Annotated in this window: 51 protein-coding genes and 7 pseudogenes (2 of these 58 running past the window's edge); 45 read left to right on the top strand and 13 right to left on the bottom strand. The window is 69.1% G+C overall.

Annotated features, from left to right (window positions below):
- Positions 1 to 1,092: the 5' portion of an esterase/lipase family protein gene (locus SGFS_RS01130; RefSeq protein ID WP_286246873.1), read on the bottom strand. Its footprint begins 165 nt before the window's first position; 1,092 of the gene's 1,257 nt are visible here — the first part of the coding sequence; it begins with the start codon at positions 1,090 to 1,092; its stop codon lies beyond the left edge, outside the window.
- Between the two features lie 377 nt (positions 1,093 to 1,469).
- Here SGFS_RS01130 and SGFS_RS01125 point away from each other — a divergent pair, with 377 nt between their 5' ends.
- Entirely contained in the window at positions 1,470 to 2,114 is a 645-nt protein-coding gene (locus tag SGFS_RS01125; protein WP_286246872.1) for an AI-2E family transporter, read from the top strand.
- 630 nt (positions 2,115 to 2,744) lie between these two features.
- On the opposite strand, the gene SGFS_RS01120 is transcribed toward SGFS_RS01125, so the two are convergent.
- Entirely contained in the window at positions 2,745 to 4,454 is a 1,710-nt protein-coding gene (locus tag SGFS_RS01120; RefSeq protein WP_286246871.1) for a PucR family transcriptional regulator, read from the bottom strand.
- A gap of 408 nt (positions 4,455 to 4,862) precedes the next feature.
- On the opposite strand from SGFS_RS01120, the gene SGFS_RS01115 reads away from it, so the two are divergent.
- The 10 genes from SGFS_RS01115 to SGFS_RS01070 all read left to right on the top strand — a co-directional run bounded on the left by SGFS_RS01115 (position 4,863) and on the right by SGFS_RS01070 (position 14,836).
- Positions 4,863 to 5,288: a glycine zipper family protein gene (locus SGFS_RS01115; protein WP_286246869.1), complete on the top strand. Its 426-nt coding sequence runs from the start codon at positions 4,863 to 4,865 to the stop codon at positions 5,286 to 5,288.
- 67 nt (positions 5,289 to 5,355) lie between these two features.
- On the top strand, positions 5,356 to 7,272 hold the full coding sequence (gene dnaK / locus SGFS_RS01110; protein ID WP_286246868.1) for a molecular chaperone DnaK: 1,917 nt from the start codon (positions 5,356 to 5,358) through the stop codon (positions 7,270 to 7,272).
- A gap of 10 nt (positions 7,273 to 7,282) precedes the next feature.
- Positions 7,283 to 7,867: a nucleotide exchange factor GrpE gene (locus SGFS_RS01105; protein WP_286246867.1), complete on the top strand. Its 585-nt coding sequence runs from the start codon at positions 7,283 to 7,285 to the stop codon at positions 7,865 to 7,867.
- A 6-nt stretch (positions 7,868 to 7,873) separates the two neighbouring features.
- The gene (locus tag SGFS_RS01100; protein ID WP_286246866.1) at positions 7,874 to 8,809 is read left to right on the top strand and encodes a J domain-containing protein; all 936 of its coding nucleotides are present in this window, start codon (positions 7,874 to 7,876) and stop codon (positions 8,807 to 8,809) included.
- Entirely contained in the window at positions 8,809 to 9,177 is a 369-nt protein-coding gene (locus SGFS_RS01095; RefSeq protein WP_286246865.1) for a chaperone modulator CbpM, read from the top strand. Before SGFS_RS01100 ends, SGFS_RS01095 begins: the two co-directional genes overlap by 1 nt.
- Positions 9,168 to 11,807, top strand: coding sequence for an ATP-dependent chaperone ClpB (gene clpB, locus SGFS_RS01090; protein WP_286246864.1), 2,640 nt, complete (start codon positions 9,168 to 9,170; stop codon positions 11,805 to 11,807). The genes SGFS_RS01095 and clpB overlap by 10 nt, the downstream gene beginning before the upstream one ends.
- On the top strand, positions 11,804 to 12,250 hold the full coding sequence (gene trxA, locus SGFS_RS01085) for a thioredoxin (RefSeq protein WP_286246863.1): 447 nt from the start codon (positions 11,804 to 11,806) through the stop codon (positions 12,248 to 12,250). Before clpB ends, trxA begins: the two co-directional genes overlap by 4 nt.
- A gap of 5 nt (positions 12,251 to 12,255) precedes the next feature.
- Positions 12,256 to 12,519, top strand: a complete 264-nt coding sequence (locus tag SGFS_RS01080) for a UBP-type zinc finger domain-containing protein (protein WP_286246862.1) — start codon at positions 12,256 to 12,258, stop codon at positions 12,517 to 12,519.
- Positions 12,519 to 14,300 (top strand): FAD-dependent oxidoreductase, encoded by a 1,782-nt coding sequence (locus tag SGFS_RS01075; protein WP_286246861.1) that lies wholly within the window; start codon positions 12,519 to 12,521, stop codon positions 14,298 to 14,300. Before SGFS_RS01080 ends, SGFS_RS01075 begins: the two co-directional genes overlap by 1 nt.
- A gap of 41 nt (positions 14,301 to 14,341) precedes the next feature.
- Entirely contained in the window at positions 14,342 to 14,836 is a 495-nt protein-coding gene (locus tag SGFS_RS01070; RefSeq protein ID WP_286246860.1) for an Hsp20/alpha crystallin family protein, read from the top strand.
- A 95-nt stretch (positions 14,837 to 14,931) separates the two neighbouring features.
- Here the strand turns inward: SGFS_RS01070 and SGFS_RS01065 are convergent, their stop codons facing one another.
- Entirely contained in the window at positions 14,932 to 15,447 is a 516-nt protein-coding gene (locus SGFS_RS01065; protein ID WP_286246859.1) for a DUF1931 family protein, read from the bottom strand.
- 667 nt (positions 15,448 to 16,114) lie between these two features.
- Here SGFS_RS01065 and SGFS_RS01060 point away from each other — a divergent pair.
- From SGFS_RS01060 to SGFS_RS01025, 8 genes and pseudogenes are all read left to right on the top strand, one after another.
- Complete coding sequence (locus SGFS_RS01060) at positions 16,115 to 17,236, top strand: hypothetical protein (protein WP_286246858.1); 1,122 nt, start codon at positions 16,115 to 16,117, stop codon at positions 17,234 to 17,236.
- A gap of 311 nt (positions 17,237 to 17,547) precedes the next feature.
- Positions 17,548 to 18,723 (top strand): glutathione-independent formaldehyde dehydrogenase, encoded by a 1,176-nt coding sequence (locus tag SGFS_RS01055; protein WP_286246857.1) that lies wholly within the window; start codon positions 17,548 to 17,550, stop codon positions 18,721 to 18,723.
- Positions 18,724 to 19,145: 422 nt separating this feature from the next.
- Positions 19,146 to 20,308 (top strand): annotated as a pseudogene (locus SGFS_RS01050) (FUSC family protein); the annotation flags it as partial.
- A complete protein-coding gene (locus SGFS_RS01045) occupies positions 20,235 to 21,050 on the top strand; it encodes an acetate kinase (protein WP_286246856.1) in 816 nt (271 codons plus the stop codon). The pseudogene SGFS_RS01050 and the gene SGFS_RS01045, both read left to right, overlap by 74 nt.
- Positions 21,051 to 21,252: 202 nt before the next feature.
- On the top strand, positions 21,253 to 21,447 hold the full coding sequence (locus tag SGFS_RS01040; protein WP_286246855.1) for a hypothetical protein: 195 nt from the start codon (positions 21,253 to 21,255) through the stop codon (positions 21,445 to 21,447).
- A 471-nt stretch (positions 21,448 to 21,918) separates the two neighbouring features.
- Positions 21,919 to 22,410, top strand: a complete 492-nt coding sequence (locus tag SGFS_RS01035) for a hemerythrin domain-containing protein (protein ID WP_286246854.1) — start codon at positions 21,919 to 21,921, stop codon at positions 22,408 to 22,410.
- Between the two features lie 816 nt (positions 22,411 to 23,226).
- On the top strand, positions 23,227 to 24,327 hold the full coding sequence (locus tag SGFS_RS01030; RefSeq protein WP_286246853.1) for an NAD(P)/FAD-dependent oxidoreductase: 1,101 nt from the start codon (positions 23,227 to 23,229) through the stop codon (positions 24,325 to 24,327).
- A 294-nt stretch (positions 24,328 to 24,621) separates the two neighbouring features.
- The gene (locus SGFS_RS01025; RefSeq protein ID WP_286246852.1) at positions 24,622 to 25,071 is read left to right on the top strand and encodes a hypothetical protein; all 450 of its coding nucleotides are present in this window, start codon (positions 24,622 to 24,624) and stop codon (positions 25,069 to 25,071) included.
- A 106-nt stretch (positions 25,072 to 25,177) separates the two neighbouring features.
- Here SGFS_RS01025 and SGFS_RS01020 read toward each other — a convergent pair.
- A pseudogene (locus tag SGFS_RS01020) lies at positions 25,178 to 25,899 on the bottom strand (IS5 family transposase).
- Between the two features lie 108 nt (positions 25,900 to 26,007).
- On the opposite strand from SGFS_RS01020, the gene SGFS_RS01015 reads away from it, so the two are divergent.
- A complete protein-coding gene (locus SGFS_RS01015) occupies positions 26,008 to 26,883 on the top strand; it encodes an IS5 family transposase (RefSeq protein ID WP_286246851.1) in 876 nt (291 codons plus the stop codon).
- A 21-nt stretch (positions 26,884 to 26,904) separates the two neighbouring features.
- On the opposite strand, the gene SGFS_RS01010 is transcribed toward SGFS_RS01015, so the two are convergent.
- Positions 26,905 to 27,324 carry a MarR family transcriptional regulator gene (locus SGFS_RS01010; protein ID WP_286259725.1) on the bottom strand — a complete coding sequence of 140 codons (420 nt, stop codon included), beginning with the start codon at positions 27,322 to 27,324 and terminating at the stop codon, positions 26,905 to 26,907.
- Positions 27,325 to 27,448: 124 nt separating this feature from the next.
- Between SGFS_RS01010 and SGFS_RS01005 the strand changes: the two genes are divergently transcribed.
- Entirely contained in the window at positions 27,449 to 28,321 is an 873-nt protein-coding gene (locus SGFS_RS01005; protein WP_286246850.1) for an alpha/beta fold hydrolase, read from the top strand.
- 337 nt (positions 28,322 to 28,658) lie between these two features.
- On the opposite strand, the gene SGFS_RS01000 is transcribed toward SGFS_RS01005, so the two are convergent.
- From SGFS_RS01000 to SGFS_RS00985, 4 genes are all read right to left on the bottom strand, one after another.
- Entirely contained in the window at positions 28,659 to 29,315 is a 657-nt protein-coding gene (locus tag SGFS_RS01000) for a DUF1326 domain-containing protein (protein ID WP_286246849.1), read from the bottom strand.
- 111 nt (positions 29,316 to 29,426) lie between these two features.
- Complete coding sequence (locus tag SGFS_RS00995; protein ID WP_286246848.1) at positions 29,427 to 30,263, bottom strand: DUF2182 domain-containing protein; 837 nt, start codon at positions 30,261 to 30,263, stop codon at positions 29,427 to 29,429.
- 385 nt (positions 30,264 to 30,648) lie between these two features.
- The gene (locus tag SGFS_RS00990; RefSeq protein ID WP_286246847.1) at positions 30,649 to 31,302 is read right to left on the bottom strand and encodes a hypothetical protein; all 654 of its coding nucleotides are present in this window, start codon (positions 31,300 to 31,302) and stop codon (positions 30,649 to 30,651) included.
- Positions 31,299 to 31,919, bottom strand: a complete 621-nt coding sequence (locus SGFS_RS00985; protein ID WP_286259724.1) for a hypothetical protein — start codon at positions 31,917 to 31,919, stop codon at positions 31,299 to 31,301. Before SGFS_RS00985 ends, SGFS_RS00990 begins: the two co-directional genes overlap by 4 nt.
- A 696-nt stretch (positions 31,920 to 32,615) precedes the next feature.
- Between SGFS_RS00985 and SGFS_RS00975 the strand changes: the two genes are divergently transcribed.
- Entirely contained in the window at positions 32,616 to 33,161 is a 546-nt protein-coding gene (locus SGFS_RS00975) for a hypothetical protein (protein WP_286246846.1), read from the top strand.
- A gap of 451 nt (positions 33,162 to 33,612) precedes the next feature.
- Here the strand turns inward: SGFS_RS00975 and SGFS_RS00970 are convergent, their stop codons facing one another.
- Positions 33,613 to 35,613 (bottom strand): alpha/beta hydrolase, encoded by a 2,001-nt coding sequence (locus tag SGFS_RS00970; protein WP_286246845.1) that lies wholly within the window; start codon positions 35,611 to 35,613, stop codon positions 33,613 to 33,615.
- 60 nt (positions 35,614 to 35,673) lie between these two features.
- On the opposite strand from SGFS_RS00970, the gene SGFS_RS00965 reads away from it, so the two are divergent.
- Positions 35,674 to 36,470, top strand: a protein-coding gene (locus SGFS_RS00965; RefSeq protein WP_434025902.1) for an IS5 family transposase whose coding sequence is annotated in 2 segments (ribosomal slippage) — positions 35,674 to 36,009 and positions 36,012 to 36,470 — 795 coding nt in all. Because the reading frame shifts where the segments join, the coding sequence is not laid out codon by codon here.
- 104 nt (positions 36,471 to 36,574) lie between these two features.
- Here the strand turns inward: SGFS_RS00965 and SGFS_RS00960 are convergent.
- Complete coding sequence (locus SGFS_RS00960) at positions 36,575 to 36,997, bottom strand: YybH family protein (protein ID WP_286259723.1); 423 nt, start codon at positions 36,995 to 36,997, stop codon at positions 36,575 to 36,577.
- Between the two features lie 147 nt (positions 36,998 to 37,144).
- Between SGFS_RS00960 and SGFS_RS00955 the strand changes: the two genes are divergently transcribed.
- From SGFS_RS00955 to SGFS_RS00910, 12 genes and pseudogenes are all read left to right on the top strand, one after another.
- A complete protein-coding gene (locus tag SGFS_RS00955; protein WP_286246843.1) occupies positions 37,145 to 37,798 on the top strand; it encodes a TetR/AcrR family transcriptional regulator in 654 nt (217 codons plus the stop codon).
- 546 nt (positions 37,799 to 38,344) lie between these two features.
- Positions 38,345 to 38,644: pseudogene (locus tag SGFS_RS00950) on the top strand (IS110 family transposase); the annotation flags it as partial.
- A gap of 162 nt (positions 38,645 to 38,806) precedes the next feature.
- Positions 38,807 to 40,437: pseudogene (gene istA / locus SGFS_RS00945) on the top strand (IS21 family transposase).
- Positions 40,434 to 41,217: pseudogene (gene istB / locus SGFS_RS00940) on the top strand (IS21-like element helper ATPase IstB). The pseudogenes istA and istB overlap by 4 nt, the downstream one beginning before the upstream one ends.
- Before the next feature lie 130 nt (positions 41,218 to 41,347).
- Positions 41,348 to 41,917, top strand: coding sequence for a hypothetical protein (locus SGFS_RS00935; protein WP_286246842.1), 570 nt, complete (start codon positions 41,348 to 41,350; stop codon positions 41,915 to 41,917).
- 51 nt (positions 41,918 to 41,968) lie between these two features.
- Complete coding sequence (locus tag SGFS_RS51190; RefSeq protein WP_350284068.1) at positions 41,969 to 42,331, top strand: IS110 family transposase; 363 nt, start codon at positions 41,969 to 41,971, stop codon at positions 42,329 to 42,331.
- A 56-nt stretch (positions 42,332 to 42,387) separates the two neighbouring features.
- Entirely contained in the window at positions 42,388 to 42,669 is a 282-nt protein-coding gene (locus SGFS_RS51185) for a hypothetical protein (protein ID WP_350283955.1), read from the top strand.
- Positions 42,645 to 42,902 (top strand): transposase, encoded by a 258-nt coding sequence (locus SGFS_RS51180; RefSeq protein WP_350284067.1) that lies wholly within the window; start codon positions 42,645 to 42,647, stop codon positions 42,900 to 42,902. Before SGFS_RS51185 ends, SGFS_RS51180 begins: the two co-directional genes overlap by 25 nt.
- 311 nt (positions 42,903 to 43,213) lie before the next feature.
- A complete protein-coding gene (locus SGFS_RS00925) occupies positions 43,214 to 45,256 on the top strand; it encodes a CHAT domain-containing protein (protein WP_286246841.1) in 2,043 nt (680 codons plus the stop codon).
- A gap of 11 nt (positions 45,257 to 45,267) precedes the next feature.
- The gene (locus SGFS_RS00920; protein ID WP_286246840.1) at positions 45,268 to 45,699 is read left to right on the top strand and encodes a hypothetical protein; all 432 of its coding nucleotides are present in this window, start codon (positions 45,268 to 45,270) and stop codon (positions 45,697 to 45,699) included.
- A gap of 30 nt (positions 45,700 to 45,729) precedes the next feature.
- Positions 45,730 to 46,140: a CD225/dispanin family protein gene (locus tag SGFS_RS00915; protein WP_286246839.1), complete on the top strand. Its 411-nt coding sequence runs from the start codon at positions 45,730 to 45,732 to the stop codon at positions 46,138 to 46,140.
- Positions 46,137 to 46,532 carry a DUF2752 domain-containing protein gene (locus SGFS_RS00910; protein WP_286246838.1) on the top strand — a complete coding sequence of 132 codons (396 nt, stop codon included), beginning with the start codon at positions 46,137 to 46,139 and terminating at the stop codon, positions 46,530 to 46,532. The genes SGFS_RS00915 and SGFS_RS00910 overlap by 4 nt, the downstream gene beginning before the upstream one ends.
- A gap of 21 nt (positions 46,533 to 46,553) precedes the next feature.
- On the opposite strand, the gene SGFS_RS00905 is transcribed toward SGFS_RS00910, so the two are convergent.
- Positions 46,554 to 46,769, bottom strand: a complete 216-nt coding sequence (locus SGFS_RS00905) for a hypothetical protein (RefSeq protein WP_286246836.1) — start codon at positions 46,767 to 46,769, stop codon at positions 46,554 to 46,556.
- A gap of 204 nt (positions 46,770 to 46,973) precedes the next feature.
- Here SGFS_RS00905 and SGFS_RS00900 point away from each other — a divergent pair.
- The 7 genes and pseudogenes from SGFS_RS00900 to SGFS_RS00870 all read left to right on the top strand — a co-directional run.
- Positions 46,974 to 47,133, top strand: a pseudogene (locus SGFS_RS00900) (IS6 family transposase); the annotation flags it as partial.
- A gap of 132 nt (positions 47,134 to 47,265) precedes the next feature.
- Positions 47,266 to 47,769 carry a GNAT family N-acetyltransferase gene (locus SGFS_RS00895; protein WP_286259722.1) on the top strand — a complete coding sequence of 168 codons (504 nt, stop codon included), beginning with the start codon at positions 47,266 to 47,268 and terminating at the stop codon, positions 47,767 to 47,769.
- A gap of 286 nt (positions 47,770 to 48,055) precedes the next feature.
- The gene (locus SGFS_RS00890; RefSeq protein WP_286246834.1) at positions 48,056 to 48,451 is read left to right on the top strand and encodes a transposase; all 396 of its coding nucleotides are present in this window, start codon (positions 48,056 to 48,058) and stop codon (positions 48,449 to 48,451) included.
- Positions 48,448 to 48,849: a transposase gene (locus SGFS_RS00885; RefSeq protein WP_286246833.1), complete on the top strand. Its 402-nt coding sequence runs from the start codon at positions 48,448 to 48,450 to the stop codon at positions 48,847 to 48,849. Before SGFS_RS00890 ends, SGFS_RS00885 begins: the two co-directional genes overlap by 4 nt.
- A 216-nt stretch (positions 48,850 to 49,065) precedes the next feature.
- Positions 49,066 to 49,390: pseudogene (locus tag SGFS_RS00880) on the top strand (transposase); the annotation flags it as partial.
- A 73-nt stretch (positions 49,391 to 49,463) separates the two neighbouring features.
- Positions 49,464 to 50,444 carry a threonine ammonia-lyase gene (locus tag SGFS_RS00875; RefSeq protein ID WP_286246832.1) on the top strand — a complete coding sequence of 327 codons (981 nt, stop codon included), beginning with the start codon at positions 49,464 to 49,466 and terminating at the stop codon, positions 50,442 to 50,444.
- 577 nt (positions 50,445 to 51,021) lie between these two features.
- Entirely contained in the window at positions 51,022 to 52,290 is a 1,269-nt protein-coding gene (locus tag SGFS_RS00870) for an MFS transporter (protein ID WP_286246831.1), read from the top strand.
- 54 nt (positions 52,291 to 52,344) lie between these two features.
- Here SGFS_RS00870 and SGFS_RS00865 read toward each other — a convergent pair whose 3' ends face one another.
- On the bottom strand, positions 52,345 to 53,328 hold the full coding sequence (locus SGFS_RS00865) for a LysR family transcriptional regulator (RefSeq protein WP_286246828.1): 984 nt from the start codon (positions 53,326 to 53,328) through the stop codon (positions 52,345 to 52,347).
- Positions 53,329 to 53,448: 120 nt separating this feature from the next.
- Between SGFS_RS00865 and SGFS_RS00860 the strand changes: the two genes are divergently transcribed.
- The 3 genes from SGFS_RS00860 to SGFS_RS00850 all read left to right on the top strand — a co-directional run.
- A complete protein-coding gene (locus SGFS_RS00860; protein ID WP_286246826.1) occupies positions 53,449 to 54,432 on the top strand; it encodes a fumarylacetoacetate hydrolase family protein in 984 nt (327 codons plus the stop codon).
- On the top strand, positions 54,429 to 55,391 hold the full coding sequence (locus SGFS_RS00855; protein WP_286246825.1) for a cyclase family protein: 963 nt from the start codon (positions 54,429 to 54,431) through the stop codon (positions 55,389 to 55,391). The genes SGFS_RS00860 and SGFS_RS00855 overlap by 4 nt, the downstream gene beginning before the upstream one ends.
- A 152-nt stretch (positions 55,392 to 55,543) precedes the next feature.
- Positions 55,544 to 55,891, top strand: partial view of an FAD-dependent oxidoreductase gene (locus SGFS_RS00850; protein ID WP_286246824.1) — the beginning only. The gene runs 816 nt beyond the window's last position; the window shows 348 of its 1,164 coding nt (coding positions 1-348); the start codon lies at positions 55,544 to 55,546; its stop codon lies off the right edge, out of view.

Below are 55,891 nucleotides of genomic sequence, written 5' to 3'. Positions count from 1 at the left end.
GCTGATGGTGGGGACGAAGGTGGAGGCGTTGTGCGCGGGTTGCGCCGCCGCGCCGTTGAGAAGGTTGGCCAGCATGTTGGCCACGCCGAAGTTGGAGGCGCCGCCGAGGAGCTCGGGGAAGAGACCACCTGGGGCGCCGTCGAGTTCGGGGAAGCCGGTGGTGTTGATCGAGACCTCGGCCTGGTCCAGTTCCCGCATCCGGGCGACGGTCTTGCTTCCCTGTCCCTGGGTACGCAGCTGCGCGGCCACCGTCGGTCCGGGGGTGTCCATCGCGGGGCTGTCGGCGGGGATGCTGTTTCCGGCGCCGGTGCCCGTTCCGTTGGCGACGCCGAGCAGGCGGGGGATCTGGGGCCACTCGCCCATCCGCTCCAGTGCGTCCAGGAAGTCGGTCCGTGCCTGGTCCTGGCCGGCGGCGACGTCGAGAGTGGTGTTGGTTCCGGTTGCGAGGTGCCAGCGCAGCATCTCCCGTGCGGCGGGGCTGTTGATCAGGTCGGAGTAGAGGTTGTAGAGGGGCTTGCCTTCGCCTCCCCAGTGGGCCTTCACGTAGTGGGCGAACGCCTGGACTCCCAGGGGCAGCCACGCGCCGCGGTGCGGGGTGTCGTAGGAGAGGTAGTTGGCGGTCTCGTGCCGCATCTTCTGCCGCTCCAGCTTGGCCAGGGCGTAGCGGGTGACCAGGCCTCCCATGCTGAAGCCGCCCACCGTCAGCGGGTGCTCGCCTTCGCGCTCGCCGATCGTCTGCATGATGCACTGGATCGCGACCTCGGCGTTGTCGAGGACGGACGCGGTGCGGTCGGCGAAGCCCAGCAGAATGACGTCGAAACCGGCCTGGCGCAGCGTGGAGATGAACGGGTACTCCCCGTTCTCCAGGCCGTCGTACAGGTTGTCGACGTTGGTTCCTTCCGGAGCGAAGCCATCGGCGAGGATCACCGGCCGCCTGAGGACCTTCTCACCGGGTGACCTGTAGAAGACCCAGGCGGTTCCGCTGGTGGTCATGGTGCGGAGATCCCACTTGGTGCCCCAGGGGGCGGGCTCCACGGCGGCGAGCTCAGACCCCGGAGGGGTACCCCAGATATTGACGACAGGCTTGGACATACTTCGACGTCTCCCTTTGTGTCGCGGCCGGTCATGCCGAACACAGCCATCGTCCCGACGCGTACACCCCGAACACACCCGAATCCGGCGATATCACCCTCATGGGCATGAAACGGCCCTATTTGCGCTCTCTTGCGCGCCTCTCGTACGCGGGCGCTCCAGCCAGAACGCTGACCTAACGAGGCAGAGGCGTCAACGTGGCGGGGGCGCCGAACAGGAGGTGTATCGGACAGGACAGACCGGCGCCGCAACCTCGAAAGGTCCTTGCTGCGGAAGGAGGAGGTTCGGGCGAGGCGGCACGACGGCGAGGTCGGCCGCCGTTGTACTGGCCCCGGACTTGCTCCCCGGTGGGTCCAGGATGAAGGGGCGGTGGCGGCATGGCTCAGGTCCGCGATAGCGGCGGCGACCGCGTGTTCGCGGGACTGTCGCCCACCCACCGCAAGGTCGCGGCCTGGTCGGCGACCGTGCTGCTGGCGCTTGGCGTGGCGGCGTTCATCGTCTGGGTCGTCGTTGTACTGCGTGCCGCCACGGTGCCGTTCGTCCTGGCTCTGCTGGGCACCGCGTTGCTGCAGCCACTGATGCCATGGCTGATGAAGCGCGGGGCCTCTCGCGCACTCGCCTCCGGGCTCACCTGTGCTGGCCTGGCCGTGCTGGTGTGCGGCGTGCTCGTCGGCGTCATCCATTCCCTCACGGAGAGCGCCGGGAAGATTGCCGACGGCCTCGCCGAAGCAGGGGACAAACTCGCCGACCGCTTCGGCCCGGTGGGCGACAAGCTGCAAGAGCGCAGTCGACGGCATGTCCGACACGGGCGCCAAAGTCGCCAGCTCAGCGGCGTCGGGGCTGGTGTCAGGACTGAGCCTGGCGACACAGGCCCTCGCGACCCTTGTCCTCGCCCTCGCCCTGGTCTTCCTCTTCCTGCGCGACGTGACAAATCTGCTAGCGATCACCAGGTGGAAGATGCGTTGACCTGGGGATCTAGTGATCGTTTCAGGATTTTTAGCTGTGGTGGGGTGCAGCTCTGAGCTGGGGATTCGGGGGCCTTCGGGAGTCCGGAGAGGCTCTGGGGTGCAGGTGTAGTGATCGTTTCGGAATGTAGTGATCGACACGGGATTTTGTTATGGCTGCGTGGTTCGGGTAGCCAGGTTTGTGCTGGTCAGGGATGGTCTGGCGGATCGGGCCTGTGGCCGGCTGCGAAGAGGTGTAAGGGCACACGCCGGGGGATCGGGCAGCTCTGTGCGCGTGACCGGCAGGCTGTCGCCGGCTCCTGCCGAAGCTTGTTGCGTCCAACTCGCGTGGCACCCGGATCCCGGCGGAGAGCAGGTGCGGCAGGTGCCCGGTGTGTGCCTTGGGGTGATCTGTTTGCCCGCGTCGCGGGTGGGGCGCAGGATCTGCGTCGGTCCGCGTGACCAGCACGGTCATCGGCCACAGCCAAAGACGGCGGAGCAGGGTCGGTCTGACGGGTCGCCACCCTTGTCTGTTGGAGGACAAGCACGAGGCCGCGCAGCTACACCGCCAAGCGGTGCCAGAACCTGTGACTCGTAGCCGTCCTGAGGGGGATTCCCGGTGACCGAGGTCCCCCGGGAGGAACGCTGCCCGTACTTCGCGTGCACCGCGTGCGGGCTGATGGGGGAGCCGGATTGTGCGGACTGCGGTCAGCGTCGCCCACTCAGGATGATTTTCCAGACGCGTGTTGCCACCTGCAGATTGAGCCGGGTGTCCACATCCGCCAGGTCGCGGTCGGTGATCTCACGGATGCGCTGCAGCCGGTAGCGCAGGGTGCTGCGGTGGACTGTCAGGGCGGCGGCCGCATCGTCGTAGTTGCCTCCGCAGTCGAAGTAGCGCGAGAGCGTCTCCACCAACTCTGTGTCGTGCTCTGCGTCGTAGTCGATCAGCTGGCCGAGCCACTCTCGCACGAAGCCTTCGAGCTCCCGGAGATCGTTTCCGGGCCCCAGGATCCGGTACAGCCCGAGGTCGTCGAAGAACGTCGTCCCGCTGCGCTGGCGGGAGTTCTGCCGCACTTCCAGGGCCCGCAGTGCCTCCTGATAACAACGGGGAATGCCATCCGGGGAGTCGCAGCGGGTGCTCACCCCGATCGCGCCGTCGGGCGTGCCCAGCTCACGGGCCAGCGCCGTGTACACGGCATCGTCGTCGGGCCTCTCTTCGGTCAGCAGGACCGTCCGGTCGCCGCGACGGGTGATCAGCGGGCGGGTCGCCGTGGTGGCCGTCGCTTGCTCGACGGCACGGGTGACGGAGCTGGTCGCGGCGTTGCCCGGCCAGTGCACCACGACCACGTAGTGGGTACGTTGCAGGTCGTGGCCGACGGCTTCTGCCCGGGCGTAGGCGCTCGTCTCGTCGGTGCCCTCCAACAGGTCGTCGATCAGCTGGCGGCGCAGCCGTAGTCCGACCTCGGTGAGTTCGCGCATATGCATGAGCTGCTGGGCGAGCAACCGCTGGGCGTTATCCAAGGCGAACATGGTGTGTTCGTCGGCCGTGGCCTCGGGGTCCTCGAGGGCGAGTACGCCGAGGAGGTCGCCGCGCGGCCGGGCCAGGGCGATCAGCCGGTCCTTGAATCTGACCGGGCCCGCCTCGCGCGCGACCTGCCGCAGCATCTCTTCCTGGTAGGCCGAGGACCGCACCGGATAGGGGTCGGGCCGGTCGGGACCGGCCCAGGACCTCAGGTTGCCGAACCGGTCCTCGATGAGCGTCGACAGCCCGGTGAGTTCGTACAGCGCTTGGGTGATGGCGTCCTCGCCGCCGCCCCGGGCGGCGACACGGGCGAGGGTCTCATGCACGGTCTGCTGCAGGTGCAGCTCGGTGCGCATTGTGTCCAGCTGCCGCAGTGCGGTGTCCCGTTCGGTGCGCAGTCGGCTCAGTTCGCCGGCGTTGTCGTGCTGCGCGGCGCGCGTGACCGTCAGCGACAGGGCCGCCGATGTGAGCCCCACGAGGGTCGAGAGGAGGAAGTGCCCCTGCCTGTCGGGCCGGGAGCGGGAGGAGACCAGGAGGTAGCCGAGCAGACCGCCGGCCCCTCGCAGGCCGAACGCCCAGGTCCAGTACCGCTCTGGAAGGGATACGGAGCCGTCAGCCTCGCCCAGCTCCTTCATCCGTACGTCGTCGACCGTTGGCGCTCCCGCGTCGTGGCCCAGGACGCGCGACAGACCGTCGCCCGTCGCGAGGTATCCGGCCTCGGCGTGATAGGGACCAAGGGCACTGACGTGCCGCATGGCCAACCGCACGATCTCACTCTGCTCCGCACAGGTGAACAGGGTGTGGGACAGCATAAGCAGCCCGTGGGGGTCCAGCGGCGTGAGCGGGCGGGGATCGTGCCGTTCGGTGCCCGCGGCATTGCTCGAGTGGCGGGTCACTTCCTGGTCGGAGATGTGAGGGGACGGCCTCCGTGACGGATGGCAGGCCATGGATCACTCCGTTCTCCTCCGGTCATCGGAGGCGATCGAGCGAGTCGTGGGATCCCCGCCCGGACGAGCCCTGAGCACCCAGCGTAGGCAAGGCCACCCGGCTTGTCTGGATTTGAGCCTTGCTCTCGTGGGCCGACCGACTGCATCGATTTCCGACCTGCCGGGTTCAGGCGGGGCGCACTGCTCTGTTGCCACTCTGGGCTTGTCAGGGATCGCCGGGCGCACCGGTGGCCGTGGCAGGAAGGACTGGCTGATGAACGAGCAGGCCCGCAGGACCATCGCCTCGTACACGACCTACCAGGAAGCGGAACGCGCGCCGTCGATCACCTTTCCGATCAGGGCTTTCCCGTAGAAAGAGTGGCCATCATCGGGCAGGACGTGCGCCTGGTCGAGCAGGTGACCGGCCGCATGGGACCTGGCGGGGCCGCGCTGCACGGCGCGGCGAGCGGCGCCCTGCCCGGCGCCCTGATCGGGTGGATCTTCGGGCTGCTGAACTGGCTGGACCCGGTCGTGTCGGGACTGCTCCTCGCCCTGTACGGGCTGGTTTTCGGAGCACTCGTCGGCGCTCTGCTCGGCCTGCTGGTGCACGCGGCCCAGCGTGGCCGCCGGGACTTCGCCTCGGTGAGTTTCATGCAGCCCAGCCGGTACGACGTCGTCGCCGACGACGCGGTCGCCCAGGAGGCGGTGCGGCTGCTGGCCGAGCTGCCCGGCGGGACCGGCACCGGCACAAGCGGCGGGGCTTGGAAGAGCAGCCGCCCTCGGAGCGGTCCCGCCGTCACCTGAGCGATTGCGGACGACGGGTGCGACACCGAGGGCGTACGGGGGCCGCCCGTCGCGGAAGGAGTTACTCATGGGCAAGGCAGTAGGCATCGACCTGGGCACCACGAACTCGGTGATCGCCGTCTGGGAGGGCGGCGAGCCGACGGTCGTACCCAACACTGAGGGCAACCGCACGACACCGTCCGTGGTGGCCTTCACCGACACCGGCGAGCGCCTGGTGGGCCAGCTGGCCCGCCGCCAGTCGATTCTCAACCCCAAGGGCACCATCTACTCGGCCAAGCGGTTCGTCGGTCGGCACTTCGACGAGATCTCCGAAGAGGCCAAGGCCGTCGCGTACGACGTCGTCGAGGGAGACGGAGGCGCCGCCCGCTTCAAGGTGCGCGACAAGCTCTATGCGCCTGAGGAGATCAGCGCGCAGGTGCTGCGCAAGCTCGCCGACGACGCCTCCAAGCAGCTGGGCGAGCGGGTCACGGAGGCGGTCATCACGGTGCCCGCCTACTTCAACGACGCCCAGCGCACCGCCACCAAGGACGCCGGACGGATCGCCGGTCTGGAAGTGTTGCGGATCATCAATGAGCCGACCGCGGCCGCCCTCGCCTACGGCATGGACAAGAAGCAGCACGAGACGGTGCTCGTCTTCGATCTGGGCGGCGGCACCTTCGACGTCAGCATCCTCGACGTCGGCGACGGCGTGGTGGAGGTACGGTCCACGGCGGGCGACAGCCATCTGGGCGGCGACGACTTCGACCGCCGGCTGGTCGACCAGCTCGCCGACGGCTTCCAGAAGGAGAACGGCATCGACCTGCGCCAGGACCCGCAGGCACTGCAACGACTGTTCGAGGCCGCCGAGAAGGCCAAGACCGAGCTCAGCTCCGTGACCCAGACGCAGGTCAGCCTGCCGTTCATCACGGCCGACGCCTCCGGGCCCAAGCACCTGACCACGACAATCATGCGATCCACGTTCGAGCAGATCACCGGCGACCTGGTGGAGCGCTGCCTGGGCCCGGTGCAGCAGGCCATGGACGACGCCAAGGTCAGTGACAACGACATCGACGAGGTCATCCTCGTCGGCGGCTCCACCCGCATCCCCGCCGTCCAGGCCCTGGTGCGCAGGCTGACCGGCGGCAAGGACCCCAACATGAGCGTCAACCCCGACGAGGTCGTGGCGATGGGCGCCGCGATCCAGGCCGGGGTCCTCAAGGGCGAGGTCAAGGATGTCCTGCTGCTCGATGTCACTCCGCTGTCGCTGGGCGTGGAGACACGCGGCGGCGTGATGACGAAGATCATCGAGCGGAACACCACCATCCCGGTGCGCCGCTCCGAGACCTTCTCCACCGCCGAGGACAACCAGCCCGCCGTCGACGTCGTCGTCCTGCAGGGCGAGCGTGAGCTGGCCGCCGACAACCGGGTCCTGGGTCGCTTCCGGCTCACCGACATCCGCCCCGCGCCGCGCGGTGAGCCGCAGATCGAGGTCATCTTCGACATCGACGCCAATGGCATCCTCAACGTCACCGCGCGGGACAAGGACACCGGCAAGGAGCAGGGCATCACCATCAGTGAGAGCTCCAACCTCGACCGCAGCGAGGTTGAGCGGATGGTCCAGGAGTCCGAGCGCAACCGCGGCCAGGACCAGGCGCTGCGCGAGGCAGTCGACGCCCGCAACGAACTGGACGCCATCGCCTACCAGGTCGAAAAGCGCCTCGGCGAGCTCGGCGACGCCGCGCCCGCACATGAGAAGGCCCGCGCCGAGATGCTGGTGTCCGAGGCCCGCGAGGCGGTCAGGAATGAGGCCGGGGTGGACAAGGTCCGGCCGCTGGCATCAGAACTCCAGCAGGTCTTCGCGGGGCTCGCGGCCCACCAGGCGGGAGCCGCCGCGGGCGGTCCGGCAGGCACCGGCTCACCGGACGGATCGCCGCCCGGCGGGGCCGTGCCGGGAGGCGCCGCAGGCGACGACGATGTGATCGACGCCGAGTTCGACAAGGGCTGAGGTGCCCGCCATGCCCATCCCACCCCGGGGCCGAGAGCCCGACCCGCCGCCGGAAGGCGCCGTACAGCCGCCGCGCGGGGACCTTACGCAGCCCGGACGGCCGATCGAGGAGGCCGAGCCGGGGCCCGACGCCGCGACCGGCACCGCCGCACCCGACGACGAACACGCGGCCGCACTGCGAGAGGCCGAGGACCGCTGGCGCCGCGCCCTCGCCGACCTCGACAACCTGCGCAAACGCCACGCCAGGGAGCTGGAGCGGGAGGCCGCGGCCGAACGCGCCCGTACGGCTGCGGCCTTCCTGCCCGTCATCGACAACCTGGAACTTGCCCTGAACCACGCTGCCGCCGACCCCGATGCGATCGTCGAAGGTGTCCGGGCCGTGCGCGACCAGGCCGTGAACGTCCTGGAGCGGCTGGGCTACCCGCGCCACGCAGAGAGGGGCGTGCCGTTCGACCCGGCCCGGCACGAGGTGGTCGGCGTGGTCCAGGATCCCGACGCCGATCCGAACACCGTGGTCCAGGTGCTGCGACCCGGTTACGGAGAGGCCGAGCGGCAGCTGCGGCCTGCCGCCGTGACCGTCGCCAAGCGGGAGTGACCGTCCATGGCACGCGACTTCTACGAGGTGCTCGGCGTTCCGCGCACCGCAGACCGGGACGAGATCCAGCGGGCCTACCGCAGCCTGGCCCGCAGGTACCACCCCGACGTCAACAAGGACCCCCAGGCGGAGGAGCGGTTCAAGGAGGTCAATGAGGCCTTCAGTGTCCTGTCCGATGCGGGGCAGCGAGCCCGGTACGACCGCTTCGGCGAGGACTTCCGGCAGGTCCCGGAGGACTGGGAGGAGCGGGTGGCCGCCGGCGCGGGAGCCGGCAGCGGCTTCCGGGGGTCCACCGGCGGCGGTCCTCGGGTGCGGTACTCCACGGCAGGCTTCGGGGGCGAGGGGGTCGACGTGGAGGATCTGTTCGGCTCGCTGTTCGGCGGCGCGGGGCGGATGCGCGTGCCCGGCGCCGATCAGGAGGCCGAACTTCCGCTCACCGTCGAGGAGGCCTATCGGGGCGGCCGCCGTACGGTCACTCTCGCCGGGCCTGCCGGGCAGCGGCGCTACGAGGTCGACGTGCCACCCGGCACCACCGATGGGCAGCGCATTCGGCTGGCCGGGGAGGGCGGGCGCGGGAGTGGCGGCGACGCTCCCGCCGGGGACCTGTACCTGAGGGTGCGGATCCAGCCGCACCCCGAGTTCCGCCTCGACGGCCGGGACGTCCATGTGCGGCTTCCGGTCACCCCGTGGGAGGCGGCGCTGGGCGCGACGGTTCCGGTGCCCACGCCCAGCGGTGCCACGGCGAAGGTGACCGTACCCGCCGGGTCCTCCAGCGGACGGCGCTTGCGGCTGCGCGGCGAGGGCATGCCGGGCCCGCGTGGCGCGAACGGAGACCTGTACGCGGAGCTGCGGATCATGGTGCCGCCCCGGCTGAGCGACCGGGAGCGCGAGCTGCTGGAGGAACTTGCCGCTGTCTCCTCGTTCGACCCCAGGAGGACGTAATGAGCGACCGACCGGCCGAGGCCCGCCCGTCCTACGCACGCACGCACGAGGTGGGCGTGCAGTACGCGATCGTGCCCGTGCCCAGGCTCTCCCTGGAGACCGTGGCCCGCCGCTCAGGCCTCCATCCCGACCTGATCCGTCGGTTCGTCGCCCTAGGACTGGTGGACGCCGACCGCGACGCCTCCGGACGGCTGGTGTTCGCCCCCACGGCCCCGGCCGCCCTGGCCCGCGTCCAGCGGCTGCGCACCGGGCTGTGCCTGAACTACGCATCCCTCGGTCTGGTGCTCGACCTGCTCGACCGCATCAGTCTGCTCGAAGCCGCGCTGCGACGTGCAGGCGTGAGGAGTGATCTACCACCATGGACATGAACCGCCTGACCCAGAAGTCACAGGAAGCCCTGCAGGAGGCCCAGAGCGCCGCCGGCCAACTGGGCCACACCGAGGTCGACGGCGAGCATCTGCTGCTCGCCCTCCTCGACCAGGAGGAGGGCCTGATCCCGCGGCTGCTGCAGCAGGCGGGCACCGAGCCCGAGGAGTTGCGCGCGGCCGTACGCGAGGAGCTCTCCCGCCGGCCCAAGGTGACCGGCCCGGGCGCGGCGCCGGGCCAGGTCTTCGTCACCCAGCGCCTGGCACGGCTGCTGGACGCGGCCGAGCGGGAGGCCAAACGCCTCAAGGACGAGTACGTGTCCGTGGAACACCTGCTGCTGGCGCTGGCCGAGGAGGGCTCGGCGACCGCCGCCGGGCGTCTGCTGAAAGAGCGGGGCGTGACCCGGGAGTCCTTCCTCGGCGCGCTCACCCAGGTCCGCGGCAACCAGCGCGTGACCTCCGCCAACCCCGAGGTGGCTTACGAAGCCCTGGAGAAGTACGGCCGCGACCTCGTCCTCGAGGCTCGGTCCGGGCGGCTGGACCCCGTCATCGGCCGGGACGCCGAGATCCGCCGCGTCACCCAGATCCTCAGCCGCAAGTCCAAGAACAACCCCGTCCTGATCGGCGACCCCGGCGTCGGCAAGACCGCCATCGTCGAGGGTCTCGCCCAGCGCATCGTCCGCGGCGACGTACCCGAGGGCCTGCGCGACAAGATCGTGTTCGCCCTCGACATGGGCTCCCTGGTCGCCGGCGCCAAGTACCGCGGCGAGTTCGAAGAGCGCCTCAAGGCCGTGCTGTCCGAGGTCAAGGCCGCCGAGGGGCGGATCCTGCTCTTCGTCGACGAGTTGCACACGGTCGTCGGCGCGGGCGCCGCCGAGGGCGCGATGGACGCGGGCAACATGCTCAAGCCCATGCTGGCACGCGGCGAACTGCACATGATCGGCGCGACCACCCTGGACGAGTACCGCAAGCACATCGAGAAGGACGCCGCCCTCGAACGCCGCTTCCAGCAGGTCCTGGTCGAGGAACCCAGCGTGGAGGACACCATCTCCATCCTGCGCGGCCTGCGTGAACGCCTGGAGGTCTTCCACGGTGTCAAGATCCAGGACACCGCGCTGGTCGCGGCGGCGACGCTCTCCCACCGCTACATCACCGACCGTTTCCTGCCCGACAAGGCCATCGACCTCGTCGACGAGGCGTGCGCCCGGCTGCGCACCGAGATCGACTCCATGCCCGCCGAACTCGACGAGATCACCCGCCGCGTCACCCGACTGGAGATCGAGGAAGCCGCCCTGTCCAAGGAGAACGACCCCGCCAGCAAGGCCCGCCTGGAGGAACTGCGCAGGGAACTGGCCGACCTGCGCGGCGAGGCCGACGCCAAACACGCCCAGTGGGAGGCCGAACGGCAGGCCATCCGCCGCGTGCAGGAACTGCGCCAGGAACTGGAGCAGGTCCGCCACGAGGCGGACGAGGCAGAACGCGCCTACGACCTCAACCTCGCCGCCGAACTCCGCTACGGCCGCCTCCAGGACCTGGAGCGCCGGCTCGCCGCAGAGGAGGAGCAACTGGCCGCCAAACAAGGGCAGAACCGGCTGCTGCGCGAGGTCGTCACCGAGGAGGAGATCGCCGAGATCGTCGCCGCCTGGACCGGCATCCCCGTCGCCCGCCTCCAGGAGGGCGAACGCGAGAAACTGCTGCGCCTCGACGACATCCTGCGCGAGCGTGTCATCGGCCAGGACGAAGCCGTCAAGCTCGTCGCCGACGCCATCATCCGCGCCCGCTCCGGCATCCGCGACCCGCGCCGCCCCATCGGCTCGTTCATCTTCCTCGGCCCCACCGGCGTCGGGAAGACCGAGCTGGCCAAGACCCTCGCGGCGGCCCTGTTCGACTCCGAGGAGAACATGGTCCGCCTCGACATGAGTGAGTACCAGGAGCGGCACACCGTCAGCCGGCTCATGGGCGCACCGCCCGGATACATCGGCTACGAGGAGGGCGGCCAGCTCACCGAGGCCGTGCGCCGCAAGCCGTACTCGGTCGTGCTGTTCGACGAGATCGAGAAGGCGCACACCGATGTCTTCAACACCCTGCTGCAGGTCCTCGACGACGGCCGGATCACCGATGCCCAGGGCCGCACGGTCGACTTCCGTAACACCGTGATCATCATGACGTCCAACATCGGCTCCGAGCACCTCCTCGACGGCGCCACCGCCGAGGGCGAGATCAAGCCGGACGCCCGTGCTCTGGTGATGGGCGAGCTGCGCGGGCACTTCCGCCCGGAGTTCCTCAACCGCGTCGACGACATCGTGCTGTTCAAGCCGCTGGGTGAGCGACAGATCGAGCGGATCGTGGAGCTGCAGTTCGACGAGCTGCGGCAGCGGGTCGCCGAACGCCGCATCACCGTCGAACTCACCCCTGCCGCCCGGGAAGTGATCGCCCACCAGGGCTACGACCCGGTGTACGGGGCCCGCCCACTGCGCCGCTACATCTCCCACGAGGTCGAGACGCTGGTTGGGCGCGCCCTGCTGCGCGGCGACGTCCAGGACGGCGCGAAGGTCCGCGTCGACGCCGAGCACGGAGAACTGGTGGTCACCTACGACCAGCCCGAGGACGTGAAGGGAGCGAGGGCAGCATGAGTACCGCGCAAGCCACCAACGTCACCTGCCCGCACTGCGGGCGCACCAACCGGGTGCCGGCGGCCGCCGAGGGCCGCCCCACATGCGGCAACTGCAAGCAGCCGCTGCCGTGGATGGCCGACGCGGGCGACGACGACTTCACCGACGTCGTCGAGCAGGCCACCGTGCCCGTCGTCGTCGACCTGTGGGCCACCTGGTGCGGCCCCTGCCGCATGGTCAGCCCCGCGCTGGAGAAGGTCGCCACCGACCTGGCAGGAACGATCAAGCTCGTCAAGGTCGACATCGACAAGAACCCGCGCCTGGCGCAGCGGTTCGAGGTCCAGGCGGTACCGACGCTGCTGGTTCTCGACAAAGGACAGACCATCGCCCGGCAGGCGGGTGCCGCACCCGCCCCTGCCCTGCGGCGGTGGGTGGAGCAGTCGATCACGGCCCGGGAAGGGTGATCCACATGACCCTGCACGCAGACCCCCACCTCGCGCTTGTCCGGCCGGTCCAGCCGCTGACCCCAGAAGGGTGTCAGGAGTGTCTGCTGCTCGGCTCCCCGTGGGTCCACCTCAGGCTCTGCCTGACATGCGGCCACGTCGGCTGCTGCGACTCCTCACCGAACAAGCACGCGCGTAAGCACGCAGCTGCCGACGCCCATCCGATCGTGCAGTCGTTCCAGCCCGGCGAGGACTGGCGGTGGTGCTTCGTCCATGAGGCGTTCGTGTGATGCCCGGCGACGAGACGCGGCCCGGCGCAGCGCCTGTGCCGGACGAGGCGGAGGAGAGCGTCCCCTTCGAGACCCCTGACGTCTACGGCGCCTATCCCCGCCTGGCGGATGACCAGATCGCCCGCCTGGCCCAGCATGGCCGGCGGCGCGCGGTCGACGCCGGTGACGTGCTGATCCGGGAGGGCGAGCGGTGCGAGATGTTCTATGTCGTCCTCAGTGGTTCGCTCGCCATCGTCGAGGGTTACGGCACGCCCGGCGAACGCCTGCTGCGTGTGCACGGCCCTGGCCGCTTCATTGGCGAACTCGGCCTTCTGAACGGACAGGTGGCCTTCTACACCGCCGTGGTCAGGGACCCCGGCGAGGTCCTCGCCCTGTCCATGGATCAGCTGCGTGACCTGGTGACCCGGGACTCCGCCCTTGGCGATGTGGTGCTGCGCGCCTGCCTGGGCCGCCGGGCTCTGCTCGTCGGGCAGGGCGCCGGGTTCCGCATCATCGGCTCGCGCTACTCGCCCGACACCCGGCGGCTGCGCGAGTTCGCCGCCCGCAACCGGCTGCCCCACCGCTGGATCGATCTGGAGACGGACGAGGAGGCCGAGGCGCTGCTGCGTCGCTTCGGGGTCGGTCCGCAGCAGACGCCGCTGGTGATCTGGCGGGACACGACCCTGCTGCGCAATCCGAGCAACGCCGAACTGGCCCGGTTCATCGGCCTGCCGGCCCTGGAACCGGGCAACGGCCGCGGCGATCTCCTCATCGTCGGCTCGGGTCCGGCCGGTCTCGCGGCCGCGGTGAACGCCGCCTCGGAGGGCCTCAGCACGACCGTGGTCGAGGCGATGGCCACCGGCGGCCAGGCCGGGACGTCCTCCCGTATCGAGAATCTGCTCGGCTTCCCTTCCGGCATCTCCGGCGCCGAACTCACCGAGCGCGCCGTGCTCCAGGCCGAAAAGTTCGGCGCCCGGATCAGCGTCCCGGCGGAAGCGGCCCGGCTCGAACGGCGGGACGACCACTACGCCGTCGGGTTCGCCGACGGCAGCGAGGTCACCGCCCGCACCGTCGTCCTGGCCACCGGCGCCCGCTACCGCCGCCTCCGTGTGCCCGGCATCGAGCCGTTGGAGGGCTCAAGCGTCCACTACTCGGCGACCGTCTACGAGGCCCAGCAGTGCCGTACCGACCCCGTGGCGGTGGTCGGCGGCGGCAACTCCGCGGGCCAGGCCGTGCTCTTCCTGGCCGGGTACGCACCGCAGGTGTATCTGCTCGTCCGCGGGCCGAGCCTCGAGGCGCACATGTCCCGCTACCTGATCGAACAGATCGAGCGCCACCCGCGGGTGCGCGTACTGCTGCACACCGAGATGACCGAGGCACTCGGCGACAAGACGCTGGAAGCGGTCACCGTGGTCGACCACCGTACGGGCGAGCACCGCCACCTCGAGGTGCGGGCCCTGTTCGTCTTCACCGGCGCTGACCCGCACACCGATTGGCTGTCCGGCGTGCTCGCCCTCGACGCGCGCGGCTTCGTGCTCACCGGCGCGGAGGCGCAGGCCTGCTCCGTTCCCGAACTGTGGCAGAGCCAGGGCCGCGACTGCCTGACGTTGGAAACCAGCCTGCCCGGCGTCTTCGCCGCCGGCGACCTCCGCAGCGGCTCGGTGAAGCGCGTGGCCTCCGCGGTCGGCGAAGGCGCGATGAGCATCCACTTCGTGCACCGCTACCTGGGCCACACGGCCGCGCCCGGCGGCACCGACACCTCCCCGCACACCCGTCCGAAACAGTCCGCTTGGCTTGCATGACGCCCAGCGGGCGACGAAATCACGAGAAGGAGGCGATGGCAATGGCCACGCCCGTCCGGCGCCACCGCGGTGGCGCGCTGCAGGACAGGCCCGTTGGCTGGGCACGCAATCCGCTGACGGAGTTCGAGCAACTGCTCAGCGAGATGAGCGGGCTGATGGAATCCACGGTGGGAGGTGCTGCCCCCGCAGGCGCGTGGACACCCCTGGCGGATGTCACGGAGTCCGACGACGCCTTCCACGTCGAGATCGAACTCCCCGGCGTCAAGAAGAAGGACATCAACGTCGAAGCGAACGGCCAGGAGCTGGTGGTCACCGGAGAGATCAAGGAGAAGGAACGCAAAGGCGTCCTGCGCCGGAGCACCCGCCGCACCGGATCCTTCGAGTACCGGCTGCGGCTGCCCGGAGAGGTTGACACCGAAAAGATCGATGCGCGGATCTCGGACGGAGTCCTCACCGTCACCGTCCCCAAGGCCGAGGTCGCAAAGCCCCGGCACATCGAGATCAGCGAGAGTGAAAGCACCGAGAGCAAGGGCTGAGACCCGAACGCCGCGGTTCCGGACGCACGTCCGGCACCGCGGCCGGGCCGGCGAGGCTCGACACCGAGTGACTCATGAACGACGTCCGCACCCCCTCACGGCGGCGGAGACGCGGTACCTGCCTCCCCGCCGGCTTCCTTTCGGCGCCGCATACGCCAGGTGCGCAGCAGCCGAAGGGGGAGCAGATGCAGCGGTGCTCGTCGGCCCATGTCCGCCTGGTCCTCGCGGTCGAATGCACGGGCGTAGTTCTGGGCAAGGGCCGGGCTGAGCCCGCCGACGATGTCCGGATAGGCCGCCTCGGTCTCCTCGTCGGGCGTGCGGTCCAGAGCGGGGTGGGTGGCGATCTGCTCCAGGATCGGCTTGAGTTCTACTTGCTGGTCGATCTTCCGGAAGTGATGAATGCTCTCCTGCAGACCTTTTGTGATCGGTAGGTCGCAGGTCCGGATGACGTCGCGCCCATTGGCCTTGGCAGTGGCCTGGGCGACGGTCAGCAGATCGTAGAGCTTGGCGTCGACGAAGTCGCTGTAGCGCTTGAGATCGTTCTTGTCGACGTCCAGCCCCGCGGCCGCGCGGAAGAACCTTTCGAACCTGGCGATGGACATCACGGTCATGACGGTAACCTCCGGCTGCGGACGCCGGGGTGGCCCCCGGCCCCCTGGACTTCCCAGTCAGCCTGGCCGACGGGGTGCGCGAAGCCATGCGCATGTCGGGCCCAATTAGCTTCCCTGTATTGCCCTGCCAGGCCCGGGCGTCCGACTGCCCGAGGAGTTCGGACGGGTGTGCGGATCGACAGCAGGGGGAACACCGCGTCGCGGGAGCGACCCACGTTGAGGGCGCCCCCCAGACGTTGCTGCTGATGAGGCCGAACGCCGCGGTGCCGCCGCACACGCCAGGGAGCGCTTGGGAAAGGCGGGGGAACAACAGCAAGGGCCGGCCGGTTGACGCGGACCATCCCGCCTGCCAGCCGCCCCGATGCAGGGCAGGACGTAGTGCTATGCCTCGCAGGCGTTCTGGGTTTTTCGGACTCCCGCTCCGGGCCTGGCACCGGAGCGGGGTGGTTGGTCGCGCGGCGTGCGGTGCGTGCCGAGGCGGAGCGGGTGTTCGCGGTGACGCACGCGATCGTGGCCCGGTGGGGGGAGCGGGCCCTGTGCTGGGAAGCCGAGGAGATCTGCCGGACCGCCTGCACCTGCTGGCGGAGGCCAGCGTGTCACGCGGCGTCGACGTTACCTCGGGGGCATCCTGGGCACTTGCGGGGCAGTCGGCGAGGAGGGGCCAGTCGTGCGGGTGTCGTCTCAAGACGTTACGGTCGTGGCTCTCCTGGCGGATCCGGACGCGCCGACGGAGATCGCGCAGCGCATGGCCCGGACACTTTCTGCTCGGCTCGCCGACAAGTCGGACCAGGAGCGACGGTTCGACGTCGAGGTGGTCAGTGAGCCCTTCACCTCGGGGACGGAGGACCCGCCCACCCTGATGCGCCGGATCATGGACCGTGGGAGTGCGGAGAACTGGGACATCGTCGTGGCCCTCACCGACCTTCCGCTGCACTCACACGGGCGCAAGCTCGCTGTGAATCTGAGCCACGAACACGGCATGGCGCTGCTCTCTCTTCCTTCACTGGGGGGCCTGCGGCTCCAGACGAGGGCCCGGCGGGCCGTCGAAGAAGCTGTGCTTGGCTTGGCAGGTCCGCAAACCACTGAGGCTGAAGGACCTCCGCGAAGTCACCCGCTTCTGGGGCCCTTCGTCAATCGTCTCGCGCCTATTCGTCCGGGCCCGATCGGTGAGAAGGAGACCGACGATCTTCGGTATGTCGTTAGCGGGCCGCGCGGTTACCTGCGGGTGCTCGCCGGTATGGTCCGTGCCAACCGGCCGTGGCGGCTGGTGCCGGGCTTGTCGAAAGCCCTGGCGGCCGCACTCGCCACGGGAGCGGTCGCCACCGTGAACTCCACCGTCTGGAGCCTGGCCGCGTCCCTGAGCGCGCCACGCCTCGTGATCGCCACGGTCGGGTCTGTCGCGCTCATGATCGGTTGGCTGATCGTGGACGCGGATCTGTGGCATCGATCAGCAGAGAGCTCCCCGGAGGCGAGGCGGAGGGCGCGGCTCTACAACGCCTCGACGGTCGTCACCGTCAGTATCGGGGTGCTTATCTGCTACGTGGGTTTGCTGGTCATCAACTGGGTGTGGGCGCTGTTCATCCTCAACGACCAAGTGTTCGCTTCCATGACGCGAAACCCCCTGCGCGCGGAAGAGTACTGGACGTTGGCCTGGTTCGTCGCTTCGGTCGCCACCGTGGGCGGCGCGCTGGGATCTGGCTTGGAGAGCGACGAGGCGATCCGGGCAGCCGCCTACTCCAAGCGCGAACAGGAACGTCGCAACATGCTCCAAGACGACCACGATGACTAGCCGGGCCCGGCCCGAGTGGGAGATACGTCGGTGGTCGTCCGGACAGGAAGATTTCGCTGATCGATGGGCGCGTGTTCGTTTCGCGTCGGGGCCGACGGGGACCCGGACGGCACGCCGCCGGAGCGCCGGAACGCTGCGTCGCAGGCCGCCGACGGCGCCGTTGCACCCGAACCGGGTGAACGACCCGTACAGGCATGCCGGGGCCACGGCCCGCGTCCCACCAACCCCCAGGTGTTCAACTCCCGGGAGTGAGGCTCCGTCTCGATCACCGCCGTGGTGCGGTCATGCCGCGACACCAAGGGATCGCACTCATGAAAGCGGCCGTATACGAAGGTCCGCGAACGGTCACGGTGAAGGACGTGCCGGACGCGAAGATCGAGCACCCCTGCGACATTATCGTCAAGATCACCACCACCAACATCTGCGGTTCGGACCTGCACATGTACGAGGGCCGCACCTCGTTCGAGTCCGGCCGCACGCTGGGCCACGAGAACATGGGCCAGGTCGTGGAGGTCGGCCCGGCCGTCCGCAAGGTCCAGGTCGGCGAGTATGTGGTTCTGCCCTTCAACATCGCCTGTGGTTTCTGCAAGCAGTGCGAGCGGGGACTGACCAACTACTGCCTGACCATGCAGCCGGAACCGTCCCTCGCGGGAGCCGCTTACGGATTCGCCGACATGGGCCCGTACCAGGGCGGCCAGGCGGAACTGCTGCGCGTGCCCTACGGCGACTTCAACGCGCTGCGTCTGGGTGAGGACGCCGCCGAGCGGCAGACCGACTATGTGATGCTCGCCGACATCTTCCCCACCGGCTATCACGCCACCGAGATGGCCAGCGTCAAACCGGGCGACCAGACGATCGTCTTCGGGGCCGGTCCCGTCGGGCTGATGGCGACCTACTCCGCCCTCCTCAAGGGCGCCGGACGCGTATGGGTGGCCGACCACCAGCCCGACCGGCTGCGCAAGGCGGAGGAGATCGGGGCCATCCCGATCAACACCGCTGAACAGAACCCGGCTGAGGTCGTCAAGGAAGCCACCCTCGGTCTGGGCGCCGACAACGGCTGTGAGTGCGTCGGTTACCAGGCGCACGACCCCGAGGGACACGAGGACGCCAGCCTCACGCTCAACGGCCTGATCGACTCGGTCAGGTTCACGGGCCACATCGGAGTGGTGGGTGTGTTCCTGCCCCAGGACCCCGGCGGCGAAGAGGCCCAGGGCGAGCTGGAGGCGCAGGGCAAGGTCCCGATCGACTTCGGCATGATGTGGTTCAAGGGCCAGCGCATGGGCACCGGGCAGGCCCCGGTGAAGAAGTACAACAGGGCGCTGCGGGATCTGATCGCAGGCGAGAAGGCGAAGCCGAGCTTCGTCGTCTCGCACGAACTCAGCCTGGACGAGGCCCCCACCGCCTATGAGCACTTCGACGCCCGTGACGAGGGCTGGACCAAGGTGGTCCTGCATCCCGACGGACACGGCAACGGCCACAAGCGATAAGGAACCCGGGGCCGCCGTCCGTCTGTCTCCCCGGACCAGACCGGGGGCCGGGGCAATCACCCCGGCTCCGGCCGGCGCTGAAGCAGCGCTGGTGACCCGGCCCGGTAGGACGGACCGCGGCCCTCGACCGGCCTGACGGGCGCGACTCGACAGGCGGGTCTGAACCGAACCCGCTCCTGAAGCCGCAGCCATCGATCGGCCGGTGACACCGCCCGTGGAACCCATGCTCGTCACGCTGGTGGCGAAGAGCCCGCGGGGCACGCGGTGCGGGGCGGACTCCGGGGCTGGTGAGGCGACATGCTGATGTGTCCCGTATGCGCCGATGCTCAGTTCCTGGGAGGTGCGGGCGGCTTCCCCGCCCGGCGGCCGCACGTCGACCAGGCCGCCGAGACCCGGCAGGGCATCCTGACAGGGTCCACCTCGTGAGATGGCTGCGAGCCCTCGGGGAGGTCGTGCGATCCGGGCTCACGATCGAGGAGGCGCGGCTGGAGCCCCTGCTCGCGCTGCGTACGGCTGCTGGGGTGGCGATCGTCGTCGGGTCGGCGCTGTGGCTGGTCTCCCCTGCGTACGCCGCGTCCGCCGCCCTCGGTGCCTACTCCGCGGGTGCGGCCACCTTCCAGCGCACCTGGCGTCCGCGCAAGGTGATAGCGCTCGGCGCGGGCGCGGGCCTGGCGCTCAGTACCTTTGCGGGCTACCTGGTGGCCGGCCGACTCGTGACGTTCCTCCCGATGCTGGCTGTTTGGGCCTTTGCCGCAGGGATGGCGTGGGCCCTCGGATCGACCGCTGGGATCGTCGCAGCGACGACGGTCGGCAGCATGCTGGTGACCATCACCCTGCCCACCAGCGTCGGACGAGCCCTGGAACACGCCGGGGTCATCGCGCTCGGAGGCGTGGCACAGGCCGTGCTGATCCTGCTGTTCCCGATCCGCCGCTGGGGGGCGCATCGTGACGCGCTCGCCGACGCCCTGGCCGCCGTGGCGGACCACGCCCGCCGGCTGCGGCACGACCCGACCGCCCCGTTCGACCCGGAGCCGTTGATGACCGCCCGGGACGCGGCCGCCGTAACGCCCTCACAGGCCCGCACCCGCCCCGCCGTCCTCCACGGCCCCGAGGCCTCGCCGAGCGCATTCTGCCGGTCGTCGCCGCGCTCGCCGACCCGGACGTCGGCGCCCCGGCGGAGGGATCCGGGCGGGACCGCGCACACGAGTTGCTCAACGCGGCCGCCGACGTCCTGGACACGGCCGCCCGTTCGATCCGCCGCGGCACTCCCGTCGAGGTGCCGCCCAGGAGCGCGGAGGTACTGCGCGTCGACGAGGAGGGCGAGGTGCTGGAGGGGCCCGCCCGGCAGGCCGCCGAAGGGCTCGTGGAACTACTCATCGAGACGTTGGAGATCACCGGGTGCGGCGGCGCGCGCGACAAGGCGCCTACGCCGTCCGGCCCCGCGAGCGCCCAGTTCCTGGTGCGCCCGACCATGTTCCGGCTGCTCCCGGTCGTCGTCCGGGCGGTCCGCCGTGAGCTGCGCCGGGACTCGCCCGTGTTCCGGCACGCCGTCCGCCTGGCGGCGGTGGCCACGCTCGGCTATCTCGGCACCGGCGCGCACGTACGCCGTGCCGGAGCGATGGCGAGCCGAATACGGGCTGCGCCGGTACGGCTTCCACGGGCTTTCCTACTCGTGGGCACTGCAGAGGGCGGCGCAGGCTCTGGGCCGACCCGTCGACAACCTCCAGGTCGTGCTCGTGCACCTGGGCGGCGGCTGCTCGGCCTGCGCCGTCCGGAACGGACGCAGCGTGGACACCACCATGGGCCTCACTCCGCTGGAAGGCCTGGTGATGAGCCGGCGCAGCGGCAGCCTCGACCCCGGCGCGCTGCTGTGGCTGCAGCGGCGGCACGGTCTGAGCACGGACGAACTGGATGACACACTCCACCGGCATTCCGGTCTGCTCGGCCTCTCCGGTACCTCGGGAGACACCCGGGACCTGGTGCGCGCCGCGCGGAGGGTGATGCCGCGGCCGCGTTGGCGCTGGCGACGTTCACCACTCAGCTGCCGCAGGGGCATCGCCTCGATGGCCGCCTCGCTGGACCGGCTGGACGCGCTGGCCTTCACCGGGGAGATCGGCGAAGACCAACCCGAGGTACGCGAGGAGATCTGCTCGGCCCTGACTGTTCTCGGTGTACGAGGCGGGCTGCTCGTCCCCGAACTGGACGATTTGATGCGGGAAGGCCTCCGACGCATCGGTCGGGCGGGGAGAGGTGTCCCGGTTTTCGTGGTCGCAACCGGCGAGACCCAGCAGATCGCCGCCGAGACCCGACGGGTGCTCGGCATGTGACTGGCCAGGCAACTGACGGCACATCCCACACTTGCCTGGCCCGCGCAACGAACGGGCCTCCTGTACCAGGACAGCACGGGGGAGTGGCGACGTCTGGTCCTGTACGCCGCCCGCCCCGTCTGGTCACGGGGCTCGACGTCCACTGCCCGCATCAGAGCCTCCGTACCGTCCCTTCGATGCCCATGAGGACACCCTGCGCCGCATGTTCACCGACTGGCTCGCCGCCCTCGGCATCCCGGTGCTGGTCATACGAGGCTTCAGCTCGCAGTCCTACGTCGACATCGTTCGGGCGCGCACCGCGCACCGCCCGCGGTCCGCGCCCCGCAGTCCTGCTCACGCGAGGGAGCGCGTCCGGAGAGCTACCGCGACTATCAACCACAAGGTGCCGCAGCTCTGACCACCACCTTGCGCCGGCTCACCGCGCAGGGCCCGCACGCGCCCCTCTGGTGGCGCTACGACCCCTAGACCTGGCAGAGCCTCGACAACCGCGACGATTACCGCGCCTACGGCGTGCGCGTGAATGCCCGCTAGGCCGAGGAAGCCGAACGTGAGCACGCCGGCCGGGCAGGTGTTGAAGAGGGGGCCATCCCTGGTACTGATCAGGAGCGGTTGGCCGCAGTGTTACGCGGGCCGGACGAGAAACAGGGCGCGGTCGCAGGGGTAGGCGGCGTCCAGTTGGCGGATGAGGACAGTTCGCGCAGGTCGTGCACATTCATGCCGACGCCTTGGCGGGCTGTCTCGGTGAGGCTGCGCAGGCCGGTGTCCGAGGGTTCTGCTCGTTGTGCGATCAGGCCGTCCTGTTGAACACCAGTGAATGGGGTAGCAGGATTTCGGCAAGGTCCCCCGCACGAAAGTGATGCCTATTCCCATGGCAGAGACACGAGACGTCGTTGAACTCATTCTCCAGGATCACCGAAAGATGGAGGAGCTCTTTCGCCTGATGCGCAGCGTCGAAGCCGACCGAGCTGCCGCTTTGCGGGAATTCTCCGATCTGCTGATCGCGCACGCACTGGCGGAAGAGGCAAAGGTCTATCCCGCCCTCAAGCGCTACAAGAAGATCGACGACGAAGGGGTGGAACACGGCGAGGAGGAGCACGAGGAGGGCAACAAGGCACTCCTGGCACTCCTGGAAGTCGACGAGGTCGGCTCCCAGGAGTGGGACGAGAGGCTGGAAGATCTCGTGCAGGCCGTCACCCACCACGCCGACGAGGAGGAGCGCACCATCCTCAACGGAGCGCGCGAGAACGTGGCCATGGAGCGCCGCGAGGAACTGGGCGAGGCGTTTGTGGAAGAGCGCGAGCGTCAGCTGAAGGAAAGCTGCGGTGCCGTCGACAACGTGCGCCGCATCGTCAGCTCCTGACCGCAACCCGTGCCACGCCCCCGGACGGTCGGCGCTGGGGGGAGGCGGCCGTGGCCTTCCGGTTCCCGCGCAGTTCCTTCCTGGGTGCAGGGCGACGGCCGTAGGCAGGTCTGAGTCCTGACGGCTGCGCCCCGACTTGCGGGTGACCTGTTGTCTGGCGAGCGCGCGGTGCGGGATGTCCGGGTGGCTGGGGTCCGGTGATTTGGAGGAGCAGGTTCCACTGCTTCACCGGGCCCCAGGGCGCCGCCCGTACGCGGATGCGGAGCGAGCCTCTGCAGTGCGCGGGGGGCGTACCCCGCCTCCCCCGAATGGGGCTTCGCGGGCGGGCCCCGAGAACGGCAAGATCACATTGTGAGCGTTGCCCGACCAGCGCGCCTTTCCCCGTCCGCTCATGCCAGCCGCCTCCCGAGGAGGCTGTGCGTGCCCGCTGAATGCGGGGCGACGGATCCATGAGTCCTGCCAATGTCCGGCGGGTCGACACCTCGATCGAGCGGAAACCCTGCTGCTGCCCGCTGGTCTGGACAGCCACGGAATCGCCAGCCCGGCCAGTCCTGCTCGGATACCTCCCAGGCCTCGACCAGGGCGCTCACCCCCGCGACTCTCCGCCGGTCGGTCAGGGCCGCCATCCGAGGTGGCCGGTTGACATATTTCAGACTGGTGTGAGGCTGGAGAAGAGGCGCTTCCGCCGCCGTATCGCGTAGAGCCTGGCAGTGCCGCCCATCGGGTCCAGTCACCCACCAGTACGCGGCGGCGACAGATGAACCCAACCCCTGCTCCGTAGGGGACAGCTCCGGGGACGCGAAGTGAGGCGATCGAATGGACCGGGTTCCCGAGGTGGCCGTGGTAGGAGCCGGCATCGTCGGACTCTGCACCGCCTACGCACTGGCCGAACGCGGAGCGACGGCGCGGGTCTACGAAAGCGGCGTTCCAGGCAACGGGCAATCCGGTGGTGAGTCCCGCATATTCCGTCACGCGCACGACGACGCCCGCCTGGTTGAATTCACCCGGCAGGGCCGTGCCGTCTGGGACGAGTGGGCCGACCGGTTGGGCGCCGAACTGATCTCCCAGGATGGAGTGGTCGCCCTGGGCGGTCCCGTTCCTGGGAGACTTCGCATTTTGCAGGAGGCCGGCGGCATACCGGTCCGGACCGTGGACAGCGCCGAGCTTCAGGCCAGCATGCCGCTGCTCGCGGACTACCGCGGTCCCGCGATGCTTGATGAGGACGGCGGTGCCATCCGCACCCGTGTCGCGGTCGAGTGCCTGGCCGATGCGCTGGGTGACTCTGTGGTCACCGACGAGGTCCTCTCGCTGCACCCCACGGGCCGCGGCACGGTGGAGGTGCTCAGCGCCGTCGGCCGCGAAGAGTACGCAAGCGTCGTGGTATGCGCGGGCTTGGGTACCGCGCGGCTGGCGCGCAACGTGGGGCTTTCGCTCCCCATACGGTCGGCAGCCCACGTCCGCCTCACCTTCCAGGTCAGGGGAGCGCCCCCTGAACGGGTCGCCTGTCTGCAGGACAGCAGCGGCGACTTCGGGGAGGTCGGCGTCTACGCAGCCCCCTACCCGGGCAACAGCCGATATGCGGTGGGCCTCAGCCAAACGGTCGAGGTGCGGGAGGACGGCAGCGTCGTGGACCCCGAAGCGCTGGCGGCACTCAGCGACCGCGCCAGCGCGTACGTCTCCCGCGCATTGCCCCGCCTCGACCCCGAACCCGTCGAGCATCTGCACTGCTGGGTGACAAGCCTGCCATGGAGCGAAGACGGCATAGCGGTCTGGGAAGCCGACAGAATCTTTTTCGCCGCCGGGCACAACCTCTTCAAACAGGCACCTCGCCTGGGACGGGCATTGGCCAGCGCGGCCATGGCCGAAAAACTCGAGGAGAACCTGCGTCCGGCGGCAGCACTCGGCCAACCCCGCTGAACGCCCCAACAGTTGGGACCATGTCACTGGACGCCCTGCAGTACGCCTCCGGCCGCGTCGCCGCCGCCCGCAGGCGACTGGGACGCAGCTCTCGCCGCCGGGCTAGGGACTGTCCGATGGGTCGTGTGAGCTGATCAGGGCCGGTGGCTTGGGCGCAGATGAGCTTCTCCCAAGGCGCTGTGGTCGGGCTCGTCGGCGCTGAGGGGCTCGTCGCCAATCCGCTCACCCTTGCCTGCGTCAGTCGGTTGAGGAATTTGGTTGCGGTGGATCAGGCGGATGCGGTGATACTCCGACATGAGTAGAGACGCCGAGGTCATCGTGCTCGCCCGCTGGCCGGACGAGGTGATGGAACCGCTGACCCAGGAGGACCCGGAACGCACGTGGCGAGGTCGCTTCGTCCCGATAGCGGGGCACTGGGGCTACGAGTTCGGGTGGGCCTTGGAGCTCGAGAAAGTGCGTGCCCGCAAGGGTCTGCTCAGGCACCTGGAGTCGCTGCCGTGGCCGCATCCGCATACGGTGCAAGTTCTGCTTCGCGACCAGGACGACGACTGCTTCGGGCTATGGATGTTCCACGAGGGCCGACTGGTGGAAATCACCATCGCGCGCACCGAGCGTTTCCACCAGCCGGCACCGCCCAATGAGGACTTCGAACCCGACCCGGGCATGCTGCTGCGCACCGACCAAGACACGGCTCTGCCCGAGCAGACCCCGGAAGCACGCCGCGACACCCGCTCACCCTGGTAGACCGAGTTCGACCGCTCATCTGGGGACGTCAGGGCTGTCGACGCGCGCCTGCTCAGCGAACTGCGCCACCACTACCCAGGTGCTGACAAACTCTGAACGAGCCGTTTCACTGTGTACGGAGCCATAGGCGGATCGCAGCCACGGTGACCGTCCCAGGGAAGACGTACGCCCGTTTGTCGAAGCGGGTGGCGACGGCGCGGAAGTGCTTGAGCCGGTTGATGGTCCGCTCGACCTCGTTGTGGCGGCGATAGATCGACTTGTCGAATCCTGTGAGCCGGCCTCCTTGGCTGCCGCGGCGCCGGCGGTTGGCCCGCTGCTCTCTACGCTCGGGGATCGTGTGCTTGATCTGACGCCTGCGCAGGTGACGCCGATTACGGCGTGATGAGTACGCTTTGTCTCCCCCCCGACATGGTCGGGTCGAGTGCGCGGTCGTCCACCAGCCTGCCGGGGCACACGGATCTCCTCCAGGACGGGAATCATCTGCGGCGCGTCCCCCCACTGGCCGGGCGTGATGACAAACCCGAGCGGGCGACACCCACCTTCCCCAACAAGGTGGATCTTGCTCGTGAGCCGACCCTCGGCATCGACGGCCCGCAGAATCCTCTCCCACGTGCCGTCCGCCGACCACCTGCGATGACGATCGTGAACCGCCTTCCAGCTACCGCAGCAGGGAGGAAGGTTCCGCCAGGGGAGGCCCGCCGGCTGCCGGAACAGAAACCCGTTGATCGCACGGCGGTGGGATTGCCAGCGTCCACCCCGTCCGTGATTTGTTGGCAAGTGCGGCTTCAGTCGAGGCCACTCTTGATCCGAAAGATCTCCCCGCCCCAAGTCCCACGGAACGAGTGCCCAGCGGGAGCGTCACGCGACCCATCGGACACGACCTAGTACTAGGCCGTGTATCGAAAGTGGATCTTGACCTATGAATGATCGTGTTTCATGGGGCGGGGAGATCTCACGGATGAACAGTGGGCTGTGCTGGAGCCGTTGTTGCCGACGGGGACGAAGGTGGGGCGGCCGCCCGTCTGGCCGCGGCGGCAGCTGATCGACGGCATACGGTTCCGTGTCCGGACCGGTGTTCCGTGGCGGGATGTGCCCGTCGAGTACGGGCCGTGGGGCCGGATCTACGACTTGTTCCGCCGGTGGCAGCGGGATGGCACCTGGCACCGGGTTCTCACCCGGCTCCAGGCTCTGGCCGACGCGCAGGGGGCGATCTCGTGGGACCTGAGCGTCGACTCCACGGTGTGTCGCGCTCATCAGCATGCGGCCGGGGCCCGAAAGCACGGTGACCTGCAGAAGGAACCGCCGGGCGGTGTCCTCACCGAGCCTCGTGATCACGGACTGGGACGCTCGCGCGGCGGGTTCACCACCAAACTGCACTTGGCTGTCGAGCAGGGCCAGAAGCCTCTATCGATCGTGGTGACGGCCGGGCAGCGCGGCGACTCGCCACAGTTCGAGGCCGTGCTGGAGAAGATTCGCGTGCCCCGCGTCGGGGTGGGCCGGCCACGCATTCGCCCGGACCGTGTGCGCGCTGACAAGGCTTACGCCTCCCGCAAGAACCGCGCCTACCTGCGTAGACGAGGTATCCGCTGCACCATCCCGGACAAGGCCGACCAGGCGCGTCACCGCCAGCAGCGCGGCTCCCGCGGCGGTCGGCCGCCGAAGTTCGACCCGGTCGACTACCGCGAGCGCCACGCGGTCGAGTGCGGCATTAATCGCCTCAAAAGGCATCGTGCCGTGGCCGCGAGATACGACAAACTCGCGGTTCGTTACGAGGCAACCGTTCTCGTCGCGGCCATCAACGAGTGGCTGTGACCGGCATATTCGAGATACATCCTAGACCGCTGCCTTCCGCATCCCAGTCAGAAAGCCCCTGACCGCGGCCAGTTCCCGCTCGTCGTATTCCCGCAGCAGGTCCACCGCCCGATCGATGAGCGGTCCGAAGTGGGACCAGCCGAGGGCGACCGCCCGCTCGTCCACTTCGATGGTGACCTTGCGGCGGTCCCGCGCATCGCGCACCCGCCGCACATGCCCGGCCCGTTCCAGGCGGTCGACCAGAGCTGTGGTTCCTGCCGAGTTGAGCCCAAGAGCGGTGCCTAGGTGCCCTGCTGTGGTCTCCTCGCCGGCGCGGGCGGCGTCCATCAGGGCGATCAGCGCACGCACGTCGGTGGGGTGCATGCCGTTGCGCTGTGCGAACCGGGTGCTGTGCCTGCCCAGGTCGACGGCCACCGCGCGCAGCAGGTGAACGATCTCCATCTCGGGCCCCGGCTCGGCTCGTTCGACGAGTTCCTCACCCTCCTGATCGGGCACGGACCACCTCCACGTATCATCTCGCCCAACAAGTATCTTGCTGAGCGAGATAATAGAGGAGTCGCCGTTCATGAACGCTCGCGATACGTACGACGCCGACAACTTCCTCATGGCCTACGACAAGGTCATGACCAAGTGGCCTGCCGCTCGCGAGACGGCGACCGTTCCCACGCCCTTCGGCACGACACACGTCAACGTATGCGGCCCGGCCGACAGGCCCTCGCTCGTCCTCCTGCCCGGCGGAGGGGGCGCAACCTCCGCGTCCTGGTACGCGCAGGCCGCCGAACTGTCCCGCACCCACCGGGTGTTCGCCGTCGACTTGATCGGCGCCCCCGGACGCAGCACTCCCGACGGCGACCGCCGCCCCCGTACGGTCGCCGACCTGTCGGCCTGGCTGGACGCGCTCCTCGACGGCCTCGGAGTGGCCGAGACCGACCTGGGCGGACACTCGTACGGCGCCTGGATCGCGCTGCATCACGCCATGCGCGCGCCCGACCGGATACGCCGCCTGGCCCTTCTGGACCCGACCCAGTGCTTCGCCGGGTTCAGCCCGGCCTACCTGCTGCACGCATTGCCCATGCTGCTGCGGAACACACCCCGCCGGGTCCGCGCCTTCCTGGAGTGGGAGACCAAAGGCTCCGCCTTCGATCCCGACTCGCTCGCCCTCCAAGAAGCGGCCGCCGGTTTCCCCTCTCTCCGACCCGTAACCGGGCCGCGCCCGGCACCGGACGCCCTGCGCGGCCTGGACCTGCCGGTCCTGTTGCTCCTCGCCGGAAGCAGCAGGACCCATGACCCCTCCAAGGTGGCCGCCCGCGCCGAGGCGCTGCTGCCACGCGTCGCAACGACCGTGCTGCCGGATGTGTCCCATCACGCGCTTCCGCACGCCATCCCGCCCGGGGCGAACCGTAGCCTCGCCGGCTTCCTGGAACGGTCCGGTGGCTGAGTCTCAGCCCACCCCGGGCACCGCACCCTGAAAATCAACCCTCGTTTAGCTCCGCTAATAGCACTTCCGATACACGGCCTAGCTGGCTGGCGCAGCCGTTCACTTCGCAGCGCTGGATAGGGGTCGGCAAGAAGTCCTGTAGGAGGTTCCTGGCTGGTTCGCATCCCTCAGTTCGGCGTGACCGAATCGGAAGACCTCGTAGTCTCTGAGCCTGGTTCGCGGTCGCCGGCCACCATCTCGGCGTGCTTGCGGCTGTCGGGTACTTGACCCTCATCTCGGTGGAGTGGTGGGACCGCTGCTTCCGGCTCTTGTTACCGGCGCTCTCTCGTCCCCACGGTCAGTCCGGTCCCGTCCAGTCGAAGGGGAAGTACTTGCTCGATTTTCCCGAGCGTTCCCAGGAGAAGCCGAACGCGTCGGCGCGGTCGGTGGTGGCCCGGCCCCAGGTGGCGATCTGGCCCGGTCCGACCTCGGCGCCTGGGGCGTTGTGGACCTGGACGCGTGCGCCCGTCGGTGTCGTCGGGCCGGTGAGTGCCTCGGCGGTGGCCGTGACCCGGCCGGGGATCTCAGCGCGCCAGGTGGCGAGGTCCTCGTCGATCTCCACCCGGATCGGAGCGATGTCCGTGCCGCGCATCTCGGGCCGGAACATCTCCCCGAACTGTGCCGGCCAGCCGCCCGCCTCACCGCCGAAGATGGTCCCGAGCGCGGAGCGCTGTTGGTCGTCGGCGCGTTCGTCGAGGAAAACCGCGGCATAGGGGTCGGTGTGCGTGCCGGCCCACGGGTTGCCCTCGAAGGAGCCGAGCATGAGGACGTTGAGATCGTCAAGCGCTACGTCCCCGTAGTTGCCGTCACGGATGTGCCAGACCAGTACGCCTTCGCAGTCACCGTAGGTCGGGGGCTGCGCGAACGTGCAGGGGCAGGGTATGGCGCATTTGCACACGTCGAACCAGTCGCCGGCCAGATGCCAGCGGGTACCGGGGGTGGCTTGCTCCGTCATCTCGCTTCCCTCCCGTCGAGCTCGAGGGAGCTCACTCGGAGTGGCGAGACCGCGCATCCCGAGCCGCACGCGGATCGCGAGGCGGCCTCCCTTCCAGCTTGCCGCAGCTGCTCACATGCCGTCCATCGATGGAGCCGATTCCCGCAGCCCCGGCAGCAGCCAGCCCTGGAACGGCGCCAGCACGGCGAGGACGAGGAAGACGACACCCACCACCCGGGCGAGCAGCGGCCCCCGTGACCACAGCTTCTCCACGAAGATCACCACCGCCAGCCCGGCCATCGCGGCCACGTTCATCACCCCGAGCGGCACGAGAATCACCATCAGGCCCGCGCAGCAGCCGACGCAGTAGCCGCCGTGGTGGATGCCCACCCGCAGATCGCGGGCCCGCTGCCGGAACCCTGCGTAGCGCACCAGCTGCGTCATGGGGTCGCGGCAGTGCCGCAGACAGACGTTCTTGAGGGGCCCGAGCTGATAGAGACCCGCCAGCAGGAAGGCCACTGCGCCGATCCAGCGTCGTGCCACCGGATGATCGTCCACGAGGTACCCGGTGAAGGCCAGAGCCGCGTAGGCGAGCAGCCCGAAGGCCGTCCACACCAGCAGATATCCACCCACGAACTCCAGCGTGCGCACCGCCCGGCCCCACCCGGACGACCGCCGCCTGATCCCCCGCACCCAGGTGAGGGCCACCGGCGCCATGGACGGCAGCATCATGGCCGCCATCATCGTCACCCAGAGCAACAAGAACAGCGGCAGCGCCATCCCCATCGTGCCCGGCTCGACTCCCATGTCCCGCGCCTGCCCGACGGTCAGCACCCACGCCGGCACAACGACCAGGAGGATCAGCAACCACGCGACCGCGAGTTCCCGCGCTGGGAGCAGTCCTCCGCCCGCTCCGGTCGGCGCGGGCGACCGGGCGGAGGCGAGGACGGAAGTCCGGAGATGACGCATAGCTGAGCTCTCCTACGTACATTCTCAGGACAGCACGCCCCCCGCCGCACCGCGACTGCGCCGAACTGCGACGAAAGCCGGCGGGGGCACATGGCGAGCATGGGCAGCTCGGCCGCTCCCGTCGCCCGGCGACCAGGCCGTCCTACAAGAGCGGCAGGTCCCCATTTGCGAGGGAGGCAAGGTCCGTGAGCACGGCCCCGTTGAAGGCGACGAGTAAGGACGCTTTGCCGTCGGTACGTCCGAAAGCGCGCGGGTTCCGGGAATCCTGAGCGACGAGAGGCCGGAGCCTGCATGTCACTTGATGGCTGTGATGGTCCTGCGCGCGGGGTTCGCCGCGGTTTACGGGCTGTGGCTTCCCGAGCGTTCGCCGTGCCGCATCCAACTGTCAGCCCGCAGAACAATGTGGGTTCGGCATGCCGTCATCGCTGATGTGCGCCCGCTGCCAGATCCCTTTCCAGTTGAACGGGGTCTCCGGGACGAACCGGTGCCGCTGCCCGCACGGACATGGAGCCAGCACCCACGCGCACCCACGGCACAGCTCCACCCAGCCATGCCCGGTCGAGCTCGACTCCAGCGGTCTCTCGTCCCCGCAGGCGGGGCAGCCAGGAAGATCGGCGCCGTCCAAAATCGCGTTCTGCCGCCGGACGTACTCGGACAGCCGCAGCGACGGATGGCGAAACGGGTCTTCGTACCAGGCGCGGTTCGGGCCCTCCCACCAGCTCCGCAGCCACCACGGTCGCGGGTTCACCACAGCCCGCCGCCCGGCCCGCTTCTCTGCCCGGCGTTGCGCGGCGTACTCCTCCGCCCGCGCGAGCCACAGCACCCGCGCCTCATACAGTTCCTCCACCGCCCGCACCAGCGCGTCCGGATCCGCCTCCAGCCGCCGGGGGATCGCGGCGCTGAGCGTGAGGTGGTGATAGGTCGCCCGGAAGCCGTATGGCGCGAAGAGGGTGATGCAGGTGCGCAGCGCGCTGTGCCGACGGCGGAGGGGGAGGCGGGCGTCGTGCACGCGCGCTCGGTGGGTCAGGAAGCTGGTCATCGTGTGGGCCCCAGGTCCAGGGCCCGGGCCAGGGCGGCGCTGACGGCGGCGGCATGTGCCGGCAGGTGTTGTTCGGCCCAGGTTCCGGCGAGGCTGAGGAAGTCCCGCAAGTCCTGCTGGGCACCGGCGACGAGCCCGCGTACCTGGTCCACTGGCAGCTCGACCGCCGGGCTGCCGTCCTTCGCGTAGGCGTCGAGAGTCAGCCGGACGGTGTCGCCGACGCGTTCGGCCACCGAGGACGGGTCGTGGCCGAAGTAGGGGCAGCCGGTGCCGTCGAGCACCTCCAGCCAGTCCCGCCAGCTCTCCAGGCCGCTGCAGCAGCCCGGCTCGACGAACACGGTGCCCGTGGCATTGTCAGTCACCCGGAACCCGCCGGCGGCGATCAGGTCGGGCATGGTGAGCAGCCCGTGCAGGAACATGCCGAGCGGATCGGTCGGGCACGGCCCGTGCTCCTCGTCCGGCTCGAAGTCGTTGCAGTCGGCGATCCGCATAACCGCCGTGCCGACCTCCGCCGGAGTCAGCTCCCCGTCCAGAACGAGGTAGCCGTACGACTCGTGCTCGCCAACCGGCCAGAGCGCAAAGTCGTCGGCAGCGAAGACTTCCAGAACGGGCTGCATCACGATCACACGGGGATGATGCCGGAATCCACTGCCCCACCGCCACGGGCTTTAGCTGCGGTATGGGGCTCAAGGCGGGCCTGTTACCTGGGCAGTTGCGCGGTTCGCTCCGGACAGGCGGTGTCGACGTAGCGCATGGCGGTCTGTTCGGTGATGCCGAAGAGCCTCATGAGCTTGAGAGGGCCGCCGGTGGCGAAGGCTTCGTCGAGGATGCGGTCCTGGCACAGCCTGTCGGGGGCAGGCCCTTGGGCAGGACTTGTTGCAGGTGTTCCTGTGCACGGCCGGGTGGTCCGGGTCGAGGGCGGTTTTCTGGCTGACCAGCAGGTGGGGGTTGGCGGAGGCGGGCCAGCGCCGGTGGTGGTAGGTCAGCCAGCCGGTGGTGAGGCGGTGGGTGAGTTCTTCCAGGTAGAGGGTGTGCCGCAGTAGGCCGCGGCGCAGTTCGAGGGTCCCTCGGGCGAGGTTCAGGTCGGCGGTGCGCGCGGTGCGAATCTCGGTGGCGGGGACGGCGTGGATGGCGGCCAGGGCGATGATGAGCCGCGCGAACGGGGTCGCGGTGTGGTCGCGTAGGCCAGCCCTGACCGAAGCCAAGTTGAGGCAGATCACGGGTGTACTCGCCTCCGCCTGACCCGGACACCGAACAGCGCACGCGCGCTCACCACCCCCACTGCTGCTGGCGCCCCGGCGTGGCTGCGGCTGGTGTCTGCTCCGGAGGACAAGGCATCGGGGAAGTCGTGGGACGGCGCCCTCGATGCCCAGCACGCTTTCGGTGACCTCGACGGGCGCCGGCCCGCGCTCCTGGGTGTGGCCGACGCCTTCGACGACGGCCACGCCTACCGGTCGGAGCTGTCGGCCCGTGTCGATGAGCCGGTACTGTCCGATGACCCCATCCTCCGGCACGACCTCCGGCTTCCTTGGGATCCTGGCCCGGCCGTGACCTGCTGGACCTCCGCTCATGCTGACCTGCACCGGGCGAACGTCACCGCGCCGCTGAAGGTGTTGGACTGGGAGGGCTGGGGGCGAGCTCCAGAGGGGTTCGACGGCGCCACGCTCTACGCCTACTCGCTGCTCCAGCCGGACGCCGCCGCCCGCGTCCGCGACGCCTTCCCCATCCTGGGCAGCCCGGCCGGCCTCGCCGCCGAAGCGACCGTGTGCGCCCAGTTGCTCCAGACCGTGGCCCGCGGCGACAACCTCGTCCTCGAGGACCAGCTCCGCAACTGGGCTGAGGAACCGCGCCACCGCTGACCGAGCTCCCGTGCGCTCACACGGGCCGTGGCTTCTCCTCCCGGATGCGTGGGGAGCCACGGCCGCCGACGCTGGAGGCACGAGGACCACCGCTACCTGGTCGGGCACCATCGCGTTCGGGATGGTCGGCACGGTTGTCTAGATCCCGCACATATCTGCCCAGGTCAGATGAGCGTGACTAGCTATGACGCCTGTACAGGGGACGGCTCTGGATGCGTGCCACGTCACCGCGGTGACGTGGCACGCGCAGGTGCGGGGTGTCCCCGGCCACCTCACTGCAGGCGCAGTGTCTAGAAGATCACGCGCGGGGCGCGGCTCATTTGGTGCGCGGCATCACGATGCCGACGACGGCGCGGTGAGAGCAAGGAGCCGGTCCGCAGAAAACAGTTTGGTGGGCGAACGCCGCAGGTCCCTGCGGCGTTCGCCCATCCCATAGTCTCCTCCTACGGACTCAAGAGCTCTTGCGCATCGCCGGTGTGCGCCAAATGCGGTCCGGCCACCTGCGGAAGTGCTCGACGCACAGCAACCCAAGATTCGCTGCCGCACCTGCACCGACTATGGCTGCAGCAGGCGCCAGGAGACCGGAAAGCGCGTAACAGCCGATCCATGCCCCGAGGAACGCCCCGCAGACCGCGGCCACCAACCCTGCGCGCCGCATCTGGGATGAGCGCTCATGACGGGGCCAGGCCAGATAGGCGCCGAGGCCTACCATCAGGCCCGTCCCGGGCACGATCACGCTCGCGCTGGCCACGAAGTCATCGGGACCTACCGTCCAGATCAGCAGAACCCCCAGCAGCCATCCGCCGAGGCCGAGCGGGATCACGGTCCCGGTTCGCACCCAGACACTCGTGCGGGGACCGAAGCCACCGCGCCTGCGCGACCAGCGTGCGATCACGGCAAGCAGAGCGAGGCCGAGGGTTGCGCCTGTCAGGGTGACTCCGATCAGCAGCTTGGCCACCGTGGACATGCTCCACGGAACGGCCTCGAAGTCGACGGGCCTCCTGTCGAACTGGGACCTGTCCGCCTTGCCGGTGTCGAAGAAGGTGGTCAGTAGACGTTTTCCGGCTTCGGGACGGTGCTCCCAGAAGTCGGCGGTGTGGCCCAGCCCGGGAAGGATCACCTGCTGTCCCCGGGACAGGGCGGGCAGCAGTTCGTCGGTGGCCAGTTGCGCCGGGGTGGAGAAGTCGACCTCACCGCTGACGAGGAGGGTTTCGACGTGGCTGGGCCGCATCTGGCGATACTTGGCGTTGTCGGGGCTGTCCGGCCATACCGTGAACAGACCGGACTCGCCGGCCCACAGGAAGTCGGTTGAGGCGTTGCCCAGGATCGAGCCCGGATCGCCACCGCTGTCGTAGTAGCGCTGTGCTGCTGGTCCATCGATCATGGCGAAGGAAGCGAACTCGCCCCAGGCGATGGAATCCGGCAGTGCGAGGTCACCGAGGACAGACATGGCCCACAAGGCGCCGGTGTCCCGGCTGAGATAGGCGTCGATGATGGTCGGCGCGTTGTTCGGTGCCGAGGCCGGACCGTTGTGATGCATGGCGTACTGGCTCAGAACCCGGACGTTGGTGTCCTTGATGCGGAAGGGCCCCCAGCGTTCAGGGATCTCGCCGGCGGTGTTCCGGATCGATTCGGCGAGGTCGGATGTACGCGCGGCGCAGGCGTCGTCATCGTCGCACAGCCGTGTGTACTGGGCGAACTGCGCATCGGTGATGCGCGGGTCCCAGACGAAGTGCCCGGGAGTATTGACCGACACCATCGCGGAGCGGTGCAGCACCGCCGGGTGCCGCCAGGAGTAGATCATGGCGGTGCGTGTTCCAGCACTGGAGCTGAGGAGGTTGATCTGTGAGTAGCCCAGGGCGGTACGGGCCGCTTCCAGGTCCTCCACCCGCTGGAGAGCGGAGTAGCCGGTGAGGTCGATCCCGTCCTCGGTGAGACGGTCCGCACATAGTTCGAACGCTTTGGTCATGGCAGGCAGTGTCTTCGATCCCGCGATGCCGTCGGCGGACTGCATGACCGCGGTGACCTCGGGGCAGTCCAGACGGCGCGATCCATCGATGCCCCGGTAACCGACCAGGACCACATCGTGTTGGCCGGTGAGTCGGCTTGCCTGCGGGAAGTCCATGTTCGTTCTTCCGGGGCCACCGCCCAGGCGGAAGATCGGTTCCGCGGGGTCTGCGGAAGTGGCCCGGACGCGGGTGACGGGAAGTGCTATCAGCTCGGACTTGGGGTCGCGCCGGTTCTCCGGGACGGCGAGTGTGCCGCAGTCGGCGGCGACGGTTCCGGCTTCGGTGTCGTAGCCGCAGGGGCGCATGGTGAGCGACCCGGAGGCGGCCCCCTCGGGTACGGACAGGAGATGTTCTGGCCGCAGCGCCAAGTAGCAGAGCGACACCAGGAGTCCGCCGGTGACCATGAAGGCGAGCAGGGGCCGCCATGACTTGAGAAGTGTCATTTCGTTTCCGTATAAGACGTCGTCTCATTTGGAGTGCTGGGTAGTCTGCACGATGTGGTGATGGTCGAGCGCATGGTGCCGGACGAGTTGTGGGAACTGTTCCAGTGGGTGGTCCCGCCTGCTCCATCGCGGCCGCAGGGCGGCGGTCGGCGGCGGTACGGGGATCGTGAGGTGCTGGCCGCGATCATCTTCGTGGCCACGACGGGTTGCACCTGGCGGCAGTTGCCGCCGGTCTTCGGCCCCTCGGGGCCGACCGCGCACCGGCGCTTCACCGAGTGGACCGCCGCCCGGGTCTGGGCGAAGCTGCACCGCGTCATCCTCGACGAACTGGGCTCGCGCGGAGAGTTGGACTGGTCACGTTGCGCGATCGACTCGGTGAACATGCGGGCCCTGAAAGGGGGGACCTGACAGGTCCGAATCCTGTAGACCGGGGCAAGAAGGGCTCGAAGGTCCACTTGATCACCGAGCGGACCGGTTTACCCCTCTCGGTCGGGATCTCCGGCGCGAACCTGCATGACAGCCAGGCACTCGAGCCGCTGGTGCGCGGCATCCCGCCGATCCGCTCCCGCCGCGGCCCGCGCAGACGCCGGCCGGCCAAGCTGCACGCGGACAAAGGCTACGACTACGACCACCTGCGCCGATGGCTACGCAAGCGAGGTATCCGGCACCGCATCGCCCGCAAGGGCATCGAGTCCTCCACGCGACTCGGCCGACACCGTTGGACTATCGAGCGCACGATGTCATGGCTGGGCGGCTGCCGCCGTCTGCACCGCCGCTACGAACGCAAGGCCGAACACTTCCTGGCCTTCACCGCCATTGCCTGCAGCCTCATCTGCTACCGCAGACTCGCCAAATGAGACGACGTCTAAGTGCGCGCGGGCCCGAGCTTTCCCCAGGCGAGGTACGACGGGCCTTGGCATGTGGGGTCGGCTCGGGTGGTTCGGACCGTCGGGGAGCCCTGTCAGCCTCGCTCCCACAGCGGCAACCGGAACATGGCGTAGGTGAACTTGCCGCTGATACGTCCTGCGGGGTCGAAGTGGAAGACGTCCACACCATGCCACTGCATGCTGCCGCCGTAGCGCGCACGGGCGAACAGGCGCAGTGGCAAGGGCACATGCCGGCCGGACTCTCCGTTCATGTCGAGTCGGCAGGCCCAGCGGATCGTGGCGCGCCGGTTCGGCTCGTCGACGATCTTGTCGTACACGGCGAAGTGCATGGCGCCGTAGCGCCCGGCGAAGTGCGGCTCGAACTCTTTGCGGATCGCCGCGATGCCACGTCGCTCAGGAAGGTGGCCGGGCAGGTACACGGCGTCGTCGGCGAAGAAGGACATCACCTTGTCGAGATCGGGGCTCGGCTCGTTGAAGGCGGCAACGAAGTCGTCAATGGTCTGACTGAGGTTGGTCGAGGTGGCGGAGATGGTCTTTCACTCCCGGGAGCGCGATGGGGTTGTCGGATGCCGGGACATTAACAGAACACCAGTTCCTTAACAAGAGATGGGTGTTCTGTTAGATCTGGACTAGGATGAACGGTCATGTCAGCGCCATTCCAGCGGGCTCGACGCCCTGATCAGAAGGACCAGCGCCGTGAGGCCATCCTCACCGCCGCTCGGGAGCTCGCCGAGCGTTCCGGCGTGGCCAGGGTCAGCCTGCAGGACATCGCCACCGCGGTCGGACTCGCCAAGTCCAACGTGTTGCGCTACTTCGGCACGCGTGAGGAGATCTACCTGCATCTGCTGATGAGCGCGGGCTCTGAGTGGGCGAGCGTGGTCAGCGCCCGGTTGCAGGAAGTGAGTGGGACCGAGGCAACAGCCGGCGTTCTCGCGGATGCCTTCGTGGACCGGCCGCTCTACTGTGATTTGACCACGCACGCGGAGACGATGCTCGAGCACAATGTGTCCGTGGAGGTGCTAAAGGTCTTCAAGAGGTGGGCCATCGACACCTACTGGGCGATCGGCCATCGCATCTCCGCCGCCTGCCCGGAACTGACCCCCGCCGATGGCGCCGCACTCGTGATGACAGCCAGCGCCTTCGTTGCGAAGCTGTTTCCCATCACCCGTCCGCCCGAGGCCCTGCGTGAACTGTACGCGCGCGAGCCGGAGATCGCGGGGGCGTTCCCGCCGTTCCGCCCCACCCTGAAACGCATGGTGGCGGCCACTGCGGCCGGCCTGCCTCTGGTGCGACAGTAGACGACTGAAAGGGTGTCAACAGGCGGGGGATGAGGTCCGGTTGCGGCAGTGAGGTCCGCGAGCCGGGACCGGGCCGACCGCGACGGCAGCTGGCTGAGCAAGAGGATCCTGCCGCTACTTCCAACAGGCCAAGCGCACCAACCTGATGGGTGAGAGCCTGGAAGTTGGGACGGCAGTACGGTGAAGCATCAAGTAGACGAGCCTTTCGGCTGGGTGGACCGTCGCCACCGCAGGCGTCTCATGTTCGTCTATTCGCCTGGCCGTGACGCGGCCCCGCACCCCGCACATACGGGTTTCGGCGCACTCACTTAGCTTGTCCTACCGTGTCAGCGCGGGCCAACTCCGGTTATTCGTAGGATCGGTGAGCCTGAGGGCGCTGGGTATGGCAGTGAGCTTGGCGCCGCTTGATGGCTGAATGACTTGGCCGCCCGGAGCCCGCGACGGTCACAACCGCTCATTGGGATAAGCGACTTGATCGCTGTGTAGGACAACGTCGGCAAGGCCGTCCGCGCGGGATCACAGAACGAACAGCTGGCGGAGGCGACCATGTTCATGATCTGGGCCGGAGTCGATATCGGCAAAGAGCACCACCACCGCGTGGCACTCGATGCCCAAGGGGAACGACGGCTGTCGCGCCGCGTCGGCAACGACGAGCCCGCGCTGTTGGAGCTCATCCGCGATGTGCTCGCTCTCGCCGATCCGGGCGAGGTGTTGTGGGCGGTGGACACCAACCACGGCGGCGCCGCTCTGTTCATCGGGCTTCTGCTCGACCAAGGCCAGTCGACGGTCTACCTCACCGGCCTGACTGTCCACCGTGCCGCAGCCGGCTACCGCGGCCAGAGCAAGTGGCGTTAACGGTCTGACTTGGCCCCACTTTTCCGGCCCGGGTTGGCCCCACCGGCGGGGCGCGTGGGAGCGTTCGGGGGTTGTTCCGGCTTGAGTTGGCCCCACCCTCGACGTGGGGCTGGGACGCTCGGTGTGGGTCTCCGTGAGGGGCGATGCCGAGTGGTGTCCTCGAAGGAAGAGTTGTTCCTGCTGATCCGCCGGGACTCGTGGCGGGAGGGGTTGTCGGTTCGCGCGCTGGCGCGGAAGTACGGTGTCCACCGGCGGCTGGTGCGCGAGGCCCTGTGCTCGGCGGTGCCGCCGCCACGGCGGACACCGCGGAGGCATTCGCCGAGGCTGGAGCCGTTCAAGAAGACGATCGACCAGTGGCTGCTGGACGACCTGGAGCCGCCGCCGAAGCAGCGGCACGCCGTGCAGCGCATCCTGGCCAGGCTCCAGCAGGAGCTCGGGGCGGAGATCGCGTACTCGACGGTGTGGGACTACGTCCACCGGCGCTGGCAGGAGATCGCCGAGGCCGCCGGGGCGGCACCGGCCGCCGGGTTCGTGATCCGCCACAACCAGCCCGGGATGGACGCGGAGGTCGACTTCGGCGAGGCCTGGGTCGACCTGGCCGGCGAGCGCACCAAGTGCTACCTGTTCGCGTTCCGGCTCGCCTACTCTGGCAAGGCCGTCCACCGGATCACCGCTTCGTGCGGGCAGGAGGCCTTCCTCGACGGCCACGTTCACGCGTTCCGGACCCTGGGTGGCATACCCACAGGCCAGATGCGGTATGACAACCTTTCGCCCGCGGTGTCTCGGGTGATCCGCAAGAGCCGGTCGCGGGAGGAGCATCCGCGCTGGCACGACTTCCGCCGGCACTACTCGATCACCCCCTTCTACTGTGAGCCGGGACTGCGCGGCGCCCACGAGAAGGGCCGGGTCGAGGGCCAGGTCGGTTACTGGCGCCGCAACTACCTCACCCCCGTTCCGCGCGTCGATTCCCTCGACGAGCTGAACGACGCCTTCGCGGCGTTCGAACAGGCCGAAGAGAGCCGGCGGATTGGGCTGCGGATCCGCACTATCGGCCAGGACTTCGCCCACGAGGCTCCGCTCCTACTGCCCCTGCCGGGCGAGGAGTTCGAGACCGGGCTTGCCTTCACCCCGCGCGTCGACCGCTACGGCATGGTCGCCGTCCGCGTCTGCCGATACTGGGTCCCGGCCCGCTACATCGGCCGCACTGTCCACGTCCTGCTTCGCTCGAACGAGGTCGTCGTCTTCCACGGGCGCACCGAGATCGCCCGCCACTCACGCCTGACCACGAAGGGTGCCGAGCGGGTGGTGCTCGACCACTTCCTGGAGGTCTGCTGACCAAGCCGGGAACCCTGGCCGGCTCCGAGGCACTCGATCAGGCCCGCCGCGCAGGCACCTTTACTCCCGCTCACGAGGCCTTCTGGTCCGCGGCCAAGCACGCGCTCGGCGAGACCGATGGTACGGAGGCCCTGGTCCACGTCCTGCTGCTGCACCGGCACCTGCAGCACCGCGACGTCGTCGCCGGCATCCAGGCCGCCCTCGCGGCCGGGGCCTGCACCGCTGACGTCGTCGCGCTCGAAGCGCGCAAGGCCGCCGAGACCGAGGGCCGGTCCCCGACGGTCACGGTCACCGTCCCGCTGCCCGAGTTCGTTGCCCCGCCGGAGCTGCCTTTGCCGAGCCTGACCGAACGAAGAACCGCCCGCCTGCCAACCGACCAGCGCCCCCTTCCAGCGCTTGAGCGCTGGGACCAGCTCCTGCACCAACGACCCGGAAGGGAACCTCGATGACCGGCCCGCACCACACCCTGACCGAGCCCGCCTCCGACGCCGCCATCGACACCGCCTGCCGCGTCCTGCGGCTGCCGACCATGCGGGCCCAGTTCGCTGACACCGTCAACCGGGCCGAACGCGAGCACCTGTCCTACCACGGCTTCCTCGCCGAACTGCTGATGGCCGAGTGCGAGGACCGCGACCGCCGCCGCTCCGAGCGGCGCATCCGTGCAGCCGGATTCCCGCGCTCGAAGTGGCTGTCCGACTTCGACTACTCGGCCAACCCCAACATCACACCCGCTCTGGTCAACAACCTTCGCCACCTGCGAGTGGGTCAAGAAGGGCGAGCCGCTCTGCCTGATCGGCGACTCCGGCACCGGCAAGACCCACCTGCTGATCGGACTCGGCTCCGCCGCCGCGATGGCAGGCTTCCGGGTCCGCTACGCGCTCGCCGCCCGCCTGGTCAACGAGCTCGTCGAGGCCGCCGACGAGAAGCAATTGAGCAAGACCATCGCCCGCTACGGCCGCGTCGATCTCCTTTGCATTGACGAACTGGGCTATCTCGATCTGGACCGCCGTGGCGCCGAGATGCTGTTCCAGGTTCTGACAGAGCGGGAGGAAAGGAACAGTGTTGCGATCGCTTCGAACGAGTCGTTCGGGGGCTGGACCAAGACCTTCACCGACCCCCGGCTCTGCGCGGCCATCGTCGACCGCCTGACCTTCAACGGCACCATCATCGAGACCGGCACCGAGTCCTACCGACTCGCCCAGACCAAAGCCAAGCAGCAGCGAGGCTAGCGATCGCCTGACGATCACTGCGGCCCCTGGCAGGCGGGGGTAGCTCGCGCCTGGCGGCACCCGGCGGGCTGCTTGTCGGTAATTGACATGATGGCGGCGGCAAGATTTCAGCTGTCTCCAGGGGGCGACTATGACGTTCAAGACCGAAGCTGATTCCGGGGTCGCCGATCGGGACGAGTGGTCCTATGCACCGGCTGTCGGCGTCGGACCGCTCCGGTTCGGCATGACCGTCGACGAAGTGGTCGAGGCAGCTCAGGTTCTCGGCCAGACACAGGTCAGCGATTGCGCACGGGACCACGCGATCTTCTCGCCGACTTGGAAGATCGAGGTCCGTCGCGGGGCGGCCCCTTCTCCGCCGGCCGTCACGGCCTACGTGAGCCAGGCTGTGGGATTGTTCTGCATCGCAGCCGATGCCGTCCACGGTCCCCAGGTGGGGTACGACGGAATCTCGCTGGTCGGAAGGGACCTGTCGGAACTGGAGAGCGACGCAATCGCGCATGCCGAGGCAGTGGACGGGCACTTTCGCTACACGCCCGAGGGCTATGCAGGACCGGATGATCCCGGGGTGGTCATGCGCGGGCAACTCGTCGGGCAGGTCCTGCGATCGCGTCCGTTGTTCATGGTGACGCGCGACGGTGCGAATACCGAATGGGACTCGATGCCTTCCGAGGAGTATCGCCACGGTCAGTCAACGACCTGACGTGGCGTGACTCGTGGCGAGGGGTGAAGGAGATCGCCGACCCATCGTCGGCTGGGGCCACGCGAGACCGGAAAGCCGGGGCCGCGTCAAGCCGGAACTCAGACCCCCCGCACGACGATATGGGGCCACCTGAAGCCGGAAAAGTGGGGCCAATTCAGACCGTTAACGCCAAGCAAGACCGACGCCAAGGACGCCCACGTCATCGCCGATCAGGCCCGCATGCGCCAGGACTTGGGACTCCTGCGGCCCGGAGACGAGGTGGCCGTCGACCCGCGCATCCTCACCAACCGCCGCCTCGATCTCGTCAACGACCGCACCCGGCAGATCAACCGGCTGCGCGAGCAGCTCCTGGGCATCTTCCCGGCCCTGGAACGTGCCTTGCCACGGAAGGGCCGGGGGTTGGTTGTGCGCTGACCGGCTATCAGACGCCGGACGCGATCCGCCGCCTCGGTGTCCGACGCCCCGAATCCTTGCTGAAGACGCGCGGTGTCAAGAACGCCGCCTCACTCGCTCGGACTGCCGTCGAGGCAGCAGAATCCCAGGCCACCACGCTGCCGGGAGAGAAGTTAGCTGCGGACATGGCGGCCCGGATCGCGAAAAGCGTGCTGGCCCTGGACGCGGAGCTCGCCGAACTCGACGCTCTGGTCGTGGCCCGCTTTCATGACCATCCACATGTCAAGGTGATCGAGACCCTGCCCGGCATGGGGCCCGGCCTGGCCCAGAGTTCATCGCGGCCACAGGTGGAGACCTGACGGCGTTTGGCACCCCGGACCGGCTGGCGGGCTTCGCCGGGCTGGCCCCGGTCCCACGCGATTCCGGACGTGTCCGAGGCAACCTGCACCGGTTCGCCGCTACCACCGCGGGCTGCTGCGAGCCTGCGACCTCGCCGCGATGGCCAGCCTGCACTGCTGACCCGTCTCCCAGCGCTACTACCAGCGCAAACGCAACGAGAGGAAGATCCACATCCAAGCCGTGCTGGCCCTGACCCGCCGACGTCTCAACGTTCTCTGGGCCATGATCCGCGACAACACCTCCTATGAACTCCGCCCTCCAATCCCCATTGCGGCTTGACGACCGCTATGGGGAACTCCTACGTCCTGATGGGGCCCCGGGCCCGTGCGGCGCCGGGGGCGGGGGCGGGGACGAAGTCGTCCGAGACGGCCGATCCGGCACCGACACCGATGCAGGCGCCGGAGAAGGACCGACACCGAGCTGATTCACACCGCCCTACCGCCGAGTGGACGCCTCACAGAATCGGGTGTGCACTTGTAATGGTGGGGTTCGGAGGTGGCGGGAATGGAGATCCTACCGTTTCGGCTCGAAATCATTGAAACCGATACCGAATGGATCGTCGGGTGCGCCTCCGAGTTGGGTGAAGCGAGCATGAGGGTGCCTCCCCCGTATTCGGCGAATGAACTGGAAGAGACGCTGGGGGGAGTGGAGCGCTCTCTGGAGAGGTCGTACAGCAGGGAAGTCGTGCGTGGCGCGTCGACTCCGGAGAAAGACGTCCGAGAATTCGGAAACGTGCTCACCAGAACGGTCCTTCGGGATGACGTGTTCGCCCTGTTCGACCGGTGCCGAATTCAAGCCATGAAGCAAGGGAGGTCGCTCCGGATATTGTTGCGCCCGGACGGCCCCAGGGTGGGGGGTATTCCGTGGGAGTATATGGTCGATCCGTCCCGCGATGACTACCTCGCTCTTCACGTGCCGGTCGTGCGGAATTTGCGGCTCAGGGATCCCGTAACCCCCATGGCTCTTTCCCTCCCGCTGCGAGTGCTCGGCATTTCGGCGCTCCCGGACGATCTTCCCCCGCTGGATGCGCGACAGGAGAGGGAGCGCATCGAACAGGTTCTCCAGCAGGACAGTTCGGACAAGGTTGACGTGCACTGGCTGCCCGGCGACCGGTATCAGGATCTCAAAAACGCATTGCGCACCGACACGTGGCATGTCCTCCACTGCGTCTGTCACGGCGGATTCGGTGACACCGAGGGATACATTCAGCTCACCGGTGACGACGGGCTGGCGATGCGCGTCCACGCCAGCGACCTCCGGCGGCGGATCGGGGACAGTCCTCAACTGCGGCTGGTCGTGCTGAACGCCTGTGAGTCCGCGGTGAGCGGACCGGGCAGGGCCTACACGAGCATGGCCGCCGCCCTCGTGGCGGCGGGAGTGCCGGCCGTGGTCGCCATGCAGTACGCGATCACGGACCGGGCCGCTTTCACGTTCGCGTCCTCGTTCTACGAACGGATCGCCGAAGGACTGCCGGTGGACCGCGCGGTGACACTCGCCCGCGATGACGTGAAAGTGCGTCTGGGCAGCCTGGAGTGGGCCACCCCGGTGCTGTTCCTCGCGTCCGACACGGTCCAGATCTTCGCCTCGCCCAAGGTGTCGCTGGAGAGAGAGGTGCAGTCGCCCGCGCGCGAGGCGACACGGACGCCGCCCGCGAGGAGCGCCGTACTCGCCGAGGTCGGCCCCTGCGGGCATGTGGCAGTCGGGCCCGGGAACCTGGTGGCCGCGGCCTGCGAGGACGGTGTCATCAAGGTCGTCGAGACCGCGAAGGGGAAACTGGTCGCCCAATGCCTGCTGGTGCAGCGCGAGAAGCCGGTGCGCATCGCCTGGAGCCCATGGCGACGGTACCTCGCGAGCCGTTACCAGGACGGCACCGTCGTCCTCTGGGATCTCAAAACCGAGATGCCCGTGCATGTGATGACCGCAGCGGGGCAGGGCGAGGGCCTCGCCTTCAGCTCGGACGGCCACTGGCTCGCAGTGACCGCAGGAAACCACCTCCATGTCTACGACGCGCGCGGCGCCCGCGTGAGGGACCTGACTGTCTGTTCGCCGAAACAGGCCGCACTCTGGGCGGCGGGCCAGAACACCCCGCTCGGTCCGGTCTGCTTCGCGCCCGGCGACCGACACGTAGTCGTGGCCTGCGGAGACGGACGGATCCGACAGCTCAACGTGCGAGGGCTGCCCGTCATGGAATGGCCGCACCCCCAACCCGTCGTCTCCCTCGCCGCCGCGGACGGCCTTCTGGCCACAGGCTGCATGGACGGCCGGGGGCGTCTGTGGACCTGGGAAGGCGACCTTCTCTGGCGCACGCAACCGAAGCGCCCCGCCCACCAACTGGCGTTCGCCGCCGGATGTCCCGCGGTCGCGATGGCGCATCAGCGAGGCAAGGTGGCCATCCGGAACGTGCACACCGGCAAGGCCTCACCCGTGACGAAGCTCGCGAGCCGGCCCGTAGGACTCGGCTTCCTCGAAGACGACCAGGGACTCGTGACCGCCACCCGCACCGGCGCAGTGGAGCGCTGGGAACTGCCCGACTGGATGGCCGACTAGGGAGCCGCTCCATGACAGACCACGAGGTCGAGATCCGCTGGCCCTCCGCCCTGCCTTCCAGCCCGGCCGAGGAGGGGCAGGACCTGCTGCGCGCTGCCGGCATCGACGCCGCGTGCCTGCTGCTGCCGACCCGGCGGGGGGCGGCCGACATCGTGCTGGTCCTCGTCACGACGGCCGTCGCGGAACCGTTCCTGCGGACCATTTTCGAGAAGCTCGCCGTAGACGCCCACAACGGGCTGAAGCAGTTCACGGACCGGCTCCTGAAACGGACTTCGGACGGGACGCCGGCACCACAGAGCGTGGTTTTCGAGATGTCGGCCGGCGGCCGCGTCACGTTCACCAGCGACGTTCCGGAGCGGGCGTACGAGCAGGCGGTCGCTCTGGACGCCCGAGGCGAGAGCTGGACCTGGGACTCCCGGCACACCATGTGGGTCCCCGGCTGAGATCGCGGATCCAGAGGAGGGCAGTCAGCCATGGCCGACAAGCACCACGAACCGCAGAGCGATGACATCTGGGGACCGGATCCTCTTGGGCAACAGCCCTTCCCCCCGTCCTCCGGGCAGCCGGGCTGGAGCCAGGAGACCGGCCAGGGCTCATGGGGGCCGCAACACACACCGCAAAGACCGGCGCCCGAGTCGTACATGACCCCGGCCATCCTTGTCACGATCCTCTGCTTCCTGCCCACGGGTATAGCGGCCATCGTCTTCGCCTCACAGGTTTCGGCCAAGAACGCCGCAGGCGACTACGAGGGAGCCGTCCAGGCGTCACGGAAGGCTCGGATCCTCGTCTTCGTGAGTCTGGGGATCGGAGTCCTGTTCTGGCTGATCATGGTCATTGTCGCGGGCGCGTCGGACAGCTCCGCCAAGGGCATGCTCGTGCCGTGACTGCTCCGCTCCGGCATCGTGCCCGCGAAGCATGGCTGGGCGGTGCGGTTCTGGCCGCGGTCACCGTTGCCGCAGCGCTGTTCGACCCCACGCGCCCCGGCCGGTTCCCCTCCTGTCCGTTCCGGGCCGTCACGGGGTGGGACTGCCCGGGCTGTGGGAGCCTGCGTGCACTGCACGCACTCACCCACGGCGACGTGGTGGCGGCGGTGGACTACAACGCGCTCCTTGTCGGCTTCCTGCCGTTCGGCGCGGTCATCTGGCTGCGTGCCGTCACCGGCAGGTTCCGACCGCGCGTTCTTCCGGTGTGGGCCGCCCGCGCCTTGGCCGCGACGGTCGTGCTCTGGGCCGTGATCCGCAACCTTCCCCTCTTCGGGGGCGTACTGGCCTCTTGAGCGGTGATCAACCGCATCGCGTCACGGCTCCGTCCCGCCCCGGAACCGATCGTGTCGTGCGGCCAGCCGCTCCTGGAGCCGCGCGTGGCGGAACTGGTAGACCGGGCCCGTCGCCCGCACCAGGTTGCGGCGGCGGGCGTCCTCCAGGAAGTGCACCAGCCGTACGGGGGTGCCTTCGTCGTGACGGAGTTGTACGGCCGTGAGGGCGGTGGCGACGGCGAGGCGCGACGCCAGCATCCAGGCACGAACCTGGATCGAGGACCCCGACTCGTACCGCACACACCCACCCGGAGCCGCCCGAGCCCGGCGGCCTGACCGCGCCGATGCGCACGAAGAACGCCGTCGCGGACTCATCCTGCAGGCACTGTCACGTTGGCTGACCGGTGGGATGATCTTCTGGTTGATCAGCCTGGGAAGGGTTGTCCGTGGGGGAGCGCGTCGCTGTCGTACGAGGGGCACCGGTACCCGGTCGAGGTCATCTCTAACTGTGTGTGGCTGTACTTCCGCTTCCCGCTGTCGTTGCGCGAGGTCGAGGAGCTGAGGGCTCGGGCGCGGGATCGTCGTCTCCTACGAGACGGTGCGTCGCTGGTGTGCAAAGTTCACGGAGTCTGTCGATCGAACGGGAGTCTCGATCGGGTGGTCGCGGGCCCTGCCCAGCATGAGAGCAGGGCCTGGCGGTGTGCGGGGAAAATCCAGGGGAGCGGACGGCCGCGCGCTGCTACGGTCGGGCGCCATGAGCTGGCTCCCCGATGACTTCGTCCACCCCGTCCTGGTACCGCTGCCGGGCGGTGGTCATCACCTGCGGCCGATCCGGGAGGCGGACACCCCACTCGACTATCCGGCTGTGATGGGTTCGCGCGAGCGGCTGTGGACCATCTTCGGCCCGGCCTGGGGCTGGCCCGCGGCCACCATGACCTACGAGGCCGACCAGGCCGACCTGTTGCGGCACGAGAAGGAGATCGCCGCACACCAGTCCTTCAACTACGCGCTGTTCGACGCGGCGGAGACAGCTCTGCTCGGCTGTGTCTACATCGACCCACCGGAGAAGGCCGACGCGGACGGCGAGATCTCCTGGTGGGTGGTGGACGAGCTGGTGGGCAGCAAGGTCGAGCAGGCCCTCGATGCGCTGGTGCCGCAGTGGATCGCCGCCGACTGGCCGTTCGAGCAGCCGCGCTTCCTCGGCCGCGAGATCTCCTGGTCGGACTGGCTCGCCCTGCCGGAGCATCCTGACACGTAAGTGGTTGTTGCACGTACCGATCTCGAAGGCTGTCGATCGCCGGACCGTCGCGGGCAACGGGAGTCTCGATCGGGTGACTGCGACGGTTTCCGCACGTGCAAGCAGGGCCTCCTGGTAGCTCGGGGGTGCGATCCCATTCCGAGTGGTTCCCGGAGGCCCTGTTGTCTTTGTCGTACGTGCCCGAGCACGTTGACTTCAACTCGCCCGCCGTGTCGTGCGATTGCCTCGCGCACGTGTACGGCAACGCGGCCGACCATCCGGACCGGGTGCGCGGTATCCGTCGGACATGACGGACGCGGAGTGGGCGGCCGTCCGGCCGTTGCAGCCGGTGCCGGCCTGGTTCCAGGGGCGGGGTGGACGGCCCGAGGGCTACTGCCACCGGCAGCTGTTGGACGCGATCCGCTACCTGGTCGCGGGCGGGATCTCATGGCGGGCGATGCCCGCGGACTTCCCTGCATGGGCCAGGATCTACGCCTTCTTCCGCCGCTGGCGTGAGCACGGGCGGATCGCCGAGTTCCACGACCGGCTGCGCGGGACGCTCCGTGAGCGCGAGGGCCGCGAGGCCGAGCCCACTGCGGGGATTATCGACGCGCAGTCGGTGCGGCCGCCGCGACGGTGCCGGCCGCCTCACGCGGCTACGACGGCGGGAAGAAGGTGCCGGGCCGCAAGCGGCACATCGTGACCGACACCCTCGGCCTGCTCCTGGCCGTCGCGGTCACCGCCGCGAACATCGGCGACCGGGACGCCGCGGCGGGCCTGTTCAACCGGCTGCGCCGTCTGCACCGCGACATCACCCTCGTGTGGGCCGACGGCGGCTACACCGGCTCCCTCGTCGGCTGGTGCCGGGACAAACTCACCCTGACCTTGGAGATCGTCAAGCGCACCTACAACATGGCAGGGTTCGTGGTGCTGCCCAGGCGCTGGGTGGCCGAGCGCACGTTCACGTGGCTGATGAACTCCCGTCGTCCGGCCTGGGACTACGAGACCCTGCCCGCCACCAGCGAGGCGATGATCCGGTGGTCGATGGTCACGCGAATGAGCCGACGTCTGGGACGGCCACGGTCCGCCGGCCGGCACTGAACGCCCCCGACGCCTCCAGGAGGAGCCACCCGCGCTCCGCCGGGCGCCGGGCTTTCGACCGCAGTCCCTCGACCTTCGCCGACGTCGCGTCAAGGCCCAGCTCCACCGCGATCTCCTTGGCCCGAAGCGGTCCGTGACCCGTGGATCGCTGCTGTTCCAGCACGCCCAGAATGCACTGATAGTCCGGCGCGAGAACCGTCACCGGCAGCCCTTCCCGCGAAGTGGCCCAAAGCGGTGAAGAAGATCACCGACGAGGCCGACGAGCTGCTGGCGTTCTACGGCTTCCCCGCCGAGCACTGGATCCACCTGCGGACGACCAACCCCATCGAGTCGACGTTCTCCACGGTGAAACTCCGGACCAAGGTCACCAGGGGCGCGGGAGTCCGGCCGTCGCCCTGGCGATGGTGTTCACGCTTGTCGAGTCCGCCCAGGCTCGCTGGCGCGCGGTACCGCACCCCACCTCGTCGCCCTCGTCCGGGCCGGCACCCGCTTCGACAACGGTCACCTTGTCGAACGCCCCGAGGAACCCGCCGCAGCGTGACACACCTCAACCGACCTGAAACTCCTGACAGTTACTCATGGGACCAGCGCCGGTGGCGCTACGCTGCTGTGTCGTGCAGGTGACGCGTCTCGACACTGCTCGGATCCGGGCGGCTCGCCGGGTAATCGACCCGGTCTTTCTCGACACTCCGCTGTACCGCTGCGAGGCGCTGGAGCCCGGCCTCGGGTGCACGGTGAGCATCAAGCTCGAAACGGCGAACCCGGTCCGCAGCTTCAAGGCCCGCGGCACCGAGGTCGTCGCGAGCCTGCTGGCCGACAATGCCTCGCGAGCCGCGGTGTGCGCGAGCGCGGGCAACCTTGGCCAAGCCCTCGCGTGGTCCGGTCGCGGCCGGGGGCTCGACGTCACAGTCGTGGCATCCCGCTTCGCGACTCGGGCCAAGCTTGATCGCATCCGCGCATTGGACGCCGGGTTGGAGCTGGTGGACGGCGACCACGAGATGGCTCGCGAGCGGGCGGCGGCCATCGCACGGTACGACGGTATCCGGCTGGTCGAAGACAGCCTGGACATCGAGACCTGCGAGGGCGCGGCGACCATCGGCCTGGAGCTGGTGGACACCGCGCCGTCGTTCGACACCGTCCTGATTGCTCTCGGCGGCGGGGCGCTGGCCACCGGCGTGGGTCATGTGGTGAAGGCATTGGCACCCGAAGTCGAGGTGATCTGCGTCCAGCCGCTGGGCGCACCGGCGCTGACACACTCGTGGCGCCAACGACGCGTCGTCACCACCGACTCGACCGACACCATCGCTGACGGCGTCGCCGGTCGGCGTCCCATCCCGGCCGTCCTGGACGACCTCCTCCTGGTCGCTGACGACGCCGTCCTGGTCCAGGAGGCGTCGATCATCGCCGGTATGCGGATGCTCCTCGACCACGCCGGCCTCGTCGTCGAACCTTCGGCCGCGCTCGGCATCGCGGCGATCCTCGAAGACCGCGACCGGTTCGCCGGCCGACACGTCGTCACCATCGTGTGCGGCAGCAACGTCGACGTGGACGCCTACCACCGCTGGGTCGGCGCGGCTCCCATCCACAGGTCTTGACAATTGCTCCACTCCACCGAGTTGCTGTGACGCCGTCTCGTGCAGGAAGCCGCCAAACGCGAGGCTCGGCGTCGGGGCGTGCGCGGACTGCGGACAAAAGTTCACCGACGACCGGTGGAAGGCCAGCATCAGCGGTCGACTGGGGCCGCGGGTACAGCCACCCGCGCCTGTGCGACGACTGCAAGACCCGGCGCTCGAAGTGGAGCGGCAGGCGGAACAGGCCGAACGCGAGCGCCAGGAAAAGCCACAGCGGGAGGAAACGGCACAAGCCTCGGAGGCCAGCGGCTGGCTCGGACCGGTTCCGCCGCGACGCCGTGCGTGAGGACGGCATGAGGACGGCATGAGGACGGCTGTGCACGTCTGCCGGCTGCGTGACGGTTGCCCATCCCATCCACCGTGTGGATGACCCGGATACGGGATTCCGATTGTGCTGGGGATGGCACCGGCGCCTTGGCGCCCCCATAGTCGTCGCTACCGCACGCCGCTGTCCGGATGCGGCGGGCAAGTTCCCCAGCATGCCGGGCCGTCGGTGCCCGTGAGGCATGCCCGCTCCCTTACGCCATCCCCTGGAGTCGCCATGCCTGGTTCCGTGCCCCCGCAGCCTCCCGCCGCGATCGATGCCACCGCTTCGTCAGCCGCCGCCGTGTCGGGCCCGGCCCATCTGCTGCGGGTGACCCTTCTGATGGCGGGCAGCTGTCTGCCGGTCCTGGGGGCGGTACTGATCGCCCCCGTGCTGCCGAGGATGCAGGACCACTTCGGGTCGGTCCCGGGGGCCAAGGCGCTGGTGCCGCTCGCGCTGACCGTCCCGGCGCTGGCGCTGGCGCTGCTGGCCCCGTTCGCCGGTGTGATCGTGGATCGGGTGGGCCGCAAGCGCCTGCTGGTCGTCGCGACCGTCCTGTACGCGCTGTTCGGTACGGCACCGCTGTGGCTGGACTCGCTGGGCGGCATCATCGCCAGCCGCGCGCTGGTGGGAGTCGCCGAGGCCGCGATCATGACGTGCTGCACGACGCTGATCGGTGACTACTACTCCGGTCATCAGCGGGTGAGGTACCTCGCCCTGCAGACCATGTGCGCCTCCGCGTCGGCCACCGTCTTCTTCGTGCTCGGCGGCGCCGCCGGATCGGCGGGCTGGCGCGTGCCCTTCTGGGTCTACGCGGTGAGCCTGGTGCTCGCCCCGCTGATGGCAACGGCCCTGCCCAACCCGGCGGCCCGTGCGGCCGACGTCGAGACTCCGGCCGAGGCGGAGGCCCGCCGTTCGTTCCCCTGGCGGCAGCTGGCGGGCATCTGCGCCCTCACCTTCTTCGGGGCGATGGTCTTCTACACCGTCCCCGTGGAGATGTCGTACCTGCTTGACGACCTCGGGGTGGAGAACCCCGGCTCGATCGGACTGGCCACCGCGATCGCCAGTGCCGCCACCGTGGGCGGAGCGGTCACCTTCGCCCGGCTCAAGCGTGCTCCCGGCCCGATGCTGCCCGTCGTTCTCGCGGTCTGCGCGGTCGGCTTCGGGATGATGTTCCTCGCGGACAGCGCCCCGCTGCTGGTCATCGGGGCGGTCGTCAACTGTGTGGGCACCGGCATGCTGCTGCCCGCCCTTCTCACCAGTGCCATGTCCCGCCTGGCGTTCGAGGACCGCGGCCGCGGCACGGGGCTGTGGACGGCGGCCTTCTTCGGCGGTGCGTTCGTCTGCCCGCTGGTGCTGCTCGCCGGGGAGTCCGCGGTCGGCAGTCTCGCCGGTGCCGTGGGCGTGCTGGGGCTGGCCGCCGCCCTCGTCGCGGCGGGGCTGTGGGCGGCCCGCCGCCGGGTGGGCGCGGTCGATCCCCGGCCGTTGCCGGAGCAGTGGGCCTGAGGGGCCAGGGCGACCGCCGGGAGCTCGTCGGTCACGGGCTGCCGCCGGGTCCGGTCAGAGACGGCCCGGCGGCAGCCCCGCGCTCCGGTCGACGGGCACGGCCTTTCCCGGGTTCCTGCCCTTGCCGTAGCCGTTGCCCGTCAGTGTCGAGCCCACCTCCGCGGCCTTCTGCCGCAGCCAGATGTGGCCCGCGTCCTGAGCATGCACCGGGTGCCACCACATCGCCTCCCGCACCGGTACCGCCTCGAAGGGGCAGGGCAGGACGCGCACCGCGGCGGAACGGACCGCCTTGTGTGCCAGGCGCTCCTGGATCATCGCGATCCGACGGGTGCCCTCGACCATGAGGGGCAGCAGCTGGAAGGTCTGCACGGACACCTCCACCTGGGGACTGATCCCTATCATGCTGAGCTGGCGGGCGGCCGGGGCGTCGTAGGGACGCTGGTAGACGGCCCAGGGCAGACGCCCCAGCTGGTCCAGGGTGAGTTCGTCACCGATGTCGGGATGATCGTCGGCGACCAGGAACAGCCAGCGGTCCTGGTGGAGGTCGACGGCGGGCAAGCCGTCGATGACGCCGTGCGGCATCAGCAGTCCGTCGACGGTGCTCAGCGCCGCGGCGGCGTTGTCCACGACGGACGGTACCGGGTGCTGGAAGGTGAGCCGGATGCCGGGCGCCTCCTCGTGCAGGGTGCGGGCGAGTGCGGCACCGAACACGGCCGCCCCGTAGTCGGAGGCGAGGAGGGTGAACTCTCGGCTCTCCGCCGCCGGGTCGAAGTCGGCCTGGCTGGCGAAGACCCGCTCCAGCAGGTCGCACGCGGTGGCACTGCGGTCGCGCAGGGCGGCGCCGAGCGGTGTCAGCTCGTAGGCGTTGCCCGTCCGGGCGAGCAGTTCGTCGTCGAAATGGCGGCGCAGCCGGGACAAGGCGGCGCTCATGGCCGGCTGGCTGAGGCCGATGCGCTCGCCGGCCCGGGTGACGTTGCGCTCCTCCAGCAGCGCGCGAAGGGCGAGGACCAGGTTGAGGTCGAGTCGAGACAGGTTCACCGGGCAACCACCTAGCAGCGAGAGCCATCCATGCCATGGATTCGGCACATCCACAGGATCAATTTCCGTGATTGGCCGATCGGGGCCAGAGTAGACCGCAACCCAGCAGGAGGAAATCTGATGGCAATGCTCGCGCAACCTGCCGGCTCGTTCGCGCTCGGCACCTTCTCCGCTCGGAACGGGGAGCCCTTTCCCGGCCTCCTGGCCGAAGACCGGGTACTCGATCTGCGCAGTGCCCTGGACTGGGCGCCATCGGGTCTGCGCGCCGTGGTGGAGCGGTGGGAGGAGACCCTCCCTCTCCTGCACGCCCTTGCGGACGACGACGCCCTCGGCTGGCGGCCACTGGAAGGTCTGCGGGTGCACGCCCCCATCGAGCCGCGGCAGATCTTCCAGTCCGGCGCCAACTACCGGCAGCACGTGATCGACCTGGAGATCGCCCACCGCTCCCCGGACGACCCGCGCACGGTCGAGGAGGCACGCGCGGAGATCGCCGCGGTCATGGACCGCCGGGCCGCCGAGGACCTGCCCTACGTGTTCATCGGCCTGCCCAGCGCGATCACGGGCCCCTACGACGACATCGTCCTGCCCGCCTGGGCCGAAAAGCCGGACTGGGAGCTGGAGTTGGCGGCCGTCATAGCCAAGCCCGCCTACCAGGTGACGGCCGAGGAGGCCCTGGAGTACGTCGCCGGCTACACCATCGCCAACGACCTCACCGACCGCGCCACCGTGTTCCGCCGGGACATGAAGGCCATCGGTACCGACTGGCTGCGCAGCAAGAACGCTCCCGGTTTCACGCCGCTCGGCCCGTGGCTCGTACCTGCCGAGTCGATCGCGGACACCGCTGACCTGCGGGTCACGCTCAGGCTGAACGGCGAGACCATGCAGGACGAGTCCACCAAGGACATGCTCTTCGGGGTCGCACGGTTGGTGTCGTACGCCTCCCAGACCGCTCAACTCCTTCCCGGCGATCTGGTGTTGACCGGCAGCCCGGCCGGCAACGGCATCCACTGGGGACGCCTGCTGCGTGACGGCGACGTCATGGAGGGTTCCATCACCGGTCTGGGCGTGCAGCGCACCCGCTGTGTTGCAGGGGGAACGGCATGAGCCCGGACCGCCGCGACCCGGAGGGCGCCATCGCCGAGGCCGCCAAGACGTACTCCAACTGGGGGCGTTGGGGTGAGGACGACGTGCTCGGTACGGTGAACTTCCTCGACGAGGCCAAGCGGCGCGAGGGCGCGGCGCTCGTGCGCCGCGGCGCCAGCTTCTCGCTGTCGCAGCGGTTCGACATGAACGGCCCGCAGAAGGGCTGGCGCCGACGGACCAACCCGGTGCACACCATGCTCGACACGGGCACCGACGCGGCGCTGGGCAACCAGGGTTTCCCGCACGGCATCGGCGGCGCGGACGACGTGATCGCGATGCCGCTGCAGTGCTCCACCCAGTGGGACGGACTCGGCCACATCTTCGACCACGGCAAGGCGTGGAACGGACGGCCCGCCGAGCAGGTCGTCACCTCCGACGGCGACCTCGTCACCGGCATCGAGCACATGGCACCGTACGTCGCCGGCCGCGGCGTGCTGCTCGACGTGGGCCTGGTCGTCGGCACGGACGGCGAGCTGTCCGACGGGTTCGCCATCACCGAGGAGCATCTCTCGCAGACCGCCGAGGCCCACGGGGTGACCGTCGGCCGCGGCGACATCGTCCTCGTGCGCACCGGACATCTCGCCCGCGCTCGGCGGGACGGCTGGGGCGACTACGCGGGCGGTCCCGCGCCCGGCCTGTCGTTCACCACCGCCGGCTGGCTGCACGGCTGCGAGATCGCCGCCATCGCCACCGACACCTGGGGCTTCGAGGTGCGGCCCAACGAGTTCGAGCACGCCTTCCAGCCGCTGCACCAGGTCGTCATCCCCAACATGGGCCTGCTGATCGGCGAGATGTGGGACCTCGACGCACTCGCCGCCGACTGCGCCGACGACGGCGTGTACGAGTTCTGGCTCACCGCCGCCCCTCTTCCCATCACCGGAGCCGTCGGCTCCCCGGTCAACCCGATCGCCGTCAAGTAACACGCACTACTGCCGGATGTGCCGTTCCCCGGACAGCAGCGGCGTATCCGGCCCGCACCCCCGTCCCCACCTCTGGCCCGCACTCGCAGCGGGCGAGCCGCAGCCCCCGCCGCCCGAAGTCGCGCGGCCCGATCCCGGGAGGAATCCCCGACATGGCTGACAGCCGCACTCACTCCCAGCCTCCGGCCGGGGGCACACCCACCGTCCTGGTCATCGGCGGGGGCGCCTCAGGCAACGCCGTCACCATCCTGCTGCGCCGCGCCGGCATCGCCGTCGACCTGATCGAGGCCAGGCCGGACTGGAACGCCACCACCGGCTCCGGCATCACCCTCCAGGGCAACGCCCTGCGGGTCCTGCGCGAACTGGGCGTGTGGGAACAGGTGAAAGCCTCCGGATACGCCTTCGGCTCGCTGGGCGTGACCACCCCCGACGGCAGCGTCCTGTTCGTCGCCGAGGACATCCGGACCGGCGGGGAGGACCTGCCCGCCACCCTCGGCATG

It is taken from the genome of Streptomyces graminofaciens (assembly GCF_030294945.1).
Lineage (GTDB): Bacteria > Actinomycetota > Actinomycetes > Streptomycetales > Streptomycetaceae > Streptomyces > Streptomyces graminofaciens.
Note: the sequence above shows the minus strand (reverse complement) of the source record. Positions and strands in the feature narration are given on the sequence as shown.

Excerpts from the sequence above, each read along its gene's own strand:
- SGFS_RS01055 (WP_286246857.1), top strand. The coding sequence starts at position 17,548 with ATGAAAGCGGCCGTATACGAAGGTCCGCGAACGGTCACGGTGAAGGAC.
- SGFS_RS00905 (WP_286246836.1), bottom strand. The coding sequence starts at position 46,769 with ATGCTGGCGTCGCGCCTCGCCGTCGCCACCGCCCTCACGGCCGTACAA.
- SGFS_RS00860 (WP_286246826.1), top strand. The coding sequence starts at position 53,449 with ATGGCAATGCTCGCGCAACCTGCCGGCTCGTTCGCGCTCGGCACCTTC.
- SGFS_RS01075 (WP_286246861.1), top strand. The coding sequence starts at position 12,519 with ATGCCCGGCGACGAGACGCGGCCCGGCGCAGCGCCTGTGCCGGACGAG.
- SGFS_RS01095 (WP_286246865.1), top strand. The coding sequence starts at position 8,809 with ATGAGCGACCGACCGGCCGAGGCCCGCCCGTCCTACGCACGCACGCAC.
- SGFS_RS01015 (WP_286246851.1), top strand. The coding sequence starts at position 26,008 with ATGGGGCGGGGAGATCTCACGGATGAACAGTGGGCTGTGCTGGAGCCG.
- SGFS_RS01025 (WP_286246852.1), top strand. The coding sequence starts at position 24,622 with ATGAGTAGAGACGCCGAGGTCATCGTGCTCGCCCGCTGGCCGGACGAG.
- clpB (WP_286246864.1), top strand. The coding sequence starts at position 9,168 with ATGGACATGAACCGCCTGACCCAGAAGTCACAGGAAGCCCTGCAGGAG.
- SGFS_RS01100 (WP_286246866.1), top strand. The coding sequence starts at position 7,874 with ATGGCACGCGACTTCTACGAGGTGCTCGGCGTTCCGCGCACCGCAGAC.
- SGFS_RS01010 (WP_286259725.1), bottom strand. The coding sequence starts at position 27,324 with ATGGAGATCGTTCACCTGCTGCGCGCGGTGGCCGTCGACCTGGGCAGG.
- SGFS_RS00915 (WP_286246839.1), top strand. The coding sequence starts at position 45,730 with ATGGCCGACAAGCACCACGAACCGCAGAGCGATGACATCTGGGGACCG.
- SGFS_RS01065 (WP_286246859.1), bottom strand. The coding sequence starts at position 15,447 with ATGACCGTGATGTCCATCGCCAGGTTCGAAAGGTTCTTCCGCGCGGCC.
- SGFS_RS01125 (WP_286246872.1), top strand. The coding sequence starts at position 1,470 with ATGGCTCAGGTCCGCGATAGCGGCGGCGACCGCGTGTTCGCGGGACTG.
- SGFS_RS01000 (WP_286246849.1), bottom strand. The coding sequence starts at position 29,315 with ATGACGGAGCAAGCCACCCCCGGTACCCGCTGGCATCTGGCCGGCGAC.
- trxA (WP_286246863.1), top strand. The coding sequence starts at position 11,804 with ATGAGTACCGCGCAAGCCACCAACGTCACCTGCCCGCACTGCGGGCGC.
- SGFS_RS01070 (WP_286246860.1), top strand. The coding sequence starts at position 14,342 with ATGGCCACGCCCGTCCGGCGCCACCGCGGTGGCGCGCTGCAGGACAGG.
- SGFS_RS00870 (WP_286246831.1), top strand. The coding sequence starts at position 51,022 with ATGCCTGGTTCCGTGCCCCCGCAGCCTCCCGCCGCGATCGATGCCACC.
- SGFS_RS00985 (WP_286259724.1), bottom strand. The coding sequence starts at position 31,919 with ATGCAGCCCGTTCTGGAAGTCTTCGCTGCCGACGACTTTGCGCTCTGG.
- dnaK (WP_286246868.1), top strand. The coding sequence starts at position 5,356 with ATGGGCAAGGCAGTAGGCATCGACCTGGGCACCACGAACTCGGTGATC.
- SGFS_RS00895 (WP_286259722.1), top strand. The coding sequence starts at position 47,266 with ATGAGCTGGCTCCCCGATGACTTCGTCCACCCCGTCCTGGTACCGCTG.
- SGFS_RS00855 (WP_286246825.1), top strand. The coding sequence starts at position 54,429 with ATGAGCCCGGACCGCCGCGACCCGGAGGGCGCCATCGCCGAGGCCGCC.
- SGFS_RS00935 (WP_286246842.1), top strand. The coding sequence starts at position 41,348 with ATGACGTTCAAGACCGAAGCTGATTCCGGGGTCGCCGATCGGGACGAG.
- SGFS_RS00990 (WP_286246847.1), bottom strand. The coding sequence starts at position 31,302 with ATGACCAGCTTCCTGACCCACCGAGCGCGCGTGCACGACGCCCGCCTC.
- SGFS_RS01040 (WP_286246855.1), top strand. The coding sequence starts at position 21,253 with ATGTTCACCGACTGGCTCGCCGCCCTCGGCATCCCGGTGCTGGTCATA.
- SGFS_RS00890 (WP_286246834.1), top strand. The coding sequence starts at position 48,056 with ATGACGGACGCGGAGTGGGCGGCCGTCCGGCCGTTGCAGCCGGTGCCG.
- SGFS_RS01080 (WP_286246862.1), top strand. The coding sequence starts at position 12,256 with ATGACCCTGCACGCAGACCCCCACCTCGCGCTTGTCCGGCCGGTCCAG.
- SGFS_RS01105 (WP_286246867.1), top strand. The coding sequence starts at position 7,283 with ATGCCCATCCCACCCCGGGGCCGAGAGCCCGACCCGCCGCCGGAAGGC.
- SGFS_RS00970 (WP_286246845.1), bottom strand. The coding sequence starts at position 35,613 with ATGACACTTCTCAAGTCATGGCGGCCCCTGCTCGCCTTCATGGTCACC.
- SGFS_RS01035 (WP_286246854.1), top strand. The coding sequence starts at position 21,919 with ATGGCAGAGACACGAGACGTCGTTGAACTCATTCTCCAGGATCACCGA.
- SGFS_RS00955 (WP_286246843.1), top strand. The coding sequence starts at position 37,145 with ATGTCAGCGCCATTCCAGCGGGCTCGACGCCCTGATCAGAAGGACCAG.
- SGFS_RS00995 (WP_286246848.1), bottom strand. The coding sequence starts at position 30,263 with ATGCGTCATCTCCGGACTTCCGTCCTCGCCTCCGCCCGGTCGCCCGCG.
- SGFS_RS00925 (WP_286246841.1), top strand. The coding sequence starts at position 43,214 with ATGGAGATCCTACCGTTTCGGCTCGAAATCATTGAAACCGATACCGAA.
- SGFS_RS00920 (WP_286246840.1), top strand. The coding sequence starts at position 45,268 with ATGACAGACCACGAGGTCGAGATCCGCTGGCCCTCCGCCCTGCCTTCC.
- SGFS_RS01005 (WP_286246850.1), top strand. The coding sequence starts at position 27,449 with ATGAACGCTCGCGATACGTACGACGCCGACAACTTCCTCATGGCCTAC.
- SGFS_RS01030 (WP_286246853.1), top strand. The coding sequence starts at position 23,227 with ATGGACCGGGTTCCCGAGGTGGCCGTGGTAGGAGCCGGCATCGTCGGA.